This window comes from Arthrobacter sp. D5-1, from assembly GCF_017357425.1.
Classification (GTDB): Bacteria; Actinomycetota; Actinomycetes; order Actinomycetales; family Micrococcaceae; genus Arthrobacter.
On the sequence record NZ_CP014571.1, the window covers coordinates 4,566,770 to 4,622,414 of the forward strand.

Annotated in this window: 56 protein-coding genes, 1 pseudogene and 1 riboswitch (1 of these 58 only partly in view); of the genes and pseudogenes, 16 read left to right on the forward strand and 41 right to left on the reverse strand. The window is 63.5% G+C overall.

Annotation, left to right across the window (positions count from 1 at the left end):
* Positions 1-55 precede the first annotated feature (55 nt).
* Complete coding sequence (locus tag AYX22_RS21115; RefSeq protein WP_207595415.1) at positions 56-1,108, reverse strand: NAD(P)-dependent alcohol dehydrogenase; 1,053 nt, start codon at positions 1,106-1,108, stop codon at positions 56-58.
* A 136-nt stretch (positions 1,109-1,244) separates the two neighbouring features.
* Here AYX22_RS21115 and AYX22_RS21120 point away from each other — a divergent pair, with 136 nt between their 5' ends.
* Together AYX22_RS21120 and AYX22_RS21125 are read left to right on the forward strand one after the other, a co-directional pair.
* A complete protein-coding gene (locus AYX22_RS21120) occupies positions 1,245-1,910 on the forward strand; it encodes a TetR/AcrR family transcriptional regulator C-terminal domain-containing protein (RefSeq protein ID WP_207595416.1) in 666 nt (221 codons plus the stop codon).
* A 10-nt stretch (positions 1,911-1,920) separates the two neighbouring features.
* Positions 1,921-3,780: a glycoside hydrolase family 15 protein gene (locus AYX22_RS21125; RefSeq protein WP_207595417.1), complete on the forward strand. Its 1,860-nt coding sequence runs from the start codon at positions 1,921-1,923 to the stop codon at positions 3,778-3,780.
* Here the strand turns inward: AYX22_RS21125 and AYX22_RS21130 are convergent.
* Positions 3,749-3,994: a hypothetical protein gene (locus tag AYX22_RS21130; RefSeq protein WP_207597697.1), complete on the reverse strand. Its 246-nt coding sequence runs from the start codon at positions 3,992-3,994 to the stop codon at positions 3,749-3,751. The genes AYX22_RS21125 and AYX22_RS21130 overlap by 32 nt on opposite strands.
* A gap of 113 nt (positions 3,995-4,107) precedes the next feature.
* Positions 4,108-4,983: a PRC and DUF2382 domain-containing protein gene (locus AYX22_RS21135; protein WP_207595418.1), complete on the reverse strand. Its 876-nt coding sequence runs from the start codon at positions 4,981-4,983 to the stop codon at positions 4,108-4,110.
* A gap of 384 nt (positions 4,984-5,367) precedes the next feature.
* On the opposite strand from AYX22_RS21135, the gene AYX22_RS21140 reads away from it, so the two are divergent.
* Both AYX22_RS21140 and AYX22_RS21145 read left to right on the forward strand, forming a co-directional pair.
* Positions 5,368-5,991 (forward strand): hypothetical protein, encoded by a 624-nt coding sequence (locus tag AYX22_RS21140; RefSeq protein ID WP_207595419.1) that lies wholly within the window; start codon positions 5,368-5,370, stop codon positions 5,989-5,991.
* Positions 5,992-6,101: 110 nt separating this feature from the next.
* Positions 6,102-8,087, forward strand: a pseudogene (locus AYX22_RS21145) (DUF222 domain-containing protein).
* Between the two features lie 130 nt (positions 8,088-8,217).
* Here AYX22_RS21145 and AYX22_RS21150 read toward each other — a convergent pair.
* Together AYX22_RS21150 and AYX22_RS21155 are read right to left on the reverse strand one after the other, a co-directional pair.
* Complete coding sequence (locus AYX22_RS21150) at positions 8,218-9,405, reverse strand: 4-hydroxybenzoate 3-monooxygenase (RefSeq protein WP_207595420.1); 1,188 nt, start codon at positions 9,403-9,405, stop codon at positions 8,218-8,220.
* A gap of 117 nt (positions 9,406-9,522) precedes the next feature.
* A complete protein-coding gene (locus tag AYX22_RS21155; protein WP_207595421.1) occupies positions 9,523-10,263 on the reverse strand; it encodes an IclR family transcriptional regulator in 741 nt (246 codons plus the stop codon).
* Positions 10,264-10,508: 245 nt separating this feature from the next.
* Between AYX22_RS21155 and AYX22_RS21160 the strand changes: the two genes are divergently transcribed.
* Complete coding sequence (locus AYX22_RS21160; protein ID WP_207595422.1) at positions 10,509-11,792, forward strand: aromatic acid/H+ symport family MFS transporter; 1,284 nt, start codon at positions 10,509-10,511, stop codon at positions 11,790-11,792.
* 62 nt (positions 11,793-11,854) lie between these two features.
* Here the strand turns inward: AYX22_RS21160 and AYX22_RS21165 are convergent, their stop codons facing one another.
* From AYX22_RS21165 to AYX22_RS21175, 3 genes are all read right to left on the reverse strand, one after another.
* On the reverse strand, positions 11,855-12,286 hold the full coding sequence (locus AYX22_RS21165; RefSeq protein WP_242703437.1) for an Hpt domain-containing protein: 432 nt from the start codon (positions 12,284-12,286) through the stop codon (positions 11,855-11,857).
* A complete protein-coding gene (locus AYX22_RS21170) occupies positions 12,279-12,422 on the reverse strand; it encodes a hypothetical protein (RefSeq protein WP_207595423.1) in 144 nt (47 codons plus the stop codon). The genes AYX22_RS21165 and AYX22_RS21170 overlap by 8 nt, the downstream gene beginning before the upstream one ends.
* A gap of 306 nt (positions 12,423-12,728) precedes the next feature.
* Positions 12,729-13,337 (reverse strand): TasA family protein, encoded by a 609-nt coding sequence (locus AYX22_RS21175; RefSeq protein ID WP_242703438.1) that lies wholly within the window; start codon positions 13,335-13,337, stop codon positions 12,729-12,731.
* A gap of 216 nt (positions 13,338-13,553) precedes the next feature.
* Between AYX22_RS21175 and AYX22_RS21180 the strand changes: the two genes are divergently transcribed.
* Positions 13,554-14,309 carry a ZIP family zinc transporter gene (locus AYX22_RS21180; protein ID WP_207595425.1) on the forward strand — a complete coding sequence of 252 codons (756 nt, stop codon included), beginning with the start codon at positions 13,554-13,556 and terminating at the stop codon, positions 14,307-14,309.
* Between the two features lie 19 nt (positions 14,310-14,328).
* Here the strand turns inward: AYX22_RS21180 and AYX22_RS21185 are convergent, their stop codons facing one another.
* Entirely contained in the window at positions 14,329-15,456 is a 1,128-nt protein-coding gene (locus tag AYX22_RS21185) for a hypothetical protein (protein ID WP_242703439.1), read from the reverse strand.
* Positions 15,457-15,890: 434 nt separating this feature from the next.
* On the opposite strand from AYX22_RS21185, the gene AYX22_RS21190 reads away from it, so the two are divergent.
* From AYX22_RS21190 to cls, 3 genes are read left to right on the forward strand one after another with little or no spacing between them, the layout of a single operon-like run.
* On the forward strand, positions 15,891-16,268 hold the full coding sequence (locus tag AYX22_RS21190) for an SHOCT domain-containing protein (RefSeq protein WP_207595426.1): 378 nt from the start codon (positions 15,891-15,893) through the stop codon (positions 16,266-16,268).
* A gap of 44 nt (positions 16,269-16,312) precedes the next feature.
* On the forward strand, positions 16,313-17,377 hold the full coding sequence (locus AYX22_RS21195; RefSeq protein WP_207595427.1) for an AI-2E family transporter: 1,065 nt from the start codon (positions 16,313-16,315) through the stop codon (positions 17,375-17,377).
* 6 nt (positions 17,378-17,383) lie between these two features.
* Positions 17,384-18,850, forward strand: a complete 1,467-nt coding sequence (gene cls, locus AYX22_RS21200) for a cardiolipin synthase (RefSeq protein WP_207595428.1) — start codon at positions 17,384-17,386, stop codon at positions 18,848-18,850.
* Positions 18,851-18,883: 33 nt separating this feature from the next.
* Here cls and AYX22_RS21205 read toward each other — a convergent pair whose 3' ends face one another.
* The 16 genes from AYX22_RS21205 to gcvP form a co-directional block, all read right to left on the reverse strand.
* Positions 18,884-19,480, reverse strand: a complete 597-nt coding sequence (locus AYX22_RS21205) for a VTT domain-containing protein (RefSeq protein WP_242703440.1) — start codon at positions 19,478-19,480, stop codon at positions 18,884-18,886.
* A 351-nt stretch (positions 19,481-19,831) separates the two neighbouring features.
* Entirely contained in the window at positions 19,832-20,092 is a 261-nt protein-coding gene (locus tag AYX22_RS21210; RefSeq protein ID WP_207595429.1) for a GlsB/YeaQ/YmgE family stress response membrane protein, read from the reverse strand.
* A 72-nt stretch (positions 20,093-20,164) separates the two neighbouring features.
* Positions 20,165-21,088, reverse strand: coding sequence for a serine/threonine-protein kinase (locus tag AYX22_RS21215; RefSeq protein WP_207595430.1), 924 nt, complete (start codon positions 21,086-21,088; stop codon positions 20,165-20,167).
* Entirely contained in the window at positions 21,085-21,486 is a 402-nt protein-coding gene (locus AYX22_RS21220; RefSeq protein WP_207595431.1) for a hypothetical protein, read from the reverse strand. The genes AYX22_RS21215 and AYX22_RS21220 overlap by 4 nt, the downstream gene beginning before the upstream one ends.
* Positions 21,487-21,543: 57 nt before the next feature.
* Positions 21,544-22,065: a MarR family transcriptional regulator gene (locus AYX22_RS21225; protein WP_242703441.1), complete on the reverse strand. Its 522-nt coding sequence runs from the start codon at positions 22,063-22,065 to the stop codon at positions 21,544-21,546.
* Positions 22,066-22,151: 86 nt separating this feature from the next.
* On the reverse strand, positions 22,152-23,216 hold the full coding sequence (locus AYX22_RS21230; RefSeq protein ID WP_207595433.1) for an FUSC family protein: 1,065 nt from the start codon (positions 23,214-23,216) through the stop codon (positions 22,152-22,154).
* A gap of 169 nt (positions 23,217-23,385) precedes the next feature.
* Positions 23,386-24,642: an Ig-like domain-containing protein gene (locus AYX22_RS21235; RefSeq protein ID WP_242703442.1), complete on the reverse strand. Its 1,257-nt coding sequence runs from the start codon at positions 24,640-24,642 to the stop codon at positions 23,386-23,388.
* Positions 24,643-24,668: 26 nt separating this feature from the next.
* The gene (locus AYX22_RS21240) at positions 24,669-25,184 is read right to left on the reverse strand and encodes a hypothetical protein (protein WP_207595435.1); all 516 of its coding nucleotides are present in this window, start codon (positions 25,182-25,184) and stop codon (positions 24,669-24,671) included.
* Between the two features lies 1 nt (position 25,185).
* Entirely contained in the window at positions 25,186-26,034 is an 849-nt protein-coding gene (locus tag AYX22_RS21245; RefSeq protein WP_207595436.1) for a hypothetical protein, read from the reverse strand.
* A 90-nt stretch (positions 26,035-26,124) separates the two neighbouring features.
* The gene (locus tag AYX22_RS21250; RefSeq protein WP_207595437.1) at positions 26,125-26,580 is read right to left on the reverse strand and encodes a hypothetical protein; all 456 of its coding nucleotides are present in this window, start codon (positions 26,578-26,580) and stop codon (positions 26,125-26,127) included.
* Between the two features lie 444 nt (positions 26,581-27,024).
* The gene (lipA, locus tag AYX22_RS21255) at positions 27,025-28,047 is read right to left on the reverse strand and encodes a lipoyl synthase (protein ID WP_207595438.1); all 1,023 of its coding nucleotides are present in this window, start codon (positions 28,045-28,047) and stop codon (positions 27,025-27,027) included.
* 23 nt (positions 28,048-28,070) lie between these two features.
* On the reverse strand, positions 28,071-29,471 hold the full coding sequence (locus AYX22_RS21260) for an L-serine ammonia-lyase (RefSeq protein ID WP_207595439.1): 1,401 nt from the start codon (positions 29,469-29,471) through the stop codon (positions 28,071-28,073).
* 175 nt (positions 29,472-29,646) lie between these two features.
* Positions 29,647-30,966, reverse strand: coding sequence for a serine hydroxymethyltransferase (glyA, locus tag AYX22_RS21265; RefSeq protein WP_278251942.1), 1,320 nt, complete (start codon positions 30,964-30,966; stop codon positions 29,647-29,649).
* On the reverse strand, positions 30,963-31,346 hold the full coding sequence (gene gcvH, locus AYX22_RS21270) for a glycine cleavage system protein GcvH (RefSeq protein ID WP_207595440.1): 384 nt from the start codon (positions 31,344-31,346) through the stop codon (positions 30,963-30,965). The genes glyA and gcvH overlap by 4 nt, the downstream gene beginning before the upstream one ends.
* Positions 31,347-31,399: 53 nt before the next feature.
* Positions 31,400-32,548, reverse strand: coding sequence for a glycine cleavage system aminomethyltransferase GcvT (gcvT, locus tag AYX22_RS21275; protein ID WP_207595441.1), 1,149 nt, complete (start codon positions 32,546-32,548; stop codon positions 31,400-31,402).
* 11 nt (positions 32,549-32,559) lie between these two features.
* Positions 32,560-35,412: an aminomethyl-transferring glycine dehydrogenase gene (gene gcvP, locus AYX22_RS21280; protein ID WP_207595442.1), complete on the reverse strand. Its 2,853-nt coding sequence runs from the start codon at positions 35,410-35,412 to the stop codon at positions 32,560-32,562.
* A gap of 149 nt (positions 35,413-35,561) precedes the next feature.
* Positions 35,562-35,660: riboswitch (glycine riboswitch) on the reverse strand.
* Between the two features lie 313 nt (positions 35,661-35,973).
* Between gcvP and mscL the strand changes: the two genes are divergently transcribed.
* Positions 35,974-36,450, forward strand: a complete 477-nt coding sequence (mscL, locus tag AYX22_RS21285; RefSeq protein WP_207595443.1) for a large conductance mechanosensitive channel protein MscL — start codon at positions 35,974-35,976, stop codon at positions 36,448-36,450.
* Positions 36,451-36,606: 156 nt separating this feature from the next.
* Entirely contained in the window at positions 36,607-37,500 is an 894-nt protein-coding gene (locus AYX22_RS21290) for an amino acid-binding protein (RefSeq protein WP_207595444.1), read from the forward strand.
* A gap of 12 nt (positions 37,501-37,512) precedes the next feature.
* On the opposite strand, the gene AYX22_RS21295 is transcribed toward AYX22_RS21290, so the two are convergent.
* From AYX22_RS21295 to AYX22_RS21315, 5 genes are all read right to left on the reverse strand, one after another.
* Positions 37,513-37,860: a hypothetical protein gene (locus tag AYX22_RS21295; protein ID WP_207595445.1), complete on the reverse strand. Its 348-nt coding sequence runs from the start codon at positions 37,858-37,860 to the stop codon at positions 37,513-37,515.
* Between the two features lie 155 nt (positions 37,861-38,015).
* Complete coding sequence (locus AYX22_RS21300) at positions 38,016-38,270, reverse strand: hypothetical protein (protein ID WP_207595446.1); 255 nt, start codon at positions 38,268-38,270, stop codon at positions 38,016-38,018.
* Between the two features lie 88 nt (positions 38,271-38,358).
* Positions 38,359-39,732 (reverse strand): NAD(P)(+) transhydrogenase (Re/Si-specific) subunit beta, encoded by a 1,374-nt coding sequence (locus AYX22_RS21305; RefSeq protein WP_207595447.1) that lies wholly within the window; start codon positions 39,730-39,732, stop codon positions 38,359-38,361.
* Positions 39,729-40,076 (reverse strand): NAD(P) transhydrogenase subunit alpha, encoded by a 348-nt coding sequence (locus AYX22_RS21310; protein WP_207595448.1) that lies wholly within the window; start codon positions 40,074-40,076, stop codon positions 39,729-39,731. The genes AYX22_RS21305 and AYX22_RS21310 overlap by 4 nt, the downstream gene beginning before the upstream one ends.
* On the reverse strand, positions 40,076-41,272 hold the full coding sequence (locus AYX22_RS21315; protein WP_207595449.1) for a Re/Si-specific NAD(P)(+) transhydrogenase subunit alpha: 1,197 nt from the start codon (positions 41,270-41,272) through the stop codon (positions 40,076-40,078). Before AYX22_RS21315 ends, AYX22_RS21310 begins: the two co-directional genes overlap by 1 nt.
* A gap of 185 nt (positions 41,273-41,457) precedes the next feature.
* On the opposite strand from AYX22_RS21315, the gene AYX22_RS21320 reads away from it, so the two are divergent.
* Both AYX22_RS21320 and AYX22_RS21325 read left to right on the forward strand, forming a co-directional pair.
* Positions 41,458-42,069 (forward strand): NADPH-dependent FMN reductase, encoded by a 612-nt coding sequence (locus tag AYX22_RS21320; protein WP_207595450.1) that lies wholly within the window; start codon positions 41,458-41,460, stop codon positions 42,067-42,069.
* A 121-nt stretch (positions 42,070-42,190) separates the two neighbouring features.
* Positions 42,191-42,619: a hypothetical protein gene (locus tag AYX22_RS21325; protein ID WP_207595451.1), complete on the forward strand. Its 429-nt coding sequence runs from the start codon at positions 42,191-42,193 to the stop codon at positions 42,617-42,619.
* A gap of 8 nt (positions 42,620-42,627) precedes the next feature.
* Here AYX22_RS21325 and AYX22_RS21330 read toward each other — a convergent pair whose 3' ends face one another.
* Complete coding sequence (locus tag AYX22_RS21330) at positions 42,628-43,332, reverse strand: HAD family hydrolase (RefSeq protein WP_207595452.1); 705 nt, start codon at positions 43,330-43,332, stop codon at positions 42,628-42,630.
* Complete coding sequence (locus tag AYX22_RS21335) at positions 43,322-43,603, reverse strand: hypothetical protein (RefSeq protein ID WP_242703443.1); 282 nt, start codon at positions 43,601-43,603, stop codon at positions 43,322-43,324. Before AYX22_RS21335 ends, AYX22_RS21330 begins: the two co-directional genes overlap by 11 nt.
* A gap of 114 nt (positions 43,604-43,717) precedes the next feature.
* Between AYX22_RS21335 and AYX22_RS21340 the strand changes: the two genes are divergently transcribed.
* Together AYX22_RS21340 and AYX22_RS21345 are read left to right on the forward strand one after the other, a co-directional pair.
* Positions 43,718-44,359, forward strand: coding sequence for an NAD(P)-binding domain-containing protein (locus AYX22_RS21340; protein WP_207595453.1), 642 nt, complete (start codon positions 43,718-43,720; stop codon positions 44,357-44,359).
* Positions 44,360-44,559: 200 nt separating this feature from the next.
* On the forward strand, positions 44,560-45,342 hold the full coding sequence (locus tag AYX22_RS21345) for a VOC family protein (RefSeq protein WP_207595454.1): 783 nt from the start codon (positions 44,560-44,562) through the stop codon (positions 45,340-45,342).
* Here AYX22_RS21345 and AYX22_RS21350 read toward each other — a convergent pair whose 3' ends face one another.
* Entirely contained in the window at positions 45,343-46,227 is an 885-nt protein-coding gene (locus tag AYX22_RS21350) for a PaaX family transcriptional regulator C-terminal domain-containing protein (protein WP_207595455.1), read from the reverse strand.
* Positions 46,228-46,312: 85 nt separating this feature from the next.
* A complete protein-coding gene (locus AYX22_RS21355; RefSeq protein WP_242703444.1) occupies positions 46,313-46,648 on the reverse strand; it encodes a hypothetical protein in 336 nt (111 codons plus the stop codon).
* A gap of 217 nt (positions 46,649-46,865) precedes the next feature.
* On the opposite strand from AYX22_RS21355, the gene AYX22_RS21360 reads away from it, so the two are divergent.
* Entirely contained in the window at positions 46,866-47,399 is a 534-nt protein-coding gene (locus AYX22_RS21360) for a hypothetical protein (protein ID WP_089596882.1), read from the forward strand.
* Positions 47,400-47,509: 110 nt separating this feature from the next.
* Here the strand turns inward: AYX22_RS21360 and AYX22_RS21365 are convergent, their stop codons facing one another.
* The 7 genes in view from AYX22_RS21365 to AYX22_RS21395 are tightly spaced (at most 58 nt apart) and all read right to left on the reverse strand, a layout consistent with a single transcriptional unit that may run on beyond the window.
* A complete protein-coding gene (locus AYX22_RS21365; RefSeq protein WP_207595457.1) occupies positions 47,510-47,926 on the reverse strand; it encodes a thioesterase family protein in 417 nt (138 codons plus the stop codon).
* An 8-nt stretch (positions 47,927-47,934) separates the two neighbouring features.
* Complete coding sequence (locus AYX22_RS21370) at positions 47,935-49,293, reverse strand: aromatic acid/H+ symport family MFS transporter (RefSeq protein WP_207595458.1); 1,359 nt, start codon at positions 49,291-49,293, stop codon at positions 47,935-47,937.
* Between the two features lie 2 nt (positions 49,294-49,295).
* Entirely contained in the window at positions 49,296-51,686 is a 2,391-nt protein-coding gene (locus tag AYX22_RS21375; RefSeq protein ID WP_207595459.1) for a bifunctional salicylyl-CoA 5-hydroxylase/oxidoreductase, read from the reverse strand.
* Between the two features lie 14 nt (positions 51,687-51,700).
* Complete coding sequence (locus AYX22_RS21380) at positions 51,701-53,395, reverse strand: AMP-binding protein (protein WP_207595460.1); 1,695 nt, start codon at positions 53,393-53,395, stop codon at positions 51,701-51,703.
* Between the two features lie 58 nt (positions 53,396-53,453).
* On the reverse strand, positions 53,454-54,326 hold the full coding sequence (locus AYX22_RS21385; protein ID WP_207595461.1) for an acyl-CoA thioesterase domain-containing protein: 873 nt from the start codon (positions 54,324-54,326) through the stop codon (positions 53,454-53,456).
* A gap of 3 nt (positions 54,327-54,329) precedes the next feature.
* Positions 54,330-54,812, reverse strand: a complete 483-nt coding sequence (locus AYX22_RS21390; protein ID WP_207595462.1) for a cupin domain-containing protein — start codon at positions 54,810-54,812, stop codon at positions 54,330-54,332.
* A 33-nt stretch (positions 54,813-54,845) separates the two neighbouring features.
* Positions 54,846-55,645: the 3' portion of a fumarylacetoacetate hydrolase family protein gene (locus tag AYX22_RS21395; protein WP_207595463.1), read on the reverse strand. 67 nt of this gene lie beyond the right edge of the window; only the last 800 of its 867 coding nucleotides appear in the window; its start codon lies off the right edge, out of view; it ends in the stop codon at positions 54,846-54,848.

Genomic DNA, 55,645 nt, shown 5'->3' on the forward strand with positions numbered 1-55,645 from the left:
GCGACCTCCCGCCGTCGTGCGTCAGTTCTCTTGGCTCTTGCCTTGCACCCACCGCTTAGAGGGTGATGGCGACCTTGCCGCGGACCTTGCCGGAATCCAAGTAGCGCATGGCGTCCGGGACCTGGGCCAGCGGGTACGTCCGGTCGATGACGGGAGTAATGGTTCCCGCCTCGAGAAGTCCGGCCAAGTACTCAAGATCCGGTGCGTTTTGGGTACCCACGATCATGGTGAGGCGCTGGCGGATGAAGGGCGAGAGCGCCACGGCGCGCAATTGCCTGTCCATGCTTCCCGTCCACGAGCCGCCCTCCTCGCCGCCGGTGATCACGGCAGTCCCGGACGGGGTGAGTGACCGGCGTAAACGTGTAACCGAGGGGTTGCCCGCGATGTCGATGATGACGTCGTACTGCTCAGTGCCGTCGAGGAAGTCCTGGGTGGTGTAGTCGATCACGTGGTCGGCACCGAGGGTCCTCAGCATCGGCACTTTCGCAGCACTGGCCACTCCGGTGACCTCAGCCCCGGCAGCTTTGGCCAACTGCACCACATAACTGCCCACGCCGCCCGAAGCTCCAGTGACCATGACCCTGAGCCCTTGCGCCGGGTGGTCCTGGCTGGGCTCGATGCCGCCCGCACGCAGGGCGATCAGGGCCGTGCACGCGGACACCGGCACCACCGCGGCCTGCTCGAAGGTGATGTTCGCCGGCTTGTGGGCCAACTGGTTTTCGCGGGCTGCGGCATACTCGGCAAACGTTCCCCTGCCCGAGCCGAACACTTGGTCACCTACCGCAAAGCGGGTCACCTTTGCTCCCACCGCTTCAACGGTTCCCGCGAGGTCCAGCCCGGGGACGGGCTGCCTGGGAGCCTTGAATCCATACACCAGGCGCAGCGCATAGGGCAGGCCGGTGGCTATGTGCCAGGTGCCGCGATCCAGCCCGGCCGCCTGGACTTTCACCAGTACTTCGTTCTCCGCGATGACAGGACGCGGAACCCGGGCCTCATGGAGAACGTCGGCGGAACCGTAGCCGTCCTGCACGATGGCACGCATGGTGGGACCCGGCAACGCCCGATCCTTGTGGCGACGGGATTCTTTGGCTTGCTGACCAGTGGTCATGGCCGACCCTTTCAGTGCTTGTGCGGTGGGTGAGTGATGCAGCAGGGGTTTGGTGTGGTTTTCGTACGCTGTACCAATGAGATTACCGTACACTGTACTAATCCGCTAGAGCCCAGCAACCAGTCGAGGAGTGCCCGTGCCCACCGCAGCATCGCAGCGAAGCCCGCTGAGCCGGGAGCGGGTCCTTGAATGCGCCGTCACCCTCGCCGACGAGTCTGGAATCGACGCCCTGACCATCCGCACGCTCGCCCTCAGCATGGGAACCAAACCCATGTCCCTCTACTACTACGTCGCCAACAAGGACGAGATCCTGGACGGCATCGTGGATATGGTGTTCAGCGAAATCGAGCTGCCGGCACCTGACGGGGACTGGCGCAAGGAGATGGAGCTGAGGGCCCACCGGATGCGGTCGGCACTCAGGCGCCACCCCTGGGCAGTCGGGTTGCTGGAGAGCCGGTCCGCGCCTGGCCCTGCAACGCTCCGGCATCACGAAGCAACGCTCGCGACGCTGAGGACCGCAGGATTCTCCGTCCAGCTCACTGCCCACGCCTACGCCCTGCTGGACAGTTACATTTACGGCTTTGCCGTGCAGGAAGCGGCCCTCCCGTTCGAGGGGCGGGACACCGCAGCCGAGATCACCAGCCCCATCCTGGAGCGCTTCGCCACCGGCGAGTATCCCCGCATGGTGGAGATCGCCGTCGAGCATGTCCTTAAGCCCGGCTACGACTTTGGCGACGAATTCCAGTTCGGCCTGAACCTCATTCTGGACGGCTTGAGCCGTCTGGCGGGAGACGCGGACTAGGATCTGATCCATGGCCAGGATTGAGGACTACGCGATCATCGGGGACCTGAACACCGCTGCCTTGGTAGGGCGGAGCGGGTCCATTGACTGGATGTGCCTGCCACGGTTCGACTCCCCCGCCTGCTTCGCGTCACTGCTGCACACGCCCGACGCCGGCCGCTGGCTTTTGGCGCCCGCCGGCACACCCGACGGCGGCAACTGCACCCGACGCCGCTACCGCGAGGACACCCTCATCCTGGAGACAGAGTGGGAAGTGGACGGCGGCAAGGTCCGGGTGATCGACTTCATGCCGGTCCGGGACGACGCCGTGGACCTGGTGCGGATCGTGGAGGGCATCTCCGGCGAAGTCACCATGCAGATGGAGTTGGTCCTGCGCTTCGATTACGGCCGCGTGGTGCCGTGGGTCCGGCACAGCAAGCACGGCATCAGCGCGGTAGCGGGCCCCGACTCGGCCTACCTCACCACCCCTGTCCCGCTCGAGGGCCGGGACAAGCGCACCTACAGCGAATTCACGGTCCGCGCGGGTGATCGGGTCCCGTTCGTGCTGCGCTGGGCGCCGAGCCACGAGCGGGAGCCGCGACGGATCGACCCCTTCCGTGCACTCTCAGTGACCGAGTCGTTCTGGCTGGAGTGGATTGGCCGCAGCGAAATGGCCGGGAAGTACAAGGAACCGGTGGAGCGGTCCCTCATCACCCTCAAGGCACTGACGTATGCGCCCACCGGAGGCATTGTGGCAGCGGCAACCACGTCCCTGCCCGAGCAGATCGGCGGGCCCCGGAACTGGGACTACCGCTACTGCTGGTTGCGCGACGCTACCCTGACCCTGCAATCACTGCTCGCCGCCGGGTACACGGAGGAGGCGTCCGCATGGCGGGACTGGCTGCTGCGCGCTATCGCCGGCGACCCGTCGGAGCTTCAGATTGTGTACGGGCTCGACGGCGCGCGGAGACTCCCCGAGGCAGACATCCCGTGGCTCTCCGGTTACGAAGGTTCACTGCCCGTCCGCACCGGAAACGCCGCAGCCCCGCAGTTGCAACTTGATGTGTGGGGCGAGGTCCTGGACGGCCTTTCCCTGACCCGGGCGGCTTTCCAGGACGGCACCGTGGACAGTTCCTGGGACATCCAGGTGGCCCTGATGGAGTATCTCGAAGGAGCCTGGGACCAGCCGGACAACGGGCTCTGGGAAATGCGCGGACCGAGGCAGCATTTCACCCATTCCAAGGTCATGGCATGGGTGGCAGCAGATCGCATGGTCAAAGGCGTCCGGACCTCCGGACTACCTGGCCCACACGACCGCTGGGCAGCACTCCGTAGCGAAATCCATCACGACGTCATGACCAGGGGGTTCGACGAGGAACTCAACACCTTCGTCCAGTCTTACGGAAGCAAGGAACTGGATGCCAGCCTGCTTCTGGTCCCCCGCGTCGGCTTCCTCCCGCACAGGCATCCACGCGTCGCAGGGACAGTGGAAGCCATCCAAAAAGGACTCACGGATGACGGCCTGGTCCTCCGCTACAGAACGCAGTCCGGGCACGACGGCCTGCCTGGCGACGAAGGAGTTTTCCTTGCCTGTTCATTCTGGCTGGTGGATGCGCTGCTGGGCATCGGCCGCTCCACCGAGGCAACCGGGCTCTTTGAGCGGCTCCTCACCCTGCGCAACGATGTGGGTTTGCTGAGCGAGGAGTGGGACCCCCGTGCCCAACGGCAACTGGGCAACACTCCCCAGGCCTTCAGCCATTTCCCCCTCATTCACAGCGCCTTGCAACTGCATCAGGGAGAGGCACACAAGAGCGACACCCCGCTGGGGCACCCAAAACATCCGGGGCACTCCAGCGGTTCTACCCTTCGGAATGACCCTCGCCTGCGTTAGGCGGGGTTTCGCCTTTATGGCTCGCTTCTTCCAAGTGGATATCCAACTTGCGTTCGGCCTCACGCCGCCGCTGGCCGACGGTCCTCAACTGCTGGGTGGTGGGGTCTGCCCTGTCCTCCGGCGCGGCGGCTGATTGTGCGGCGGCTGTTTGTCCCGTGTCCGTTTGTGCGGCGTCCGAGCGCGCAGCAGTCCGGTCCTTCTCATGTTCGCCCATAAGGAGATCGTCCCATCGCCCGCCCTTTTGCGATAGCGAAATTCTCGATGCGGGGCCCGCTCTGCGCCCATACCCGGGCACGTGGGACGTAGAGCGGGCCTCACACCATGCGTTTAGCGGCGGACGTCGTCCGAGCTGGTTCCCTCGGTTTCGATGCGCTCCTTCCGGACTTCCTCGTCCACCCGAACATCCTCGGTCACTGTGTCCTTTTCGAGGCGGACGCGCTCCACCGGGACGGTCTCCTTGTCCACCACGGGCCTCTCCTCGTGGAGGGTGACCTCGTGCTCACTCTCCGTCAGTTCGGCACCGGACATGGCATCGCCTGCGTTCGCGTCCGTAATGGGCTCCCGCTCCACACGGACTTCCTCGCGCTGCACGGGGACCGTCGTGGTGACGTTCTCAGTGGTGATGTACTTCCTGAGGCGTGCCCGACCCGTGGCTTGCTTCTCCGTGCCGACGTTCAACCTTTCTTCAGAGCGGGTCATGGCGTCGTCGTCGTTCCTGTCAGCCTCCGGACGATAGGCGCCTCCCGTGTCCATCGCGTCCCTGGTGCCGAGCGTATCCTGGGTTCCCACCGGGTCCCGCGTACCCACTGTGCCGGCGAAATGTGCATCACGATCAGTTGTCGAGTCGGCGCGCAAATCATCGCCGTGACCGCTGAAGCCGCGCTCGCCCTCGAGTCCGTAATGGTTATACAGGCGACTCTCCTCACCCGGATCCAAGTGCCCGTCTTCGGCCACCCGGGGAGCATCTTTGATGTGGTCCTTGCTGTAGGGAACCACTACGTCGTCACCATCCACGGCGGCGTCCTGAAGCGGTATGAACGATTCCGAACTGCCAAAAAGTCCGGTCTTGACGGTCACCCAGGTGGGTTCGCCGGTGTCATCATCGGTGTAAAACGTGCCGATCGAACCCACCTTGTCACCTTCAGTGGTACGGACGTGTCCGTTGAGGCCCATCAACCGGTCAATGTTTTCCCTAGCGAGCATGATGTCTCCTTGGAATGCGGTTCTCTTATGTGGTTGCCAAAGCGGGCTGCATCACCAGGCATGGTTTCCGAACGCCGGAACGGGGAAGAAATTCAACCCGTCGGCTTTAAGGAACACCAATACAGTAAGCATGCTTAGTGTTTACTTGGCAAGACTCAATGTGAGAACCGGCGGAATCCGCCGCGCAGTCAGGCTAAATAACCCACAACGGCGAGCTGCCGCCGTCGTGCGCCTGTGTGCTACCCGCCGCTATCCTTGGCGGGCTGGCCGTGGCCTGCCCTCGCCACTGCTGTAACAGCATTTTAGTAAGCATCCTTGCTTTCTAGCTGAAGATGGTGTTTTGCTTGGTTTACCAAAGTTCAGGCAACCGGTTCAGGAGCTGACATGGTTGATGGATATGACTCGGGATCAAGCACTCCCAAAGCCCGCAGGGACGAGGTCGTCCGGGCGGAAAAGGACCGTTTTGGCGGCATCAAATGGGGCTCGGCCTTCTTTGGCTGGCTAACGGCCGTCGGGATGACCGTCCTTCTCACCGCCTTGGCTACGGCCATCGGGGTTGGCGTAGGAGCGGCGAACCCGTCAGGCGCCGGTCAGGCAGCAGATCAGGCCCGGCAGAACGCAGAAACCCTGGGGATCGTCGGTGGAATCGTGCTGGCAGTCGTCCTGTTCCTGGCCTACTACTGTGGCGGCTACGTCGCCGGCCGGATGGCCCGCTTCGATGGTGCGAAGCAAGGGCTCGCTGTGTGGTTGTGGGGCATCATTGTCGCCATTCTCGTGGCGATCCTCGCGGCAGTAGCAGGTAACCAGTTCAACATCCTCGACGACCTCAACGGCGCACCCCAGATTCCCCTCGACGGAAGCCTGATGACTGCCAGCGGCATCATCGGGCTCGTCATCGCCTTGATCGTCCCGCTTCTGGGCGCCATCGTCGGCGGAAAGGCCGGCATGCGTTTCCACCGAAAGGTGGACCAAGCAGGCATCGACCACCAAACCGGAGTCGCCGGATAAGAGCCTTCTAGACGGTGGCCTGCAGGTATTGCAGGAGCCTCCGACGGTAGTTTTCCACATAGCGCAGATGAGGGCTTATAGCGGTCAAGCCATCGTGACAGGCTTGATTTATGGATGGCATAGGGCAGATCGTGGCGCGGCGGGCAGGTTCGTCCGGCGCCCCTCAAATGTCATCATTCTCTCTGGACTCGATTACCGGACCCGCTGTCCGCAAGTGCCCGACGCCGGCAGCTGGCGATGCTGTTACCGACCGGAATTCCGGGCTGCTTCCTCGACCCGATTCGTTGCCCACTCCCGGTGAACCTCTGCCTGAGGCATTGCTGGAGACGGCGGTGTCCGCGGGCTCGAAATCCGCGCCAGGGGAAGGTCGGGGCCCGTTGTCCGCCGAGCCGTCATTACCTGACGTGCCCACATTGGAAGCGGCGCTATTTGAGGGTGCCGCCGCAGCCCACGCGTTGCGATCGATAGCTGCCGGTGAGGCGCGGCTGTTTGGGTTTGTTGAAGCGGCGGATTTTGCCGGCAAGGTCGAGGAGATCGCCCGGTCGGTGGAGTACTTGCAGGTGGTCGCGGCGCAGGCTGTGGAACGGACCCGGACCGAAGCCCAGCAAACCAAGCCCGGACCCTCGGCGGCAGCACCGGAATGGCGGACCGGCTGGACCGAACCAGAGCCAGGAACCGACACCGCGGCAGCTTCGCAGAGCGCGGCTTCCCAGAGCGGAGCTTCCCATGGCAGGACGGGAACCGCCACCGCTGCGGCGACCGATGGTGAAACAGGATCAGCACGTTGGGCATCGGACGCCCAGGCCAGTGTTCTGGATGACGGGTACCGGAACGCGGCCCAGTTCCTGCGCGCACGGTTGCGGATCAGCATCGCAGAAGCCAAGCGCCGGCTCGCCCTCGCACCCGACGTCCTCCCCCAAACCGGGATCACCGGGCAGAACATCCCGGCCCGCCACTCAATCCTCTCCCAAGCGGTCGGTTCCGCACTGGTGCCTTCCCGTTCGGCCTCGATCATCAGCACCGCCCTGGACAAAGTCCGGAACCTCACCGACGAGGACACCCTCACCCGGATGGAACACGCCCTCACCACCACCGCGGTCGAAACCGACCCGGACTTCGTCACCACAATGGCCAAACGCTGGATCGACGCCATCGACCACGACGGCCCCGAACCCACCGAAGAAATCCTCCGCCAACTCCAAGGCGTGTTCCTCCGCCGCCAACGCCGCCACGGCCTCCACCACCTCGAAATCTTCGCCACCGACGAACAATACGAAATCCTCACCACCGCCATGAACGTCGCCACCAACCCACGCCTCACCACCACCGGAACCGCAGCCGATACCGAAGTCATTACCGATGCCGTTGCCGATGCCGATCAGACGGGCCCTGCCGGTCCGGACCTGGACCGGCGCAGCCGCCCACAGAAACTCCTCAACGGCCTCACCAGCGCCTGCAGCCTCGCCATGCGCACCGAAAAACTACCCGCCAACGGCGGCCTCCCACCCCAACTCACCGTCACCATCGGATACCAAGAACTCCTCGAACAAGTCCACAACCACCACAGCCCCGGCACCGGCACCGGCACAGTGGCTGGGCTAGGGACCGGCACCGGGAGAGGGACAGGGGCTGGGGCAGCGCCAGTAACTGGGATAGGGACCGGGGCTGGGACCGGCACCGCGACCTTCACCGGCCCGATGCACCCGAACACCATCCGCAAAATCGCCTGCGACGCCGACATCCTCCCCGTCGTGCTCGGCAGCGACTCCCGCGTCCTGGACATCGGCCGCACCACCCGGATCTTCCCACCCCACATCCGCAAAGCCATCACCGCCCGCGACCAAGGATGCGCCTTCCCCGACTGCACCATGCCCGCTCCCTGGTGCGAAGCCCACCACACCACCTACTGGTCCAACGGCGGCACCACCTCAACAGACAACGGCACCCTGCTCTGCAGCCACCACCACCACCTCATCCACAAAGAACAATGGCGCATCGACATCAAAACCGGCATCCCCTAGTTCATCCCCCCACCCCACATCGACCCACACCAAACACCCCGACGCAACCACCACCACACACCCCACAGAACATAGGAGGCCCGGGTTCAACTGGGGGGAAGAGGCCAAGGGCCCGATCTTGCTCCGGGGGCGGCGACCCATCGCCATCAGGAGATGAGGCGCCGTCGAGCGCTTCCTGAACGGTTCGCCCGGCAAATCCGCGGGCTTACTGCGAGGCGGGCCAGCCTGTGTAAGACTCTGCGAGGTATGCCTTAGCGTGCTCGGAAGTCACCACCGAGTGCAGTTCACCGAGTTGTCGGGCGCGGTCGAAGTCGTCGGCACCCGGCACCGTGTGCAGCATGGAGGTCATCCAGTATGAGAAGTGCTGGGCCTTCCATACGCGGTCCAAAGCACGGTTGCTGTACGAATCCAACAGCGCCGTGGATCCCTTGGAGTAGAAGGAGTCGAGGCCCTCAAAGAGCATTTTGACGTCATGGATAGCCAGGTTGAGGCCCTTGGCTCCCGTGGGTGGAACAGTGTGCGCCGCATCGCCGGCCAGGAAGAGGTTGCCGTAGCGCATGGGGGTGTGGACGAAGCTGCGGAATGGCAGGACCATTTTCTCCAGCACGGGCCCTTCCTTGAGCTCAAACCCGTTGCCGTTGACGCGCTTGCGGAATTCGTTCCAGATGCGTTCGTCATCCCAGTCGGCCACTTTTTCCTTGGGATCGCACTGGAAGTACATACGCTGCACAGTTTCGGTGCGCTGGCTGATCAGGGCGAATCCGTTCTCGGAGTTGGCGTAGATCAGTTCGTCGGCGCTGCGCGGAGCTTCGGCGAGGATCCCGAACCATGCGAAAGGGTACTCGTGGAAGTACCACTTTCGGTCGGCCTCGGGGATCTGGAAGCGGCAGTGGCTGCGGGATCCGTCAGCTCCCACCAGGAAGTCGGCCTGGATTTCGAATTCATGGCCGTCGGCGTCCGTGAACCACACCTTTGGCTTGCCTTCGAGGTCGTGAACCGTGGTGTCCGTGACGCTGTACCGGACGTCGCCGCCGTCGGCCTCCCGCTTCGCTGCGAGGTCCATGAAAACGTCAGTTTGCGGGTAAAGCCACACGGATTCGCCGACGAGTTCCTTAAAGTTGATCCGGTGGCTCTCGCCATTGAACCGCAACTCGATGCCGTCGTGCCGGTCGCCTTCGCGAAGCACCCGGTCGGAGACGCCGGAATCCACCAACAAGTTCACAGTCCCGTGCTCAAGAATTCCAGCGCGAACCGTCTCCTGGATGTCCTTGCGGCTTCGGATCTCCACCACTACGGACTCGATGCCCTGTTTGGCCAGCAAATGGGAGAGCATGAGGCCTGCGGGGCCTGCGCCCATAATGGCCACTTGGGTGCTGATGGGTGTGCGTACCATGGTTGTTCCTCGCTTCGTTGCGGATCCCGGCTTGCTCTGAAGCGGGATGAATCTGGAATCAGTGTGGCCCGCGACGGGTGATTGGCGTTACAACAATTCCGTTGAACGGAAGCTCCATCAATCACCCAGTTGGCGTCCGATGCCGCGGGCTGCCGTTTGGAGCGCGGGTACCAGTGCCTGCAGCCTCATCTCAGCCAGCGGGACCACGACACCCAGTGCCGCCACGGTCCGACGCTTGCCGTTCATCACAGGAACGGCAATGCCCCACGTGTCAGGATCCACAACACCCGCGAGCTGCGCGTATCCTTGCTGGGCCGTTTCGGCCAGGAAATGACGCACGACGTCGGCAGTCACCTTCCCGGATGGATCCTCGAATTGTTCGAGGTACTCCGCCTGCAGTTCCCGTGATTGGTGGGACATCAGGGCCAGCCCTGCCGAGGAGATGTGGACAGGCATCCTTCCGGCGATCCTGGCCCGGTTGGCCACTGATCCCCTCCGCGAAAGCCGCTCCACGAAGAGCGCCTCCCACCCTTCCAGCACGGCAAGGTTCACGTTCTGGTTCAGGACCTGCTGGATATCCTCCATGAAGGGCATGGCAGCTTGCCGGAGGGCCAAGGTAGGCGAATTGCGGTTGACGAGTTCCCACAGACGCAGGCCCAGGCGCACCGTCCCGCCGGCACCAAGATCCAGCAACCCGTGCTCCGAGAGTTGGCGGACCAATCGATGCGCCGAGGATAGCGGGAGCCCGGCCCGGTCAGCCAACTCGGTCAATTGCAGCGAGGTCACCCCCTCAGGAAAGGCTTCTATCACCCGCACCACGCGGTCAACCACGGAATCTCCGGATGCTGAGTTGGCCACGATGCGCTCCTTTGCTTGCTGGTCGGTTGCTTGCTGGTCGGTTGCTTGCTGGGCGGTTGCTTGCTGGTCAGGGGCCTGCTTTGTGGAGAGTGGGTGACATTCACGCCGGCAGACGCCTTCCATTCAATGGTAGAACGTGTGCCACACAACATCAGACGGTGATACAACTCTCATGACCGACCGAACGTTCTTTGGCTCTGGAATCGATCAGCCAAGACCAACAACAACGAAGTACCGAGGACGCTATGCCAACGATGTCATCTGCCCGCCGCTCCCAATGGCCCGTTTGGCTATGCTGGCTGGCCATGGTTCTGGACGGCTTCGACCTCGTGGTTCTCGGAACTGTCATCCCCACACTCATCAAGACCGGTGAACTGGGCTTCGACGCGGTCGGAGCCACCTTCGCGGCCACCATCTCCTTGGTTGGCGTTGGTCTCGGGGCGCTGTTCATCGCGCCGCTATCGGACAAGTTTGGCCGTAGGAATCTCCTGATCGCCTGCGTGGCAGGCTTCTCGCTGTTCACCATCGGCGTTGCCTTCGCCCCGAACGTTGCGGTCTTCTCACTGCTCCGCCTGTTGGCCGGTCTAGGGTTGGGCGCCTGCCTTCCGGCGGCATTGGCATACATGAACGACTACGCACCAGCAGGATCAGCCGGAAAGTCCACCACCCGGACCATGACCGGGTACCACGTGGGCGCCGTATCGACGGCTCTGTTGGCCATTTTCATCGTTCCCGACTGGCGGCTCATGTTCATCATCGGTGGCGTGGCTGGGCTGGTACTGCTGCCATTCCTGTGGGCCAAGTTGCCCGAATCCCTCCCGGAAGCAACTCCTGCCAACGAGGGCGAGTCCAAGGCGGGCGGATCCGCACAGGCGACGGCCGCCGTCGAACATTCTGCCGGTACCAAACCAAGGACCGGCTTCCGCGACCTCCTGCAGAAGCCCTATCCTCTGGTGGCGGTTGGTATTGGCATTGCATCCTTCATGGGGCTGCTGCTGGTCTACGGGCTGAATACGTGGCTGCCGCAACTGATGGCTGCCGCCGGATATCCCGTGAGCACCGGGCTGACGCTGTTGCTGATCCTGAATGTAGGCGCCGTGGCGGGGCTGTTCGTCGCCGGAATCCTTGCCGATAAGCATGGGACCAAGAAGATCGTGCTGCTGTGGTTCGGGTTGTCGGCGGTGCTGCTGGCCATCCTCAGCGTCAAGATCCAGAACGAATTCCTGCTCAACGCGGCCGTCTTCGTGACGGGAGTCTTTGTCTTCAGCTCCCAGGTGCTGGTGTATGCCTGGGTCAGCCAGCTCTTCCCGGCCAGGCTCCGCGGAACTGCACTGGGCTTCGCTGCAGGGGTCGGCAGGTTGGGCGCGATCGTTGGTCCTGCGGTGACCGGAACCCTGGTGGCCGCGAATATCGCCTACCCTGCAGGCTTCTACGTCTTTGCAGGTGCCGGTGTCCTGGCCGTTGCCGCGTTGTTCCTGGTGCCGCATGAGGTCAAAGCCGCCGACACCTCCGTGCCGACCCACCACTAACTCCTTGCGCCACCTGGGACTCACCGCCGGGGACCAACCACCGGGCGCTCACCGCCCGGGATTCATTGCCCTTGGCCCTGCCGCAGTGACCCTTGCGCTTTCACGAGCAGCTGCGGACCCTCCGCGAAGCAGCGGTCCGTGGAGTTCTGCAGCGCGGGGAGTGCCAGGACCGCGGAATCGAAATGGTCGCCCCGGATCATGATTTCAATGGCCCGGCACTGGTTTTCCGTTTCCAAGGCCCCCACCATGGCGGAGGAAATCTTGAGGCTCAAGACCGCGTCCATACTGGCATCGGCATCGCGCAGGCAAAGGCCCGTGGAGATTCTAAGGATCCTGCCCGGCAGCATGGACAGGTATGTGGAGAGGAAGCTGATGGCCGGCGCAGAGTCGTCCAACTCCTCAGCCAGTGCCTGTAGCGTGCACGCCTCCAGAACAGATTCCGATGGTGTCGGGTGTGGTTCAGCGTGACTCATCACTGCCCGCCAGTCACTCACCAGGTGCTGCTTGGGGCTCTGGGACGCCAGTGGTGATGATCTGGGTTTTCACCCGCTGGTCTTCGCCCGGGATGTGGCAGGTAGTGACGTCGGCTGCCTTGATGCCCGTGCTGGGGGTGCTGTTGAGGGTGCTCATTGTCCTGGCGTTCCTTCCGGGTGTTGATCGGCTTCCGGGGCGAGCCTGCATCGGAGCCTGCGTGGCCCGGCTCCGGCTTCCTGCGGAAAGTCCTCAAGGCTGGCTCAGGACCAGGGTGTGACCCCGGCGTACTCATTAGTACAGCTGGCCCGGAAATATTGGCTGCCGGGAAAATACCGGCGGACCTGATCGGGCAGGGGGGCGCCCGACCAGGCCCGGCGGGGCTTGATGGTGTTTCTGTTGCGGCAATCGCAGCTGGCTGCCCGGTGTTACCGCGGGCTGCTGTTGGGGGTCAGCGGGTGGGTGTTATTTGGTGGTTTCGGTGCGCTGGGTGCCGGTGAAGGAGAAGGCGATGGTGGAGGTGGCGCCTTGGAAGTCGTTGTTCGCGGTGGTGGGGAACGCGGTGGTGATTTTGAGGTTGTCGGTCTTGGCGGACGTCAGTGCGGTCAGGTTGGCCAGGGCCTTGTTGGCGGTGATGACCGGGGCGGAGGCCAGGACGGTGCTCTTGGTTCCGGTGCAGGTGTAGGGGGCTGCGGTGCCGGTCCAAGCCACGGAGCAGTTTTCGATGGTCAGCTGCAGACCGTTGGTCACGTCGGTGGTGAGCAGGGATCCGGTGGCCCCGGCGGAGGTGGTGAGGGTGACGTTGTTCAGGTCCGAGTTGCCGGTGTTGGCCAGGGTGACGAGCTTTTCGACCTTGTCTCCGGGCAGCAGTCCTGCGATGGGGACGTTGAGGGTGTTGGCCGGGCCGGGGGCGCCCAGGGCGATGGTGACCGTACCTGCGGTGACAGCCTGTGACGCGGAGGTCGATGAAGTGAACGCACCGTAGGTTCCCATGCCGGCGACGGCGGCTGCGGTGCCGACCAGTGCGACGGAGGCGAGGATTTTGCCGGAGGTGGTCTTGAGGCTGATGGCCATCTGAGTATGGTCCTTTCGGGAGGCCACCGCGGGTCCGGCCGGCCGTTTCTTCCAGCCTCTCTGGCTGACAAGAACTACTGTGCCGGGGCTGGATCAAGAACTAATCCTGCAAACCCGCAACAGTTCCTCAGGAAAACCTCAAGACTCACCACAGCCCCACCAACCCCATATGAAACACTCATGGGGCACGTGAAAGGCAAAGGAAAGGGCACAAGAATGCCGATGTGGTTGCAAGCCCTGATGTGGGGAACACTGGCAGGCGGAGCCCTGGTTCTCGGCGCGGGCATTGCCTGGCTGTGGAAAGTCCCGCCCAAGGTTGTTTCCACGGTGATGGCTTTCGGCGCTGGCGTCCTGATCTCAGCCCTTGCCTTCGAACTGGTGGACGAAGCCGTCCAAGGCGGGGGATTGATCCCCACCATCTTGGGCTTCCTCCTCGGTGCACTGATTTTTGTGGGCTCGAACGTTCTGTTGGCTCGCGCCGGCGCCAAACATCGGAAACGCTCCTCCGGACCCCAGCCGTCCGAAAAGGACAGCCCCGGCAGTGGAACGGCCATCGCCGTGGGCGCGCTGATTGACGGCATTCCCGAATCGGTGGTGCTCGGCGTCGGCCTCCTTGCCGGCGGGGCGGTGAGCCCCGCCATGCTGGCCGCCGTCTTTATCTCCAATGTTCCCGAGGGCTTGTCCAGCACAGCCGGCATGAAGAAGGCCGGGCGAAGCCCTGCCTACGTCTTTGGCACGTGGACCGGCATTGCTGTGTTCAGCGGACTCGCGGCGCTCATCGGCTACACCGCGTTGGAGAACGCCCCCGGGACTGTCATTGCGTTCATCACCGCGATCGCCGCCGGCGGAATCCTGGCCATGCTGGCGGACACCATGATTCCCGAGGCTTTCGAAGAGCACCATAACCTCACGGGGCTGACGGCCGCCGTCGGGTTCTTGAGTGCCTTCACGATCCATCACGTCGGCGGCTGACGGTGAAGGCCAAAAGAGGCTAGTGCGGCAGCAGCCCCAGCAACGGCAGGGCGACCGCCGTCGACACTGCCATGGCCGCCGTGTTGCCGATCACCGGGTGAAATCCGGCGGGCAGGCGAGCGGAAACCACGCGGGCAAGGGGTGGTGCCAGGACTGCTCCCAGCACAGCGCCTCCCACCACCGCGGACCACGAGCCTCCGTAGGCCAGGACGGCGGCAGGAGCCACGGACACCACGGACGCATAGGTGGCCGCCCACCCACCGTCGCGGTACCAGCGCTGCCAGAGGACGACGCCGATTGCCGAGGTCAGCGCCTGGGCGAACAGTATGTGGGGCAACAGGTTGGTTCCATACGACGGAAACGCCGGGTTCAGCACGAACGCCGCCGAGACGGCCAGAATCACGCCGATAGCTGCGAGCTCGTTGGCGAAGAAGTGCGTTTCAGTGAAGTCCTTGAGGACGCGGCGGGCAGCCCACGCGGCGTCGTTGCGGAAGGTGCCGTGAACGCCCGACGGCGGCCGGCACGGTTCCGGCGGTTGCCCCGGCTTGTGCAGTGCCAGCCACGGCAACCGTCTGGCGACCATGAACGCCAGCACAGAACCAATGGACATCGCGAGGACGTTTGCCACCACCACGGGCAGGCCGAGCGGCGTCGAAAAGGCCGGAATGAACAGCAAAGCCAGGGGCGTCGTGGTGGCTGCTCCCAGAACGGCGCCGGTGACACAGGTCCTCCAGCCGGCCCCGTAGAGAAGGACCATGGCGGGAGCGACGCAAACAAAAGGCACGAACGTGGGCTGCCACCCGTCGTCGAGCATCCACCCGAAAGCCAGGTTGGATAGGAGCAAGCTCAGCGACGCCGACGCCAGCACCCACGGCCAGAGGCCGGTTCCGTAGGTGAGCGATCCCACCCAACTCTTCCCCCGCCGTCCGGCCCACCATGCCAGCGCGGCCCCTGACAGCAGGCCAAGTGCGGCGAGGTCCGAAGCCCAGAACAGGGGCTCGGTCATGTCGCTGAGGAACCAGCGAAGGGCAGTCATCGGTGAGTCGGCGGCGGCTTCCGACCAGCCCGTGTAAACCGGGCCAATCCGCGGAGACTGTCGAGCGAGTGTGTGCACGAGCAGCGCGAAGACCCCGACGACAGCCGCCATGCTGAAGGCCCCCAGTGCGACCGCTGCCGAATGGTGATGGGGCGCTTGCTCCGACCCTCGCGTGACCTTGGGTTTGGTTGGGAGGTCAACTGCCGGAGGAGTTGGTAAAGAGTGCGTCATTGGAACCCTAAAACGTGCGGTGGTGCGTGGCTTTGAGCAGCGTAACCGACCGTTTGACGCCAACTGCAACGGCCAGGTTATGGGGAATTTGTGACCGGAGCGGGCGCCCAGCCCAGCTGCCCGTCGTCGGGCCTCACAATCTCCGCTCACCCTTAGTGGGTGATCTTTCTGCCCAATCGCTGCCGATCCAGCGCAGACTGCCGCTGGCGGGTCCGGGCGAATCGAGAATGGTGTTGTGGTCCCGCCGGGGAACGGGTCCCTTGCCGGATGACGACGGCCCTGCCCCGGGCCGAACGAACGATGGGAAAGACACCATGAACTTTTTGGAATCGTTGTGGAGCATCATTGTCGCTTTCTTCTTCATTGCCTATTTGATCCTCCTCTTTCAGATCATTTCGGATCTTCTCCGCGATAAAGCCCTGGGCGGCGGTGTAAAAGCCCTCTGGATCCTGTGCCTGTTCGTGGCACCGTTTATCTCGGCCCTGATCTACGTCATCATGCGCGGGAAAGGTATGGCGCTTCGCAGCGAAATACGCGTCCGTGAGTCAGTGGAGGAAGCAGAAAATTACATCCGGGAGGTTGCTGGAGCGCCGACGCCCACCCAACAAATCGAATCAGCCAAAGCACTGCTTGCCGCTGGCGACATTACCGAGGCGGAGTACGCCCGCCTGAAGGAGCTCGCGTTGGCGTGATTCGCGCGACGGCCCACCATCCATATACCGCCGAAAGGGACCGCATGACGCGATTGAAGGCATTTCCGCTGTTGGAAGCCGGGCCGTTCCGATTCGGCCTGATCACGGCATTGGGTGTCCTGGTTGCCTTGGCTTTGGGTTCGGCCGTCATCACGTTGCGGTACTCGCTGACGTTGATCTTCGCGGCCTTGTTCATCTCCTTGGGCCTGTATCCCTTGGTCCGTTGGCTGGAAAGGTGGAAGCTCTCACGTGGCGGCGCAGTGCTCGTGGTAGCGGTTGGCTTCCTGGTGCTCGTGGTTGTGCTGATCCGTTTCGTGGTCCCCATCCTGGTGGAGGAGGGCGCGGCGCTGGTCAGGGTGCTGCCGTCCAGTTTCGAGGCCGTGAGTGAACAAGAGTGGTTCCGGGACGTCAACGGTTCATTGGGCGGAGCACTGACTCCGTTGCTGGAATGGCTGGAAACCTCGGCGGCGGATCCCAATGTCTGGCTGGCCATTGGCGGCGGAGCGGTCCAGGTTGGCTACAACGTAGTTAACGGGACCTTCGCCGTGGTCTTCGTGGTGGTCTTGACCCTCTATTTCGTAGCCGGACACGAGGTCATGAAATCCAGCCTCTATGCACTGGTGCCGGCATCACGCAGGGAATCATTCGCCGATATCTCCGAAACAATCATTGCCTCCGTGGGTAAATACCTGAGCGGCATGTCGATCCTGGCATTGCTGAATGCCGTCTTCACGTTCATCCTCCTTTCCGTGGCCGGGGTCAGGTATGCCGCTGTACTCGCCGTCCTGGCATTCCCCATTACCCTCATACCGCTGGTGGGCAGCGCGATCAGCACCGCCATCATCACCGTGGTTTCACTTTTCACCTCTCCCTCAACGGCGCTGGTTGTCTTCCTCGTCATGCTGGCCTACATGCAGATCGAGGCCTACATCCTGACGCCCCGTGTGGTGGGCAAAGCGATCAGCATCCCGGGTTCCCTGGTGCTCATCGGCGCGATGGTGGGCGGAACGCTGCTGGGCCTGCTGGGGGCGCTGATCGCCTGCCCCACCACGGCTTCCATCCTGCTGATCATCAAAAAAGTGGTCATCCCGCAGCAGAACGCCAAGTAGCGCGGCATGCAAGGACTACTGCCCGACGCCGATGCCGCCGCCTTGATCTTGTTGGCGCTCCACATCGTGCTCGGATCAATTGCCGCGGTGATGGTTTCGGCCAACCGGAAACCGTCGTCGGCCATTGCCTGGGTGCTGGCGATCATTTTCATCCCGTACTTAGGCACGGTGGCGTTCCTGCTGGTGGGCCGCGGCAAACTCCCCAAGGCCCGGCGCGACAAACAACGCGCCGTCAACGAGCTGATGCTTGGACGCACGCCTGGCCTCTCAGCAGTCAGCCACAGTGAGGACTGGCCCGCCTGGCTGCGTTCCGCCGTCGAACTTAACCTCAGGCTGGGCGCGCTGCCCATGGTGGGCGGCAACCGCGCCGAATTGCTGGAGGACTACAAGGGTTGCTTCGACCGCATGATCGCGGATATGGACACCGCTGAAGAGTACGTCCATGTGGAGTTCTACATTTTGTCCCTGGACCCCACGACTTCTCCATTCTTCGATGCCCTGGCCAGGGCCCGCCAACGCGGTGTTGCGGTCAGGGTGCTCTTCGACCACCTGGCAGCACTGGGCGACCCCAAATACAAGGACATGCTGCAGGCTTTTGACGGTATGGGCGCCGAGTGGCACGCGATGCTTCCCTTGCGCCCCTTCAAGGGTCAATGGCAACGCCCGGACCTGCGGAACCACCGGAAACTGGTGGTGGTGGATGGAAGGGTGGGCTACACCGGCTCCCAAAACCTGATCGATGCCTCCTACAACAAGAAGCGGAACATCAGACGCGGCCTCCAATGGCATGAGCTGATGGTGCGTTTGGAGGGGCCTGCGGTGCGGGAGCTCAACGCGGTGTTCGTCACCGACTGGTACAGCGAATCCCAGACCCTGCTTCCGTTGGACACTTCACCGGTGATCCTGGGGTCGGAGCCGGAGCTGATCGACGCCCAGGTCCTGCCCAGCGGTCCCAGCTTTGACAACGACAACAACCTCAAGCTCTACACCACGCTCATTTACAAGGCCGAGCACCGCGTCAGCATCACCAGCCCCTACTTTGTGCCCGACGAAGCCATCCAACTGGCCATCGTCACCGCAGCGTCCCGGGGTTTGAGCGTTGAACTTTTCGTCTCGGAAGTGGGCGACCAGGCCATGGTCTACCACGCCCAGCGTTCCTACTATGAAGTCCTGCTGCGGGCCGGCGTCCGCATCTACCTTTACCGGGCCCCGCAGGTCCTGCACGCCAAGCACTTCACCATAGACCACGACGTCGCCGTTATCGGCTCAAGCAATATGGATGTCCGCTCGTTCAGCCTCAACATGGAAGTCTCAGTGCTGGTCCATGGTCGATCCATCGTGGACCGGATGCGTGAGGTCGAAGACAGCTACCGCGCAGCAAGCACGGAGCTGCTGTTGGAGGACTGGCTGCGGCGACCGGTGGGCCAGGTGGCTCTGGACAATCTGGCCGGGCTGACGTCGTCGTTGCAGTAGCGCGGGTCTCTTCAGCAGCACGGGCGGGATAAGTCAGTCGTCCAACTGCAAATACCACGTCACCGCGGCGCTGATTCCCCGGCCCAGCAGCAGCGAGAAGGCAATGGCGATGACAACGGCGAACTCTGTGGAAAGCCCCGGCAAAAGCCCTGAAAGGGCGCCAATCCCCACAGAGTAGGCGGACCACAGGATGCCCGCTGCGACGGAATAGAGGACAAACCTGCCACGCGGCACCGGGGTGATGGCACTGGCTACGTTCATGGTCAGCCGTCCCAGCGGGACAAACCGGGACGTCAGGACCCACGATGCGGCGTGTTTTGATAGACGCTCACTGGAGGCATGCAGGGCCTTCTGCGTCCGGGGGCCCTGGAGGATCTTCCAGGTGGCCATGTCCCGGCGCCGGACCAATTCATACGCACCGAGGTCACCGGCAACCGCTCCGGCCAGCATCGCGGCCACCAACAGGTATCCGTTGGGAAGGTTGTCGGTGGCGGACAGGGCCCCCAAAGCCACAAACAAGGACGTAGTGGGAATGGGTGGAAAGACTGCGGACAACGCCACGAACACGGCCCCGAGCGGGTAGACCCAGCCGGAATCCGCAGCGCTCATGATGTCCCTGAAAGCCTGCACGGTGAAACCCCCCTTCCGGGCTTCGCCCAAGCGTCTCACGGCGGACAACACAATCCTTACGCTCAGGGGCCGCCTCGCGGATCGCCTGTACTGGGTGAATCCTCGCAGTCCCACCCCTACACTGAAGGAACCTTGGCGGACCCTACGCCGGCTCCACCACTGCCGCGTTGTTCCTGGCCGAGTTCGTGGGCGACATCCCGGGGCGCACTCATCGAGTTGGCCCTCGACTATTCAGCCACCTGACCGTACCCCTGAACTTCACCGCTGGACGCCGCACCGCAGACAGCTACGAGGCCCCGACGCAGCAGCGTCGGGGCCTCGTGGCGTTCAGGCGGTGTGGCTATCAGGCGGTTAGGCCTTCTTGCGGGTAAGCAGTCCCCAGATGATGAGGACCAGCAGTGCGCCGCCGATGGCGAGCAGCCATGTGGACAGCGACCAGAACTCATTGATGCCGACGTTGAAGAGCGCGCTGCCGATCCAACCGCCAAGAACTGCGCCGACGATACCGAGCAGCAGCGTAGCGATCCAGCCGCCGCCCTGCTTGCCAGGCTTAATGGCCTTAGCGATGGCTCCAGCAATCAAACCCAAAACGATCCAACCAATGATTCCCATTTTTCATCTCTCTTTCGTAAGTAGGACCCAGTTCGGCATAAGGACGCATGCCGCTATCGACCTGATTGTTGGCTACCAGCTGAGCCGTCGGAGCATGCCGACGGTTTGGCTGGCAGACGGCCTGCCGGCAGGATCGGGGTCTGTCATGGCATGAAGCACCATGGACCAGCGCCGCCGAACCGTGCCGGGAATTCGGGGTTCCCCCAGAGTCCTTGCAACCATTGACTCGAGGGGAGGGCCTGGGAACGCTTTGGTTCCGGTCAGGCATTCAAGTGCCACCAAGCCCAGCGAGTAGATATCACTGGCCGACGTGGACGTGCCGCCGCACACCTCTTCGGGACTCAAGTAATGCGGTGTTCCCGACGACGATTTGGGCGCCGAATGGCGCCCGTCGATGGCTATCCCAAAGTCGGTCAACTTTGCGATCCCGGGACCGTCCGGGTCCGCGTGGAAATCCACCAGGATGTTGCCCGGCTTGATGTCGTTGTGGACGATCCCCCGGCGATGAAGATGCGTGAGTGCCCTGGCGATTCCGCTCATCCACGCCACCGTCTGCTCGGGCGAGGCCGGGTGCTCGTGGAGGATGGACCGGAGGTCGTTGCCGTCCATCAGATCCATCACCAGATAGTTGCGGCTTCGCTGGGAGTCCTCGTCCGCCGTCGTGCCCGAACCGAGCACCGCGACGATGTTCTGGTGGCGAAGCCTGCTATGGATGTCCACCTCGCGGCGGAAGGGCGAGTCCTTGGCGAGGTCCGTTGTGGAGGGATCCGTTGCCCGGAAGATCTTCACGGCCACGTGCTTTCCTGTGCGGAGGTCGAGGGCCTCATTGACGTAGGCTTCCGAGCCGCCCCCCAGCCGACCGCCCAGACGGTACCGTCCGCCGAGCACTGCTGCACTTGGCTGGGCTGCACTTGGTTGGACTGCACCTGGCTGCGCCATGCTTGAACACCCGGCCCCGCGATCAAGGCGGACGGCCGCAACGTCAAGCGTGGTCACGCCAGGAGTGTTTCGATCTCGGCGGCCGGAACGCCGGCCACCTCCGCAAGCGCCTGGGGGTTGACTCCAGCGTCAACGGCCTTCCTGAAGGCCAAGGCAAGGGTGTTCTGGGAGATAGCGAGTTCATGCTGGAGACTCTGGCGGCGAAGCGCAGCGATCCAGACCCCACTCACGGGATCAATGGCGTCGATGTCCATGCGGAAGCCGCACCCGCAGGCCCACTCCGGCCAGATGGGCTCTACCGAAACCCACTTCATGGCGTCATGGGATGGTCCGGCGGATATGGCCATGTGCGCCCCGCAATGCACTGGTCCCACGGGAATTACCTGGTCCGTAACAACGTGCACGTCATTCTCAGCCACTGGTGTGGAACTTGGTTCACGCAGCGCGACTGTCATCGTCTTCCCACACATTCACTAGTAAGTAGCTTGGCTATCTAGTTATATGTGTACTTATCAATTATGTCCAGCCGGGACGTCAGGGGTTGCGACGCTGTCAATGGCTGCGCGCATGCGCCGGAGGAACTCCACCACCACGGCGGCGTCTTCTGCGCTTAGGGTTTCCGCGGCCTCCATCATCCGCGCATGCATGTCCCCCAAAGTGCCGCGAACCTCCTGGTCAGAACCCGGGGTCGGCCGCAGAATGAGGGCCCGCCGATCGGTTGGATGCGGTTCCCGGCTCACGTAGCCGGACCTGACCAAGCGGTCCACCAGGGAGGTCATGGACGCCGACGTCACACCGAGACGGACGGCCAACTCCTTGGGTCCCACATCGCGCCCGGCCCGCTCGGCTTCAAGGAGGTAGCGCAAGGCTAGAAGATCGGTTTCGCCCATTCCCATGGAGGCGCGCGTTCGGCGGCGCATATCAGCCTCGGCGGAGCGATAGTCCCTGAGTGCATTCAGGACGTCCACTGCGCCCATCTGCTTACGGCTCTCCAGCCCGTACCAATAGCCCTGACGTTCACTTTTGTCGCTCATCACCAGTCCTTTGGTAGACATGTATCTCGCTTGTCTAACCAATCGATCCTAGGCGATAACTTGCCGCACCGCTGACGTCAACCCGCTCAGGCCCTGGACAATCCCCCGCGCACCCGCCGCCAGACCGCCGGGGCCACCACCACTGCGACGCCGACGGCGGCACCAATGACCGTCTCGATGATGCGGTCCCGGAGGAGCAAAGCAGGATCCACCGGCGCCGCCAACAACGTGGCAATCAACGCGAGCGGAGTCACGAAGACCTGTGCCACCAGGTACTGCCGGGCGATGAACATTTCCGCGCCGAACTGGCACGCCGCGATCACCAGGACCATGGCCCAGGGCGCCGGGTTGAGCAACAGGATGCCGGCCAGCAGCACCAGCCCGATCACCGTTCCTGCGATCCTTTGGATGCCGCGGCTCACGCGGTGGCGCGTCGAGTGGCCCACCAGCGGAACCACGGCCGCAACCATCGCCCAGTAGGTGTGCCCGAACCCGAGCCGCTCCCCCACCAGCGTCGCGATGGTCCCCGCAAGGCCCGCAGCAATCAGGTAACCGCCGCCTTCCAGCCAGATCGCCCGCCGCTCGGCCTCGGTGTGACGGATGGGAGGCGGACGTTTCCACGGTGTCCGGTGGCTCTTGACGACGCGGGACGACATGCCAATCAGGAGGCAAAAAACAGTGGTCAGAAGCGATACCAGCATCGCTTCCCACAGAGGCGGTTGGGCGGCGATGGACGCGATGGCAGCAAACGCAAAGATGTGAAAGAGCGAACCGCCCGGACGGAGCCGCCAGGCAGCCACCACAACGGAGCACACGCCGGCCACAATGGTGGTCGCAGCCGTCAGCAACCACGAATATGCGGCACCTTCCAGCCCCGTGCTCTGCGCAAAGCGGGCAATGAGAGTGGCAAGGAGAATGATGAAAAGCATGAAGCCGCCGGCGCGCAACTGGCTGCGGAAGCGGATGCTGTGGGGCTCGTTGCGGCCATAAATTCCTGTGAAGGCTCCGAACGAGGCAAACACTGCCAGGTCCAGGCGTCCGATCAGCGTCAGCGTGATCAGCGGAACAAACACACCTACGGCGCAGCGGAGGGCGGGATGGTGGTCCTTGTTTCCAGGACCCATCGTGAAAATTTCCGCTACAGCCTTCAAGGGGGCGGCTCGCCTTTCGTCGCAAGGATCAAAACGTACGACGACGGCGCTGGCGTCCGTCTCAAGGTTACGCCCCGGCCGCTGGGCTACTCCGGGATTGTGGACAGATAGTGCCCCTCATCACGCGTGATAAGGGGCATTATCTGTCCAAGGGCTCCGGGGTGCTGCGTTAGAACCGCGAGGGGGTTCCCGGCACTGTGGTGACCACCAACGGGTTGCTGGCTATGTCGGTCAGTCCGGAGGCCGGGGTGTAGGTCGGCGTCGGGAGTGGAAGTGTCGCAGGAACTGTCTTGGTACCTGCGGTTCCCTCACCCAGCGTGATGGTGAGTGTTCGCGCCCCCGCTGCCGGATTCCACTGGAGGATTGATCCTGCGGCGTTGTTTCCGGCGAACGTCAGGACTGTGGAGGTGTAGTCGCCGCCAAGGGCCACGCTACCGATCCTCAGCGTCTGGCAACCTGCACCCGTCACCGTGAGGACGCTGCCGGAACTGATGTTCACCACCACCTGGCTGCTTCCGTTGCCGGATTGCGTCTGGGTGCCGGTGCTGCTGCTGTTCCAGGCACTGCAGATGGTGTTGGCGTTCAAAGGCTCCGAGAAGGTCAGCGTTACCTTGTCGCCCTTATCCACGACTCCTGCGAGGCCGCCGTTGGTCAACTGGACGCCGGTCACCGTCGGCGATGAGACATCCTTGTTGGACGAGGCCGTTCCCGCGGCGCCGGTGTTGCCTGCCGCATCCGTAGCCCGGGCCGAGTAGTTGATGGTTCCGTCAGTGAAGACCCTGACATCAACCGGAGTTGCGGTCCAACTGCCCGAACTGTTGGTGATGATCGTCTGGGTGATCGGAGCAGAGCCAGTGCCACTGACGGTCAGGACAACCGATGAATTGGCTTCGGCCGTGCCACTGACAGGCACATTGGCGGCGTTGCCCTGATGAATCATCTGAAGTGCCGTGACGAGGGGTGCCAGAGGTGCAGTTGTGTCCGTGACGGGGGTCGTGGCCGTGCTTCGCACACTTTCAGTCCCCTGCCACAGCGAAAGCGTGGGAGTCACCGTGTAATACCAGGTTCCGGCGGGGACACTGGACTCAACGCAGCTCAGCCCTACGACCGAAGTCCCGCAGGTTCCGGTGGCAGCGACCTTAGTGCCACCGGTCGCGGAACCATAGCGGGCGATACTGTAGCCGGTCACGGGCCGTCCTGCCGCCGTCGTGCTTGCAGTCCAGGTGACCGTCACGCTGGTTCCGGATACGGCTGTGGTGGGCTTGGCGCCCTGTGCTACGGCGTCGGCCTTGGCTGCCCCGAATCCGCTGCTGACCGAACCCCAGAAAGCGCTGGCAGCCGGCCCTCCCCAGGAAACCAGGAATATTCCGAGGACAATCACGACGATCCTGTTCCAGCGCCCGAGGGTGGCGGGCGAAGACGCCACCCTGCCTTTGGTCTGACGAAGCCGGCTCACTTCCGTACCTCCAGAATGACGGGAACATCGAATGCAGCGCCTTGGCAGGCGGACACCGACGCCGCACTCATGCTGGCCGCATTGCCAAGCGTGAGCTGGATGGAGGTGTTCGGCTGGATGGTTACTGCCGGCGCCAAGGGTGTCGGCGGAGGCGTGAAGGTCACTCCCGTCGTGGTGCAGCCGGGGTGGGCCGCATCAGCTGTCACAGGGCCGTTGGCCGCGAAACCGTAGATGGTCACGGGGTGGGCATTGGGGTTGGTGGCGCGGAGGATGACATCAGCAGTCCCACCGGGGACCAAACTGGTCTGCAGGGTATCGCCCGGGACGAGTGCGTCCACCGTGACGGCCTGCATGGTGCCATTCGTTGCTGAGCCGCTGCCGGTTCCGGTGGTAACCCAGTAGGCATAGGCGGAACCCGCACCACCGAGGATGCAGAGGGCCACGGTGGCAGCCGCAGTTCGCGCCAGGCGTCCCTTGCCGGGAATACGGGGAATTCGGACTGTCGTCTTCATGTCAGTTCGCCTGTCCCGTGCCGGAGTATGCGAGCTGGAGGGTCGCGCCTTTGCAACCGTCCTGGAGCTTGGATGTGTCGAGCATGGCAATTTGTGGTCGCTTGGATTCCGGCACGCCCAGCTCCGACAGTGTGCGGGTGCCGGGTGCAACCGTCAGCGGATACGTTCCCGAATATTGGGTGATCTTGTAGTCCGCCGTGGTGCAGGCCAGATTGGCAGCGACTGCCGCGGGGGTTCGAACCACCCGGCTGATAGCCACGGTCAGGTTGGTCACCGCGATGCTCTTGTTGTTGGAGTTGGAGATCTGGAGATTCATCGGCCGGGTGATTCCCGGCGCAAGCAATCCGTCCACCGAGCCCGAAACGTCAAACGTCCTCTTGACCTCCAGGATTTGGAGTTGCGCCGGCGCGGAAGCCTGCACTGAACCGCTGCTGCCCTTCACCGTGAAATCCGCCTTACCGGCGGGTGTCGAGGGGGCCGTCTGCACTGTCATGGTCACTTGCGCCGTGCTTCCGGAGGTGAGGACCACCGACGACGGTTGCCACGCCGCTACCGCTCCGGTGGGCAACCCGCTGGTGGCGAATGTGACGGTTCCCGTGAAGCCTCCCGTGGACGTGGCCGACACGGTATACGTGGTGGACTGCCCCTGGTCCAGTGTCCGGCTTGAGGGAGACAGCGTGACCACAATCCCTTTGGAAACCTTGGCTGGGGCACCTTGGGATGCGCCCTGCCCGCTGCTTGCCGCGAGGGCCGCCACAGGGACGAGGGCTACCACCAGCGCCAGTATCAGCGCACGGAGTGGCACTCGTGCTTTGCGGAACGGCGTCGTTCGCTGTGGCCGGTGGTCCATGGAAGCTCTTTTCGGACGTGTTCGGTACTGCGGGCAGAAAGACGGAGGCCGGGGACCACCACTCGCGAGGTGGTCCCCGGCGGTCAGGGGCTACAGGCTGGTGACGTTGACCGTGACGACTGCACCCTTGCAGGCATCTTGGTTGACCGTGGTGCTGTCGTTGAACTTCAGCACGCCGCTGCCCACGGACGTCCCTGTGCTGTTGGCTGCGACCGGGCTGTTGCTGGTGGCGGCAGTGACCTCAAACCAGGCTGGAAGACATCCGGCGACGTCGGTGGTGACGTTGGCGCTGAGGGCGCCGACGACGGTGCTCGACGACGTGGAGTTGTCGGCGGTGTACGCCACATCGACTTGGTTACCCGGTGCCAGTCCGCCGTTGAACGTAGCGTGCAGCGTGACGGTTCCGCCGCCGGCCGAGTTGGTCGCAGTGCCGTTGCCCGAACCGGTGGTGGTCCAGTAGGCGTACGCGGCTCCGCCACCTACTGCTACCAATGCCACGCCTGCGACGGCTGCGGTTACCCGGCTCTTCTTGGAAAGCTTGCGCATGATAAGACTCCTTGGTTGATCTACGTCCCGGGGAGCCGCGTCGCAACCCCCAGCATCCGGCCGTTGTTGTCGGATGAAGCGATGTCCCAATGGTTCAACCAAGCGCGGGCCCGTGGCTACGTTTCCGGGTACGCCTCTTTTCCTTCGAACAGCGGGCGAAAAATACCCACCTTCGCGATGCCATTACTCAGTTTTTGAACCCGCGCTACTTGGTCCCCCGGCCGAGACCTCAGTCATGGCGGGGCTGTGGGTACTCGCCTTCCCCGGGCATGTCCAAGGAGTGGGCACCGCTGAATTTCGCCGCAATCGTCCTGACCTTGGCTTCGGTGCGCGAACATTGTGCCCGTCTTGAGCAAAAACTGCGCTGGTGTTCGATACTCACCGCTTCATTACTTAAGGCCCGACGGCGGCCGGCCGCTCCCGGGGAGGCAACCGACGGAGATTTCAACGCGGGTGGGCGGCGAGGATGGTGGAGGCTTCCTGGCGGGTGGTGCCCGAGTCCTGGATACCCTCGGCAATGTGGGCGAGGTGGGCGGGGATGTCCCGGCCCTTCTTCCGCATCGCGGTGGCCCAGAGGCGCCCGGCCCGGTACGAGGACCGCACCAACGGACCCGACATCACACCAAGGAACCCGATCTCCTCGGCCTCGTGCTGGAGATCCACGAACTCCTGCGGCTTGACCCACCGGTCCACCGGCAAGTGCCGCTCGGACGGGCGCAGGTACTGGGTGATCGTGATCAAATCACACCCGGCCGCGTGCAAGTCACGCAGGGCCTCGGAGATTTCCTCCCGGGTCTCGCCCATGCCCAGGATCAGGTTGGACTTGGTCACCATGCCCAAATCACGGCCCTGCGTGATGACATCAAGGGACCGCTCGTACCGGAACGCCGGACGGATCCGCTTGAAAATCCTCGGCACGGTCTCGACGTTGTGCGCGAACACCTCGGGCTTGGAATCACAGATCGCCGCGATGTGCTCCGGCTTGCCGGAGAAATCCGGGATCAGCAACTCCACCCCGGTGCCCGGGTTCAGTTCGTGGATCTTCCGGACCGTTTCGGCGTACAACCACACACCCTCATCGGCCAGGTCATCACGGGCCACACCGGTGACGGTGGCGTAGCGCAACTGCATCGCCTGCACCGATCGGGCCACCTTGGTGGGTTCGAACATGTCCACAGGGGACGGCTTGCCGGTATCGATCTGGCAGAAATCACACCGCCGGGTGCACTCGGACCCGCCGATCAGGAACGTCGCTTCCTTGTCTTCCCAGCACTCAAAAATGTTCGGGCAGCCGGCCTCTTCACACACAGTGTGCAGGCCTTCCTTCTTCACCAGGTTCTTGAGCTGGACGAACTCAGGACCCATCTGGACCTTAGCCTTGATCCACTCGGGCTTGCGTTCAACCGGGACCGCCGAGTTACGCTGCTCAACACGCAGCAACTTACGGCCTTCAGGTGCCAGTGTCATGAGTTTCTTCCCTTGTTGGTTGTTCAGCATTCGACGACGTTGACGGCGAGGCCGCCCATCGCGGTTTCCTTGTACTTATGGGACATGTCCTTGCCCGTTTCCCGCATGGTCACGATCACCTCATCCAGGGACACCCGGTGCGTCCCATCACCCCACAACGCCATCTTCGCGGCGTTGATAGCCTTCGCCGCCGCGATCGCGTTCCGCTCAATACACGGAATCTGCACCAACCCACCGATCGGATCACACGTCAGCCCCAGGTTGTGTTCCATCGCGATCTCCGCGGCGTTCTCCACCTGACCCGGCGTACCACCCATCACCTCAGCCAACCCGGCAGCAGCCATCGACGACGCCGACCCCACCTCACCCTGGCAGCCCACCTCAGCCCCCGAAATGGAGGCCTGTTCCTTGTACAACACACCCACAGCACCGGCAGTGAGCAGGAACTTCACCACCACATCATCCCGATCCTCCTGGGAGGCCTGATCCATGCCCGGGGCATAATTCAACGCGTAATACAGCACCGCCGGAATGATCCCCGCAGCACCATTGGTCGGCGCCGTGACCACCCGGCCACCCGAGGCGTTCTCCTCATTGACGGCCAGGGCGATCAGGTTCACCCACTCCTGCCAATACTTCGGATCGTTCCGGTCCTTGTCCTCCTTCAGCAGCCGCTCCAACCAGTCAGGAGCACGACGCCGGACCCTCAACCCACCGGGCAACACACCCTCACGCTTCAAACTCGTTTCAACACAGGCTTCCATCACATGCCAGATATGCAGCAAACCCTCCCGGATCTCCTCCTCCGACCGGGACGCCCGCTCATTGATGAACATGATGTCGCTGATCCCCAAACCCTTGGACGCACACCGGCCCAACAACTCCGCCGCCGTCCGGAACGGCAACGGCAACTCCTTCTTCGACTCCTCCAACTCCTGCTGTGCAGCGTTCTCCTCACCCTCACGGACAATGAACCCGCCACCGACCGAAAAGAACGTCGCCTCCCGCAAGGTGTTTCCCTCAGCGTCGGCCACGGCGAACTTCATCCCGTTCGTATGCCGCGGCAACACCGTCAACGGATGCAACACCATATCCTCCACCGCATAGTCGAGGAGCTTCCCGCCGGCCAGGTTGAGCTTCCCCGTCTCAGCAATGGAAGCCAACCGCTCCTCCACCTCGTCAGGAAGGATCTCCTCGGGGTCGTATCCTTCCAGCCCCAGCAGGACAGCAGTGAAGGTGCCGTGCCCCTTACCGGTGGCGGCCAACGATCCGTACAGATCAACCCGCAAACCGGCAATGGATTCAAGGTCACCGGATTCACGTAGCTCACGGGCAAACACCGCCCCGGCACGCATCGGCCCCACAGTATGAGAGCTCGACGGCCCAATGCCTACAGAGAACAGATCGAAGACCCCAACGGCCATGGCTATTTCCTCACTAGTAAAACGACATTGAACCCGCCCCGCCCCCAACAAACGGAACGGACCCCAAACCCCCCTTCGCCGATTCGGGGCTTCGCTGCACAACATGCCGCGCGAACGGCACGTCCCGCAGCAACCCCCTGAATCGGACAAAACACCAACGAGCCAAAAACCCCGGTTAGGCGAGGTTCGCGACTCCCGGGTACAGCGGGTGCGCCTTCGCAAGAACATCAACACGGTGACGCAGCCCGGAAAGGTCCGCGTCGGCGTCGGCGATTAATGCCTCGGCGATGATGTCGGCCACCTCGCGGAAGGCTGCTTCACCGAAGCCGCGCGTCGCCAACGCCGGAGTGCCGATGCGCAGTCCGGAGGTGACCATGGGCGGGCGGGGGTCGAACGGGACGGCATTGCGGTTGACGGTGATGTCGATCGTGGCAAGGCGGTCTTCGGCTTGCTGGCCGTCGAGTTCGCAATTGCGGAGGTCGACGAGGACCAGGTGCACGTCCGTTCCTCCGGAGACGACGCTGATGCCCTTGGCGGCGACGTCGGGCTGGACCAGTCGCTCGGCAAGGATGCGGGCACCCGCGAGGACACGTTCCTGACGCTCACGGAACTCCTCCGAGGCGGCGATCTTGAACGCGACGGCCTTGCCGGCGATCACGTGCTCCAGCGGTCCGCCCTGCTGGCCCGGGAACACGGCCGAGTTGATCTTCTTGGCGATGTCGGCGTCGTTGGAGAGGATGATGCCGCCACGCGGACCGGCGAGGGTCTTGTGCGTGGTGGACGTGGTGACGTGCGCATGTGGGACGGGCGAGGGGTGCAGCCCCGCAGCCACCAGGCCGGCGAAGTGGGCCATGTCCACCATCAGGTAGGCGCCCACGGAGTCGGCGATCCGGCGGAACTCAGCGAAGTCCAACTGCCGCGCATAAGCGGACCAGCCGGCAACGATCAGCGCAGGTTTGTGCTCCTGTGCCAGGCGCTCAACCTCGGCCATATCCACCGTGTGGGTGTCCTCGCGGACGCCGTAGGGAACCACGTTGTAGAGCTTGCCGGAGAAGTTGATGCGCATGCCGTGCGTGAGGTGCCCACCGTGAGCCAGGTTCAGGCCCATGATGGTGTCGCCGGGCTTGATGAGGGCGTGCATCACGGAGGCGTTGGCCTGCGCACCGGAGTGTGGCTGGACGTTCGCGTACTCGGCCCCGAAAAGGGACTTGATGCGGTCGATCGCGAGCTGTTCGATCACGTCAACATGCTCGCAGCCGCCGTAGTAGCGCTTGCCCGGGTAACCTTCGGCGTACTTGTTGGTCAGGACCGAGCCTTGGGCCTGCATGACAGCAACGGCCGTGTGGTTCTCCGAGGCGATCATTTCCAGGCCGTCGCGCTGGCGACCCAGTTCGTCGTCGATCTTCGCAGCAATCTCAGGATCCAGCTCTGACAGCTGGGCGTCCAGCGACGCCGACACCACTTGCTGGTACTCAGTTACAGATACCGGGTTCACAGTTCTCCACCGTTCGTTGCAGCGTATTCTTCGGCCGACATGAGCGGCCCTTCTTCTGTGGCAGCCACCTTGAACAGCCAGCCCGCGCCATAAGGATCGTTGTTGATGAGGGCGGGATCAGTGACAACGGCGTCGTTGATCTCGGTCACCTCCCCCGTCACGGGCGAGTACAGGTCCGATACCGACTTGGTGGATTCAACCTCGCCACAGGTCTCCCCTGCGGTCACTGTGGAACCAACCTCCGGGAGGTCCACGTACACAATGTCGCCCAGGGCGTCAGCGGCCACCGCGGAAATCCCGATCCCCACGGGCCCTTCACCGTCAGCGGCAACCCACTCGTGCTCAGCCGAGTACTTCAATTCAGCAACTACCTTGCTCATAAGATTCCTTCTCTCACTAACTGAAAACTTTTCAAGATCACCCGCTGTAGGGGCTACTTCCGACGTTTGTAGAACGGGAGCGCGACTACTTCGAAGGGCTCAGCCTTCCCGCGCAGGTCCACCTCGACCGTCGTGCCCGGCTCTGAATGCTCGACGTCGACATACGCCATCGCTACTGGGTAACCGAGCGTGGGGCTCGGTTGGCCGGAGGTGACTTCGCCGATGAGCGAGCCGTCTTTGAGGACCGAGTAGTGTCCGCGGGCGGCGCGGCGGCCGGTACCTTTGAGACCGACCAGCTTCTGGCCGATGGTGGATCCGACCCCGGCTGCCTTGATCGACGTCAGTGCTTCCCGACCAACGAAGTCGCTTTCCTTGGCTAAGGAAACGACCGGGCCGAGGCCTGCGGCGTAGGCATTGACGTGGATGGAGAGCTCGTTGCCGTAGAGCGGCATTCCGGCCTCCAAACGCAGTGAGTCGCGGGCTGCGAGGCCTGCCGGGATGAGGCCGTGGCCTTCGCCGGCTTCGAGCAATGCTTCCCAGAGGCCCGGGGCGTCGAGGTTCGGGACGTAGATTTCGAAGCCGTCTTCGCCGGTGTAGCCGGTGCGGGCCAGCAGCAGGTACTGGGTGCCGCCGTCGAACGTCAGCCCAACCTCAACCGCAGCGTAGTACTTCAGATCGGTGACCAGCGCGTGCTGATCGGTGGGAACCAGGGTCAGCAGGATGGCTTCGGCGTTCGGGCCCTGCACCGCGATCAGTGACGTCTCGGCAGAAACGTCCTCTACGACGACGTCGAAACCGGCCGCGCGCTTCAGCAGCGCCGCGGCGACCACTTTGGCGTTGCCCGCATTGGGGACCACCAGGTACTTGTCCACGCCGTCCTCAGGAGAGGGTCGGCGGTAGGTAATGAGGTCGTCGATGATGCCGCCGTCGGTGTTGCAGATCAGCGAGTACTTCGCTTTGCCCACGGCGATCGCGGACAGCTTGCCTACCAGCGCGTAATCCAGGAAGGCCGCAGCGTCCTGGCCGGACACCCAGACTTCACCCATGTGGGAGAGGTCGAACAAGCCCGCGGACTTGCGGACTGCGTGGTGTTCGGCGAGTTCGGACTCGTACTTCAGGGGCATCTGCCAGCCGCCGAAGTCCGTGAAGGATGCACCGGCCTTTTTGTGCTGCTCGTAGAGAGCGGTGTAGTTCTCAGACATGTCAGGAGTCCTTAGTTTTCGAAGTCTTCGAGCGGAGGGCAGGAGCACACAAGATTCCGGTCACCGGCGGCGCCGTCGATCCTGCCTACCGGCGGGAAGTACTTGTCCTGCTTCAGGTGGTGGACCGGGAAGGCGGCCTGCTCGCGCGGGTAATCCCGGTCCCAGCCGGAATTCACGACGGCGGCAGCCGTGTGCGGCGCGTTGCGCAGCGGCGAGTTCTCAACGGTGAAATCACCGCTGGCCACCTGCTCAATCTCGGCGCGGATGGTGATCATCGCTTCGATGAAGCGGTCAATCTCCACGAGGTCCTCGGACTCCGTCGGCTCCACCATCAACGTGCCGGCAACCGGGAACGCCAGGGTGGGGGCGTGGAAGCCGAAGTCGATCAGCCGCTTGGCCACGTCTTCGGCCGTGACACCCGTGCGGGAGGTCAGTTCGCGGAGGTCAAGGATGCACTCGTGCGCCACGAGCCCGCCCTCACCCGTGTAAAGGATGGGGAAGTCCTCATCCAGGCGGGAAGCAACATAGTTGGCTGCAAGCAGGGCCGACTTGGTAGCTTCCGTCAGCCCCTGCCCACCCATGAGCTTCACATACGCCCAGGAAATCGGCAGTACACCGGCAGAGCCGTAACGTGAGGCGGAAATCGCGACACCATGACCAGGCTCGTGCGCAGCCTTGTTCGCGTCGCCCGGCATGAACGGAGCCAAGTGGGCTTTCGCAGCAACAGGGCCAACACCCGGTCCGCCACCGCCGTGCGGGATGCAGAAGGTCTTGTGCAGGTTCAGGTGGGACACGTCGCCGCCGAATTTGCCCGGCTGTGCCAAGCCAACCAGCGCGTTCAGGTTGGCACCGTCAACGTAGACCTGGCCGCCGGCTGCGTGGATCGCGTCGCACACCTCCCGCACGTCGGCGTCGTACACACCGTGCGTGGACGGGTAGGTGATCATGATGCAGGACAGGACGTCCTTGTTGGCTTCAATCTTGGCGGTCAGGTCCGCGTGATCGATGGTGCCGTCAGCAGCCGTGGCCACCACGACTACCTTCATGCCCGCCAGTACAGCAGACGCTGCATTGGTGCCATGGGCCGACGCCGGGATCAGGCAGACAGTGCGCTGTTCGTCACCGCGGGACAAGTGGTAGCCGCGGATCGCCAGCAGACCTGCGAGCTCACCCTGGGAACCGGCGTTCGGCTGGATGGAGACCTGGTCGTAGCCCGTGATCTCCGTGAGGTCAGCTTCCAGGTCCTCAATCAGTTCCCGCCAACCAGCAGTCTGGTGGTCCGGAGCGAACGGGTGGATGGAGGCGAACTCCGGCCAGGAAATCGCCTCCATCTCAGCGGTGGCGTTTAGCTTCATGGTGCACGAGCCCAGCGGGATCATGGTGCGGTCCAGAGCAAGGTCCCGGTCGGACAGCTTGCGGATATAGCGCAACAGCTGCGTCTCGGAACGGTGCGTGTTGAACACCGGATGCTGCAGGAAGTCGGACGTTCGGACCACGTCAGAGGGCAGCTCAAACCCGGCCGCGTCCCCTACGGGTCCGGCGCCAAAGGCGACGGCTACCGCGGAGAGGACGTCCGGCGTCGTGGTTTCATCAACGGAGACACCAACGGTGTCGGCGTCGATGAACCGCAGGTTGATGCCGCGGGCTTCCGCGGCGGCGATGACCTTGTCGGCCTTGCCCGGGACCCGGACGGTGATGGTGTCGAAGAAGGCCTCGGAGACGAGTTCGCGGCCGGCCTTCTGCAGGGCGGTGGCAAGCGTACGTGCGTGGCCGTGGACGGTCTCGGCGATCGCCTTCAGGCCCTCGGGGCCATGGTAGACGGCGTACATCGAGGCGACAATGGCGAGCAATGCCTGGGCCGTGCAGATGTTGGACGTGGCCTTTTCGCGGCGGATGTGCTGCTCGCGGGTCTGGAGGGCCAAGCGGTACGCGGGGACGCCGGCGTTGTCCTTGGAAACACCAACGATGCGGCCGGGAAGTGTACGTTCCATGCCTTCGCGAACGGCCATGTAGGCAGCGTGCGGGCCGCCGAAGAACAGCGGGACACCGAAGCGCTGCGCAGTTCCGACGGCGATATCGGCACCCTGCTCGCCCGGGGGCGTGATGAGGGTAAGCGCCAGCAAATCAGCGGCCACGGTGACCAGGGCACCGCGTTCCTTGGCGTCGGCGATGACGCCGGAGTGGTTGAAGATGCGGCCGGAAACGCCGGGCTGCTGCAGGACGATGCCGTTGATGTCGCCATCGGGAAGACCGGCAGACAGGTCAGCAATCTCCACCTCGAAGCCCAGGGCCTCAGCACGGCCCTTGACGATCGCGATGGTCTGCGGGAGGAGGTCGGCGTCCAGGACGGTCTTGCCGTCCTTGGCCGTCTTGGACTTGTTGGCCCGACGCATCAGCAATACGGCCTCGGCAACGGCGGTGGCTTCATCCAGCAGCGAGGCGTTGGCTACGGGAAGTCCGGTGAGGTCCTGCACCATGGTCTGGAAGTTGAGCAGCGCTTCAAGGCGGCCCTGCGAAATTTCCGGCTGGTACGGCGTGTAGGCCGTGTACCAAGCGGGAGCTTCCAGAATGTTGCGGCGGATCACCGGGGGCGTCACGGTGTCGTAGTAGCCCTGGCCGATCATCTGGACAGCGGTTTTGTTCTTGGAAGCCAGTTTGCGCAACTCGGCGAGGACCTGGACTTCAGTGAGGGCGTCCTGCAACTTCAGGGCGGTGTCCTGCCGGATGGAATCGGGGACCGCGACGTCTACCAGGCCGTCGACAGAGTCGTAGCCGATGGCCTTGAGCATGGTGTCAACGTCGGCTTGGCGGCGGGCGCCGATGTGCCGGTCCGCGAAGGCGGTGGGGGTTGATTGAACAGTCAAGAGGAACTCCATGATTCAGGCGCCCAATGAGCGCCACGATGATGTGGGGTTCCTCCCCGCTCTGTATTGGACCTGAGAGATTCCGCAGGAATGGTTGCCTGCTTGCACCGTCGGTGAGCCCGGTTGCCCGGACTGCTTTCCAGAGTTGCCTAACCGCGGCGGTACATGGGCCTGAGAGATTCCTGGGGAGGATTTGCTCCTACGGCGCCTGACTGGATGTACCGGCAGGACTCTCCCGCCGCAGATCAAAAGCGTTGCGCCACCATGAGTGACACGCTTCACACCATAGCGGGTTGTTTTGAAAAAGTGCAAGCAAGGTGTGGTTACTGATGCATCGAGTTCGACCCCCGCGGAATGTTCCTCAACGACCACACCAGGTCCCTGCTCGCCTGACAGGGAGTCATGGGTGTGCCGGGATGTGGGAGAAAGCAACGCTCTCTCACATCCCGAGCCCTTCCCACCAACGCTCTCTCACATCCCCGCTTACACCGGCTGGAAACCCCGGAGTGGTATTTTGATCTCTGCTGGAGGCAGACACTGCACCTATTCGGAGGATCATCCATGTTCAAGGGTTTCAAGGACTTCATACTTCGCGGCAACGTGATCGAGTTGGCCATTGCCGTAGTCATCGGCAGTGCGTTCACAGCCCTCGTTGCGGCCTTCACCACCAACATTATTAACCCCGTGATCGCCGCCGCAGGCGGAGTGAACGCTGATGGTCTCGGCTTCAGGATCTGGCAGGACAACCCCGCCACCTTCATCAACATCGGTGCCGTGCTGACGGCTCTCGTGACCTTTGTGATCACCGCTGCCGTGGTCTACTTCATCTTTGTGGCACCCATGAACAAGATCAATTCCCTGGTCAAGGACCGCCTCTCCACCGAGGAGCCCGAGGAAGAGCCGCTTCCGGCAGATACTGCCCTTCTGGCCGAAATCCGCGACCTCCTGAAGGACGCTGCTGCCGCCCGCAGCACTGCCCGGACCTCTGGCCTTGGGTCGGACCTGGACTCCGAACTCGATTCCGACCGAACCCGCTAGGATCGCCGGCTCCCTGCGGGCATCAGTTCCCAGTTGCTTCACCGAACCCGGTGTTCTCTCCGCGAGGGCGCCGGGTTCTTGCACGTTCACCGGCCCGTCCACAGAACGTGACGCGCTGGCAACCGGCGCGAAACGGGGGGAGGGCAGCATGGGAACATGAAGCCCAACCCGAGCACTTCCGTCACCGCGGATCTTCTGTGTGATGTCTGCGGACAATTGCCTGAACCTCACAAGGCCCGGCTCACCCTCGCCAACATCGCGGTGATGCTTCCTATCGAACTGTTGGTTCATGCGGCCGTGGTGGGAACCACCCTCCCCTACGTGGCCAAGGTGCTGCTGCTTGCAGTGACCGCCACCGTTTTGGTGATCTGGGTGGCCGAACCTTCAGCTGCCAAGGTCCTCCGGGGCTGGCTGCACGCGCCGGCCCTCCGCCAACGGCACAGACTACATCTGGCACCGGCCTTGTGGCGGGCCCGGACAGTGCTGCTGGACCAGCCGGGTTCACTGCAGACGGTCACACAGTCCTTGTCCAAGTTGGGCACGAACATCCTCAGCCTTCACGTCCACCCGGTGATGAGAGCCGGGTCCCTCGCCCCGGGACACATCGGAACTGTCATGGACGAGTTTGTTCTCTCCGCCCCGGGGGACGTCACCGAGCAGGAACTGTTGAAAGCCCTGGCCGACGGCGGCGGGTGTGGGTCCCTTGTTTGGCCCACCACCGCTTTGGCCATGGCAGATGGCCAGACCAAAGCACTGACCCTGGCGACCCGGATTGCCGGAAACCCGAAGGAACTTCCGCACGCAGTGGCCGAGCTGCTTTCCGCCAAAGTCGTCCCGAGCGATCCGGAGCATCCGGCGCCCGAGACGAGCGCCGGCGTCGGGCCTTCACCGGACGTCCTCAAGATCCCCACGGCCTGGAATGGCCCGCTGGTCTTTTCCCGACCCGGCGAACCCTTCACGCCGGCCGAGTCCGCGCGGGCGCATAGGCTGGCTGAGCTCGCGGAGATCCTGGCGCACAGCCCGGCGGCCCCGGAGAGAGCGCGCTGCTGAACCCCACAGCGTTCAGTCCTGGTCGATCTTCTCGAGGAGCTTCCCCAGGGCATCCCGGATGTCGTCGTAGTCGTACTGGCCGGCCCTACTCTCGGCGGCGATCACACCACAGCGGTGGATCTTCGTGAAATCACCGATGGGGAACTTGTAGTGGCCCTTTTGGTCATCCGGGTGGTCGTCGTCCACCCCGAGGAACCACTTGGAGTATTCGGCGTGCCCGTGCTTGTCCAGGAAGGCATTTTCGTCCTTGGTGGAGGGCGCGTGCTCACTCCAGTCGTCTCGGGTGTCCTTGACCACCTTGCCGTCCGTGACCAGGCGCTTCGCATGGTCAAAGGCCTTTTTGTTGAGTTTCACTGTCATGGCGCACCTCGCTGGGGTTGGTGGCTTGGGCTGAATCCGGAAGCTCGTGCAGCCCAGCATAGGACGCCGGCGGACGGGTGGAAAGGCCGTTGGGTCGGAGGGCCGGAATGGCAGCCCCGGCGCTCAGGCTCAGCTACCGCGCCCAGCCATAGCGGTCAGTCCACCAGCCGGATCCTGAGACCGGTTCCCCGCTCTTTCTCCACCAACCTCCGCTCTATGGGCCCGCTTTGGGCAAGCCAGAGGACTTTGCCGTCATAGGTGACGGACTCCACGCAGCCTTGGTCCACTACCTCGTTGTACCGCCAGACCTCCACCGTCTGGCCCACGAGGACCCGCCAACTGGTCACGGCCCTGCCTTCGATGTGGCTGAAAGGCGTCCCGGTCGACGATTTTTTGTTGCTGTCCTTCACGTCAATGACTCCTAGCGGTGCTTGACAAACTGTCTGTAAAGACTTGTGCCGCCACGGGCCAGTACATGACGCGGTTCGCGGGTTTTTCCTAGAGTCCCTTCACCGCGCCCAGGACCTTGGTCAGTGAATCCTTGGCATCTCCGAACAACAAGGTGGTTTGGGGTTCGTAGAGGAGTTCGTTTTCGATACCGGCAAATCCCGGACGCATGGAACGTTTGAGGAATACCACCTGCCGGGCGTCGGCAACTTCAAGGATGGGCATTCCGTAGATCGGTGAGCCGGAGGTGGTCTTCGCGGCAGGGTTGACGACGTCGTTGGCGCCCACCACCAAAGCAACATCGGCGGTCTTGAATTCGGAGTTGATATCGCCCATTTCCTTCAACGATTCGTAGGGCACGTTGGCCTCAGCCAGCAGCACGTTCATGTGTCCGGGCATACGTCCTGCCACGGGATGGATGGCGAAATCCACGTCGATTCCGCGGGCTTCCAACGCCAGGGCGAGCTCGGCCGCGGTGTGCTGTCCTTGTGCGACCGCAAGCCCGTATCCCGGCACAATGATGACCCGCTGGGCATAGCCGAGCAGCACTGCAACGTCCTCTGCGCTGGAGGACCGCACTGGCCGCTCGCTCACAGCGGTGGATCCTGCCGTCGAGCCACCTTTGAAGGCGCCGAACATGATGCCGGCGACACTCCGGCCCATCGCCGCCGCCATGGCCCGGGTCAGGATGATGCCCGAGGCTCCCACCAACGTTCCGGCGACCAGCAAAAGAACATTGCCCAGCACCAGCCCCGATGCCGCGACAGCCAAGCCGGTGAAGGCATTCAGGAGCGAGATGACGATCGGAACATCCGCGCCACCCACCGGAAGAACCAAGAGGATGCCGGTAATAAGACCCAGGACCAACAGCACCAGCGCCAGCGCGAGCGAGCCGTTCAGGATCACCACTACACCGGCGCCCACCGCAGCCAGTAGAACCACTGCCATCAGTGCGGGCAGGCCCGGGAATGTGACGGGGCGGGTGGTCATGAGCCCTTGGAGCTTGGCGAACGTGACACCGGAACCGGCGAAGGACACCGCACCGACCAGCAGCGTAAAGACGATGGCCAGGCGAACCCAGGGATCGTCTGAGTGGGAGAGTTCCAGCATGGCAACAAGCGCAGCAGCACCACCACCAACACCGTTGAAGAGGGCCACGAGCTGTGGCATTTGCGTCATCTGCACGCGGCGGGCCACCGGCGCCGCCACACCTGAACCCACCGCAATGGCACCGAGGATCCAGGGAACGTTGTCCAACTTCACGGAGACAAAAACCGTGACCACGGCCAACAGGGCGCCCAAGGCACCGATCAGGTTGCCGCGACGGGCCGTTTTCGGTGAGTTCAGCCCCTTCAGCGCGAGGATGAAGCACGCCGCCGCAGCCAGATAGAGGAGCGCCGTCCACGTGGGATTGAGCAGCGTCACTGTTGGCGCTCCTTCGTCACGGCTTCGGCGGAGCCCGGACCAGCCGGCTCAACTTTCGACGGCGGCCGTTGCCTTCCGCGGAACATCTCCAGCATGCGGTCGGTCACCACGAATCCGCCCACCAGGTTGGCCGTGGCAAGGACGACAGCCAACAAGGCTACTGCCAGCACCCACGGGTCAGCAGCCTGTCCGGCAACGATGATGGCTCCCACCAGGATGATGCCGTGGATGGCGTTCGCGCCGGACATGAGCGGCGTGTGCAGGGTGCTGGAAACCTTGGAAACAACCTCGAAGCCCACGAACACGGCCAGCACGGTGATCGTCAGCAGGCTCATGCCATCCATCAGCGCACTCCTTCAGTTCCGGGACGGGTTGTGCCAACGGGTGCTGTTTCGCCTGCGAGCGCCGTGAGTGCCTCCGCGGTGGGTGCGTGCCTGACTTCGCCGAGGTGGGTGAGGCAGGTGCCCGCCACTACTTCGTCGTCGAAGTCCGGGGAGACCGTCCCGTCTTTGGTCATGAGCGCCAGCAGATTGGCCACGTTCTTGGCGTAGAGGCGGGAGGCGTCTGCGGGCATCGCGGAGGCTGGGTCCTTGATTCCCACCAGTGTCACGAGCCCTTGGCCGTCAGCGGTGGGCACGGGGATGTCCTGCCCTGGGATGCTTCCCTCAACATTCCCCCCGGACTCGGCCGCCAGGTCCACTACCACGGAGCCGGGGCGCATACCCTGCACCATCTCGCGGCTCACCAGGAGCGGCGCCCTTCTGCCGGGAACAGCGGCGGTGGTAATCAATACATCGGCTTGGGCAACGTGCGGTGCCAGGAGTGCCCGCTGCAACGCGCCGCGGTCTGCGCTGAGTTCGCGGGCGTATCCACCGGATGCCTCGGCGGTTTCCAGGTCCAGTTTGATGAACGTGCCGCCCATGGACGCTACTTCGTCCGCCGAAGCCGGGCGGATGTCGTTGGCGGAAACCCTGGCCCCGAGCCGCTTGGCTGTGCCGATCGCCTGCAGTCCGGCAACACCTGCACCCAACACCAGCACCTTGGCGGGCGGGATGGTCCCGGCCGCCGTCATGTACAGCGGGAAGAACCGGGGCAAACGCATGGCCGCCTCGAGGACGCAGCGGTAGCCGGCCACCAGGGCCTGCGAAGTGAGCGCATCCATGGATTGGGCGCGGGAAATACGGGGAACCAGCTCGAGGGCAAAGGACGTGATTCCACCTGCGGCGAGCGCCCGCACCGTAGGCAACTCCGAGGACGGCGACCCCAACCCGACGGTGACCGAACCCCGGCGGAGGGCTCCCGCCGTCGACGGTTCCATGGGACGTACGTGGCAATAGACATCAAGCGATCCGAGAACCAACGACTGCACCACAGCGGCGCCCGCCGCCCGGTAGTCCTCGTCGCCATGCCCGGACGCCAGCCCCGCACCGGACTCGATCTCAACCTCCAGCCCCAACCCCACCAGCTGCTTCACCGTTTCCGGCGTTGCGGCCACACGTCGCTCACCGTCGAGCCTCTCGCGCGCTATGCCTGCTTTCACCCGCCACCCCTTTTCCGGAATTCTCCAGAACTCAGTTGGCATGAGTCTATGACCGCAAAGGTCCCGGCGGGAGTAGGGGCTGCGCTATGTGCATAAGTCAATTAGGGTCGGTAAGAGCTGGGGCAACCAGTCACCACACCGTCGACGAGCCGGTTCCGGCCGTGCCGTCGGAAAGGAACGCCGCAATGGACACTTTCAAAATCGGTTACTTCGTCGGAAGCCTGGCGAGCAATTCCATCAACCGGGTCCTCTCCAAGGCGCTCATCAGCGTCGCGCCTTCGGAGCTCGAGTTTCATGAGATCGCCATTAAGGACCTGCCTCTTTACAGCTCGGATTACGACGCCGATTTCCCGCCGGCGGGCCGGGAACTGAAGGATGCCATCGCCGCATCGGACGGCATCCTGTTTATCTCCCCTGAGTACAACCGCTCCATTCCGGGCGCGTTGAAGAACGCCATCGACTGGGGTTCGCGCCCATGGGGCACCAACTCATTCGCCAGGAAGCCCACGGGAATCATCGGCGCATCGCCAGGCGGCATTGGAACGGCGGTGATGCAGTCGTCCATGCGCAGCGTGTTGAGCTTCCTGGACGCGCCGCAGCTGAACGCACCTGAGGCTTACATCCGCTTCGTCGCAGACGCGTACGACGACGACGGGTCAGTTAAGGACGAGGGAACCGCGGCCTTGTTGCGGCATTACATGGAGGAATACAGCGCGTTCGTGCAGCGTGTCCTCGCAGCCAACGCCCCGGGCCACATCGGGGACCAGGAACCGGATTCCGCCAAGCTCACGCGGTAGAGGCCGGTGGGTGCGGGTTACGTCCCCCCGGTGGCTGCACCGGCGAAATCACCCACCACCACGGTTTAGTCAGTATCCTTACGAGTACGAGGATTCACGCCCCTAAACCTTGGAGGTATCGATGTTTCGAAGACTAGCCACCACTACCTTGGCCGTGGCCCTTTTCGCAGGGTCCATGCTCCCTGCAACGGTCGCAGCCAACGCGGCGCCAGCCGTCCAGGGCAGCGCGGTCCAAGGCAGCGCGGTCCAAGGCAATGTAGCCGCCACGACACCGACACCCACAGCGGATTCCACCAACCCCTCCGGCCCCTCGACGCAAACACCAACCAACCCGGCACCATCATCCGGGGCTCCCAGCTCGCCGAATCCGGCAGGTAGTGGGCCCGCCAATCCGGGGACGGGAGAATCGGGCCCCCAAGAGCAGACCCGCACCGACGCCACGCCATGGGTGCTGGCCGGAGTAGCCGCAGTCATCATCATCGCCTTGATTATCTGGACCGCGCGCAATCGGCGCGGGCGGGACAAGGGGATCAGCGACGAGCCGCGCTAGGCGACGGGCTACGCCTTGGGAGCGCCCGCCGCCAACCGGCCGATGATGCTGCTTTCCAGGTGCTCCAGCAGGTGCCGCGGATTGTCATAGACCTCTGCGGCACCTGCGTCACGCAGCTCCGCCTCACTGATTCCGCCGCAGGTCAAAGCAATCACGGGAACACCAATGGCCGCACCGGCCATGACGTCCCAGACTGCGTCGCCAACAAAAACTGCATCCTCCGGGCTGACGCCAAGCTTCTCCAGGCAGGCGATCAGGATGTCCGGCGCGGGCTTGCTCTCCTTGGCGTCGTTGGAGCTGGTCCACGCATCGATGGAGGATCCGGCGTCGAGGATGTGCCTGCTGACCTCGAGGTCCCGCTGTTGTGCTGACGACGCCAAGCCCACTGCCAGCCCTGACTCAGAACACGCTGAGAGGAGGTCGCGGACGGAGTCGAAGGGCCGCAGCGTCGGCCAGAACGTTGAGAACACTGCGCTGTGGGCTGATTTCAGTTCTTCCTGCAGGTCTTCGGTGCAGTCAGGTACGAGGCTCTGGATCAGGCGGTCGCCTCCCATGCCCACCCGCCGATGGATGGCGGACATCTCTATGTCCAAGCCTTCACGCCGGAACGCCTGCCACCACGCCATGGCGTGGAAGTAGCTGGAATCAATCAGCGTGCCGTCCACATCGAAGAGGACCCCGCGCGTCTTTGGTGATGCTGAATCAGATGTCATTGCCAGCCACCTTCGGTTTGGTCTGGATGCCCTGCGCCGCAAGGGCAGGATCGGTGACTGGTTCCTCGAGCAGGAGGACGGCATACCGCTCGGGGGATCCCGTTCGCAACAGGCCCGTCCCGGCCACTTCCCTCATGGCAGCGACTCCCTCAACGGCCTCGTCCAGCGAGGAAAAACGTTTTGAAAGCCCCATCAATTCGTCGCTGCCGTCCAACACCAGAATGCGAAATCCTCCGTCGGGGGTCTCTACCAGTTCCAAATGACCGGCCATACCGACCTCCTTGCCTCAACAACCCACCCCATAGTAAGACTACTTAGTATAGGGCTGATCGACATATTTCGTCACGCGGGAATTAGGCGCCTGCAACTTCTTGTTGGCACGGACATGACAACAATCGGAATCATCGGTGCAGGACACATTGGCAGCCAGGTTGCACGCAAGGCCGTGGAATTGGGCTATGACGTCGTGATCAGCAATTCACGGGGACCCGAAACACTCGGCGAACTCGTTGCGGAACTGGGGCCGCGCGCCCGTGCCGCCACGGCAGCCGAGGCAGCAGCGGCGGGCGATTTCGCCGTCGTGACCGTGCCCCTCAAGAACTATCAGAGCATCCCGGCAGAGCCGCTCGAGGGCAAGATCGTCATCGACACCAATAACTACTACTGGGAACGCGACGGCCGCATCCCCGAGCTGGACAACGGCGAAGCCACCACGTCCGGCCTGCTCCAGAAGCACCTCCCCACGTCCAAAGTGGCCAAGGGCTTCAATCACATCTTCGCCAAGGACATCACCACCGACGGCACCCCGGCCGGTACGCCCAACCGCCGCGCGCTGGCCACCTCAAGCGACTTCCCGGAAGCCGCCGAGCTGGTCACCAAGCTGTACGACGAATTCGGCTTTGACACCGTCAACATCGGCCCGCTGGAGGACAGCTGGCGCGTCGAACGCGACCGCCCCGCGTACGTCATCCGGCAGACCGCCGTCGAGCTCCAGGACAACCTCGCCAAGGCGACCCGTACGGTCTAAACCAACAACGCACGACGGCGGGCAAGCGGCTGGCGCTGGCCCGCCGCCTTGTTCTGGGCTGCTCCCCTGAAAAAGGGGATGGAAACGGTGTCATAAACCGGGTCCGTGGCGCACTTTATGGGTGGCTGCTTCCTCAGGCGCTTGGCGCATCAGGCACCTGGGGAAGCAGTTGCCCCCAGCGCCCCGACCCGAGGAGTCCCATGTCCACCAAGATTTCGAGCTGGCCCGCCGCAACCCCCATGTGGGTGGACCTGGGTGTTGACGACCTTCATGCCGCGAAGACTTTCTATGCAGACCTTTTTGGTTGGGAATTCGTGTCAGGTGGCGTGGAATCCGGCGACTACGTCCTGGCTCATCTGAGGGGCCGCGCCGTGGCCGGAATGGGCCCCAAACAAAATCCCGGCATGCCCACAGCCTGGACCACCTTCCTGGCCTCTGACGATGTTGACCTCACGGCGAAAAAGATCGGCACGGCCGGAGGGCAACTCCTGGCCCCGCCCTTTGATGTCATGGAGTCCGGCCGCATGGCCCTGGCCACCGACAGTGTCGGTGCGGCGTTCGGCGTCTGGCAGGCCGGCACCCACATCGGCGCTGAACGCGTCAATGAGCACGGCTCCCTGTGCTGGAATGAACTTCACACCCGCAACTATTCCGCGGCCCGCTCCTTCTACTCGGAGGTCTTCGACGTCAGCTACCAGGATGTCACCGAAGAGGGCCTGGTCTACTCCACCTTCCGCCGCCCTTCGGACGGCCGGGAAGTGGGCGGGATGCAGCACGACACCGCACTTCCAGAAAACGCGCCCAACCACTGGATGACCTGGTTCGCCAGCGATTACGTGGCGGGGACGGCAACCCGGGCCGTCGAGTTGGGCGCAACCCTGCTGGGCCCCGTGGCGGAAACCACCCTGGGCCGGATGGTGGTGGTCCGGGCGCCGCAGGGTGAAGTGTTCGGCGTCATCGACGCACCGCGGACCAGCGACTAATCAGGCTGCTGCGGGGTCCAGGGCTTCCGCGATGACCTCGTGCGCGTGGGCCGCGGCCAAGGGTGCCGCCAGACGATGAACTGCCTGGAACGTCCTCCGCACCGCCGGACCGTGCCATTCCGGCGGAAGGTAGTCGGTGGGGAGGTTTGGGTCGCGGTACGGGAACTTACGCCACATGGTGAGCATGGGAATGTAATAGCGGAAGGCGTCACGGCGCAGCTCTTCGGTGGAATCAGCCAGAGCCCTCTCGGGATCGTCGCCTACCTTCTCCGTCCATTGCTGCTCCGCACCTTCGTACAGCCCAAGGAACTCGGTGAATTGCTCATCGAGTTCCTTGAGGTCCCACCATTCCGAGATCTTGGGTCTCATGGGACCGTCAAAAACGTAGTCGCTCCGGAACAGGTCCACGAACTCAATGAGCCCCCCGGCGGTAAGCCGCTCCCGGGCTTGCTCCAGCTTGTGGGCCGGCGCGATCCACACCCCGTTGGCCACCGAACCGAACCCCAGGGCCAGCAGCGCGGAACGGAGCTGGTGACGGCGGTTGCGCATGGATTCCGGCACTGAGAAAACAGCAAGGACCCACGTGTCCACCGGGGCGGGCGGTTCCGGTGCGAAGATCCGCCGGTCGCCCTCACGGAACACATCGCTGATGGACTCGGAGATCTTGTACTTGGCGATTCCACCCTCGCGGACACTCTTCAGCACACCCTTGGCCTTGAGCCTGGAGACCGACGACCTTACGCCCGGAGCGTCATAACCGAGCGAACCCAGCATGGAGATCAGCGCAGAAACCGGCAAAGCATCGCCCGCGTTCCGGCCATAGAGGCCGAAGATCGTAACGAGCAACTGCTGGTGGCGCACCGGGGGTGCCGGGACGGCGAACATCGAAGGATCCTCATTTCCGCGCCCCCAATCAGGCGCCAGTCCAGTTCATCATAGGTGCGGTGATGGTCCCCGCCGATGTTCCGGTTCAGCCCAGCGAAAGAAGAAGGAAGAGGATTGCGAGTACCAGCGCCACAGGAGTCATGACGAAACGCTCGGGCTTGCTGCGTGAGATCGCATTCATGACGACGCCCAAGGTGAAGTAGCCGGTGAGGACCCACATGAAAACCCCGGTAAAGGATTGGTTGACCAGCACCGGCACGAGGCCGGCCTGCGCCAAAGCCGTATAGCCGAAGAGGGCGTACAGCAGGATGGAGATGATGCTTCCGATCCTCAGTTTCTGCGGCAGGACGTCATGCTGTCCGCCCCAAGCGAATCGTCCAATAGGCGCGCCAGCAACCAAAGCCACTTGGAAAACGGCCAAACAACCAAGGATTATGCACGCGAGAACCGCGTAGAGCTGCTCCACCGGCTAAGCGTAACCGCCCGGCGCCGCACCGTCCGCGAACCTGACATGAACGCGGAACGAAAAATCCATTGCGACTGGCCGCATCTTTGTAAGCATGCTTACTATAGATGGACGCTGTTCGAGGCCCCACGCCTCACAAGGTTCTTTCCGTATCAACGACAGGAAGCACATCATGGCAGGAAATCTCGTAGCCCGTTCCCTTCACGACCTCACCGCCGCGGCATGGTTCGGCGGCTCGCTGATGGGGGCCATCGGACTGAATGGTGCCGCAGCAGAAGCCAAGGATCCCACCGAGCGCACCCGCCTCTCAAGCAAAGGCTGGGGTAAATGGGCTCCCGTTCAGACAGCAGCGTTCGCCGGACACCTGGCCTCGGATCTGGCCATCGCCTGGGAGAACAAAGGCCGGATCGCCAAGCAGGACAACGTGGCCGCAAACACTGTCTACAAGACTGTGGTGACTTTGGCGGGAGCTGCCGTCACCTTGTACGCAGGTGTTGTGGGCAAGAAGGTGGATGAGCTCTCGGGCGAGGGCGCTGAGGGTGCCACCGAACCCCGCGCCGGCGCGTCTGACGAGTTGAAGGCCGCCCAGACGCAGCTGAAGGCGCTCCAGTGGGCCATTCCTGCATTCGCTGCCTGGGTGATCATCCTTGGTGCCAAGCACGGCGAGATGCAGCGGCCCAAGAACATTCTGAAGGGCCTGCGCTAGCCACCCGCCCCGCGCACCCCAGCCCGCGAAAACCCCCAGCCCCTCGCTGGGACGGCAGTAGGTGACAGTCCCAGAATCCGGCATTGTCACCTACTTCCATCCCGGCGGGGCTATTCGGTAATTCGCCCGGCACGTTCCGCCTTGACGGCGCGGACCAGATGTTCCGGCCAAGGCTGCGCCGACGTCGCGCCTTGGGGGACATACGCGGTGGTGACCGTCCCGTACGCGGCGACATCACCGGCGTCGGACGTTACCTCGAAAGCCAGCGTCAGCGAGGTTCGGCCAAGCGCACTGACCTTCACGGTGGCGGTGATGCGCTGGCCGAACCACAGTTTGGCCTTGTAATTAACCACCTGCTGGACGCGGGGAGCGCTGGGGAAATAGTCCGGCAACTCCAGCGAACGGAAGAGCTCGGCCTCCGCAGCCTCAACCCAGCGCAGGATGGCCGAGTTGTGCTGGTGTCCGGAGGCATCGGTGTCCACCCATTCCACCGTCCGCTCGACGCACGCCTCCGGAAACCTGTCCATGCTGGCTCCTAGCGGGCGCTGACGGTGGCGTCGTCGGGATCAACGTCGACGACGCCGACGGGCACCTCAGGCTGTGGTTTGGGAATCATCGCCACAGCACCGGCTGCCAGTACTGCGATGCCGGCGAAGATCGCAAAGTTGGCCTCGAAAGGCAACTTGGAGCCTGCGATCCAGCCGCCGATCAACGGCCCGGAGATGGCACCCAGACGGGCGAAGCTCAGGGCCCAGCCCGTTGCCGTGCCACGGACCTTGGCCGGGTAGTAGTCGGCGATGTACCCGGTGAGCACCAGTGACGTGGAGATGGAACCGACACCGGCGAAGGCGACGAACAGCAGGTTGACCACCATGGTGTTCGGGAAGACGAGCAGCATGATGCCCAAGCCGCCCAGAATGTAGAACACCACCAGGATGAGCTTCTTGCCGTACTTGTCTGCGGCACGGCCCAGGAGCAGGCCACCGATCGCGGAAGCAAGGCTGAAGACCAAGAGGAAGGTCAAGGAAGATCCGAGGTCATAACCGGCCTTCTTCATGATGCTTGGCAGCCAGGTGTTCAGGCCATAGACGAGGACCAGGCCGCAGAAGAGCGAGATCCAGAAGAACACCGTGGAGCGCAGGTACTTTCGCGAGAACATGGTGGTGATGGTTTTCCACCAAGGATCCGCCTGTACACCTGCTTTGGGAGCCACGGCAACAACAGGCGTGTAGTTGGAGATGTTCAGCTTGGTGGCCAGTGCCTTGGCCTCCGTCTTGCGGCCCTTGGATTCCAGGAATTCCAAGGACTCGGGGAGGAACTTCCAGATGATCGGAATCAGCACCACTGGTGCAGCGCCGATGGCGACGACGGCACGCCAGCCACCCATGGGGAGGACGAACAGGGCGGCCAGCGCAGCTGCGACGATGCCCAGTGAGTAGCCGGAGTACATGAGGCCGTAGTTGTAGGAGCGTTTGTTAGGCGCCGAGTATTCAATGGTGAGGGCCGCTGCCACCGGGATGACACCGCCCATGCCCAAACCACCGATGAGCCGGAACAGTCCGAAGAGCTCCGGTGTCGGAGCCCAAGCAGCACCGGCCTGGGTGAGCGTGAAGATGGCCATGGAGGCCAGGAGCATCTTCTTGCGTCCCACGAGGTCGCTGAGCGTACCGATGAAAAGGGCACCAATAAGCATGCCAATCAAGGCATATGAGCCCAGGCCGCCCAAGGCCAGCGGGCTGAGGTTCCATTCCTTGTACTCGGCAAGTGCCGGAAGGATAGCTCCGAGGACGCCGACGTCGTAGCCCTCGGCGAGGATCGCGAGCCAGCAGCAGAACAACACCAGGCCGGTGGTCTTCTTGGGCACGTTCCAGTTGTTGACGGGTGCGGTGGCCATGGCTACTTCACCAAGACCGATGCGGCGGCGGACTCGGGGGTCCAGCGGAGGTGGGTATTGGCCTCTTCGATGTCCGCTTCCTTCAGCAAGGACAGACGCGGACGAACGGCGTCAGTGCGGGAGCTGGGTGGTTTCCGGCGACCGGCACGGAACTGCGGGATCCAGTCAGCGCCGGGCCCTTGGTACTCCTGCTCGGCGGCGGCGTGGAGGGTCCACTGGGGATCGTAAAGGTGCGTGCGGCCCAACGCGATAAGGTCCGCGCGGCCTGCGAGGAGGATTGAGTTCACGTCGTCGTAGGTGGAGATGGCGCCGACGGCGATTACCGCCACGCCTGCCGGTACGGCCACTTCCTGACGGATGCGGTCCGCGAACGGTGTCTGGTAGCTGCGGCCGAAGGTGGGCTTCTCTTCTTTGGCGACCTGACCGGTGGAGACGTCCAAGCCGGCAGCGCCGTGTGCCACGAAGGCGCGGGCGATTGCCACGGAATCGTCGGAAGTGTTGCCACCCTCGATCCAGTCAGTCGCGGAGATGCGCACCGTCACCGGCTTACCGGCGGGCCACGCCGCGCGAACGGCGTCGAACACTTCCAGCGGGAACCGCAGCCGGTTCTCCAGGCTGCCGCCATATTCGTCGGTCCGCTTGTTGGACACCGGCGAAAGGAAGGAGGACAGCAGGTAGCCGTGGGCAGCGTGGATTTCGAGGAGGTCGAAGCCTGCCTCGTCGGCGCGGACCGTGGAAGCGACGAACTCCGCCTTGATGGCGTCCATGCCGGCGCGATCCAACTCCACGGGAGTCTGGTTCTCCGTGCTGTACGGCAGGGCTGAGGGCCCGACGGTGGTCCAGTTTCCGGACTCGAGCGGCTGGTCGATGCCTTCCCACATGAGCTTGGTGGAACCCTTGCGGCCTGAATGACCCAACTGGGCACCGATCTTGGCGGTGGAACGGCTGTGGACGAAGTCCACGATTTCCTTCCAGCTGTCACGCTGTTCGTCCGTGTACAAGCCGCTGCAGCCGGGGGTGATCCGGCCTGCTGCGGAGACGCAGACCATTTCGGTCATGACCAGGCCGGCACCGCCCAGAGCTTTGGAGCCGAGGTGGACCTTGTGGAAGTCGCCCGGGATGCCGTCCGTGGCTGAGTACATGTCCATGGGGGAGACCACAATGCGGTTCTTCAGCTCCAGCCCGCCCACACGGAACGGCTGGAACATAGCCGGAGCCACCTCTGTGAGTCCCTGGGATTCTGCGAAGTCGCGGTCCACGGCGTCAGCGAACTCCGCGTCACGCAGGCGCAGGTTTTCCTGCGTGATGCGGCGGCTGCGGGTCAGCAGGTTGAAGGCGAACTGGGTGGGGTCCTGGTCCTTGTACTGCCCGATGCGCTCGAACCATTCAAGGGATGCCTGCGCGGCACGCTGGGTGGATGCGACCACAGGCCGCCTTTCGGCTTCGTATGCCGCCAGTGCGGATTCAACATCCGGGTGCTCATGCAGGCAAGCGGCCAGCGCCAACGAGTCCTCCATGGCCAGCTTGGTGCCGGACCCGATGGAGAAGTGGGCAGTGTGGGCCGCGTCGCCCAGCAGCACTACGTTGTTGTGGCGCCAGTTCTCGTTGCGGACCGTGGTGAAGTTGATCCACTTGGAGTTATTGGTCAGGACCTCGTAGCCGTTGAGTTCCTCGGCAAAGATCTCGCGGATCTTGGCGATGGCCTTCTCATCCGAGACACCGGGAGGGAAGACCTCGTTGGCGGTCTCGTCGAAGCCCGCGGCGTGCCACACGTCCTGGTGCATTTCCACAATGAACGTGGAGCCCTCATCCGAGTAGGGGTAACCGTGGATCTGCATGACGCCCCACTCGGTTTCCTTCACGAAGAACTTGAAGGCCTCGAATACCTGGTCCGTACCAAGCCACATGAACTTGTTGGTCCGCATGTCCAGGTTTGGCTTGAACGAGTCAGCGTACTTGGCGCGAATCTGCGAGTTGATGCCGTCCGCGGCAAGAACAAGGTCATAGTTGGCTTCGAGTTCCTCAACAGCAGGAGCCAAGGTGCTGAAGCGCACGTCCACGTTCAGTTCGATGCAGCGGCGCTGCAGCAGTTCCAGCAATTCCTTGCGGCTCATGGCAGCGAAGCCCTGTCCGCCCACGGTGATCATCTGGTCACGGAAGTGGATGTCGATATCGGACCAGCGGGCGAAACGGCGGCTCATGTACTCGGCCACCACGGGATCGGCGTTGCCGATGCCGCCCAGGGTCTCATCGGAAAAGACGACGCCGAAGCCAAAGGTGTCGCTGGCAGCGTTGCGTTCCCAGAGAGTGATGTTGTGGGACGGATCCAGCTGCTTCATCAGTGCTGCGAAGTAGAGACCGCCGGGGCCGCCTCCGACAATTGCGATTTTCATGGTGTTGCTCCTTCTCAGGCCTGGCTCTGGCCGGCAGGGGTAAGTTGTTCGGTCTGGCTCGCGTTCGTGGTGGCATCCTCAGCGAGGACCTTGTCGCGGAGCTTGAAATGCTGGAGCTTGCCGCTGGGATTGCGCGGAAGTTCGGTGACGAAGCGGACGTCCCGTGGGTACTTGTACGGGGCGATGGTTTGCTTTACGAAGTCCTGGATTTCCTTGCGCTTCGCGGCGTCGCCGGTGACGCCTTCACGCAGGACAATGAACGCGCAGACGATGCTCCCGCGCTCCTCGTCCGGAACTCCGATCACGGCGTTTTCCACGACGTCAGGGTGTTGGTCGATGGCCGCCTCAACCTCTGGAGCGCCGATGTTGTAACCGGAGGAGACGATCATGTTGTCCGAGCGGGCCTGGTAGGTGAAGTAGCCGTCAGCGTCCATGGAGAACGTGTCCCCCGTGACGTTCCACCCGCGGACCACGTAATTCGCTTGGCGGGCGTCGTCCAGGTATCGGCAGCCGGTAGGGCCAATCACGGCGAGGCGGCCAATGGTGTCCGGGCCGAGTTCGTTGCCGTCGTCGTCCAGGATGGTGGCCCGGTATCCCGGCACAGCGCGGCCCGTGGTTCCCGGACGGATGTCGTCGCCGGCAGCGGATATGAACACGTGCAGCATTTCCGTGGCACCGATCCCGTTGACCAACCGCAGCCCGGTGGCCTGGTGCACGGCCTCCCACGTTTCTTTTGAAAGGTGCTCTCCGGCGGAAACGGCGATGCGCAGGCCACGGAGGAGGTCGCCGCGCTGCTCCTTCAGGATGGCGCGGTACGCAGTGGGGGCGGTGAACAGGATGGTGGCCCCGGCTTGCGAGGCGTGCTCCGCCAGTTCCACAGGTCCTGCCTTTTCGGTCAAGAGCGACGACGCCCCAAACCGGAGGGGGAAGACCACCAAACCGCCCAGCCCAAAGGTGAAGGCCAAGGGTGGCGAACCGGCGAAGACGTCCTCCGCGGTGGGCTGCAGGATGTAGCGGGCAAAGGTATCTGCGTTGGCCAGGATGTCCCGGTGGAAGTGCATGGTCACCTTGGGCACCCCGGTGGTGCCCGACGTCGGACCCAGCAAGGCAACGTCGTCGGAGGCTGTGTCCACTGCTGTGAACTTGCCGCTCTTATGCTCGCAGCGGGAGGCGAGGTCGCCGTCGTCGTCGAATCCGTTACCGGCGCCGTACGTCAGGACGGTGAGGTCGTCCCCGGCAGCAATGGCGAGCTCATCCACAAACCGGTGGTCCGAAATGGCGACCGTCGGCTTTGTGAGTTGGATGAGCGTGGCCACCTCGGTGGAGCGCAGCATGGGCATGGTGGTGACCACTACGCCGCCGGCCTTCAGAACGCCCAGCCATGCAGCAACGATCCACGGATTGTTGGGGCCGCGCAGGAGCACGCGGTTTCCGGGAACAACACCGAGGTCCTCGGTGAGGACCTGGGCCACCTGGTTGGATCGCTTCTGGAGCTGACCGTAGGTCCAGACCGAGCCGTCGGGGGTCCACAGGGCCGGGCGGTCCGCGCCGAACTGGTCGACAGCGTCGTCGATCAGCACAGCGGCAGCGTTGAGCCGTTCCGGGTAGTGGAGTTCGGGGAGGGTGAATTCAAGCGCAGGCCAGGTATCGGCGGGCGGCAGGTGGTCGCGGGTGAACGTGTCCACGTGGGCCGATGGCAACATGCTCATGGCCGTTCCTTTCAGTGGTGCGTCGTTGAAGCTGATGGTTGGGGAGGTAGAAAACTCTTTAGGCGCCGGCGCGGATCATGCCCTCCTGGGCCACGGTGGCGAGGAGCCTTCCTTGCAGGTCGAAGAAGCGGCCCATGGCAAGGCCCCGGTTGCTCTGGCCGGAGATGGCCTCCTGGGCATATAGGACCCATTCGTCCGCACGCCCGTCCCGGTGGAACCACATGGAGTGGTCAAGGCTGGCGGTGGCGAGCCCGGGGCTGGACCAGTTCAGTCCGTTGACCCGGAGCAGCGGCTCCAAAATCGTGTAATCGCAGACGTAGGCGAGGGCCGCGCGGTGGAGGTCGGCGTCGTCGGGCAGGGCGTCAAAGGCTTTGACCCAAATGGCTTGCTGAGGCACCGCACCGCCTTCTAGCTCGATGTATACCGGGCCGGGAATATGCCGCATATCGAAGCTCCGACCCGTGGACCAATAGTCTGCGGCCGCTCCCTCGGTCCCGTCCAGCGCTTTCGCTGCCGTCCGCAGCGATTCAGGCTCGACGGCGGCAGGCGCCTCAGGCTGGAAGTCCGGCCCGTCCTCGGGAACCTGGAAGGAACCCATCGCGGCATACACGGGCTTGCCGTTCTGGAAGCCGCGAACGGTGCGGGTGGAGTACCCGCGGCCGTCCCTCAGGCGCTCCACTTCGTACCGGACACTGGAACCGATATCCACCGGACGCATGAAGTAGCTGTGCATCGAATGCAGAGTTCTGTCAGCATCAACGGACCGCATCATTGCGGCCGCTGCCTGTGCCACCATGTCTCCACCGTAGGCTTTTGGCCACGGCACGTACTGGGTGGTTGCTTCATACGCTTCATCGAATACTTCGGCCGTTGCCGGCGTGAGCTCGATGGCCTTCAGGAAGGTCTCCGACGTTAGGGTTCCAGTGATCATGGCTTAGGCCCGGCGGTAGTCGGCGAGGGTTTCGTCGGCAACGTCTTCGAGGTTGACCACGAGGTTCTCCGGCGTACGCGCGGTGAGCCAGACCAGTTCTTCCGTGACGGACATGTTGGCTTCTACGTGGGGCATGAAGGGCGGCACGAACACCCAGTCGCCGGCCTTCATGTCGATGAACTCCGAGTAGTCCTCGCCGAAGTAGATGCGGCCGTGGCCCCGGAGCACGTAACCGCCGGTTTCGGCCTCACCGTGGTGGTGCGGCAGTGAGCGGTATCCGGGGGTGTTGGATACCTGGCCGAACCAGATCTTGGTTGCCGGAGTGTGCTGGATGCTCACACCGGAGACGCGGATGCAGTCACCGGACTGGGCGGTATTGGTGTCTTCGGCGCCGGCGCGGGTGACAACGGGGACAACCTTGCCGTCAGCCTGGGCATAGATGGAGTTGTCGCCTTCGAGGCGGTATTCGGTGGTGGTCTGGCTCATGGGTTTGTCTCCTTTGGTGTGGTGTGACGTTTCTTAGGCGGGGACTGCGACAGGCGCGTGGATCCGGAACGTGTTTTCCAGCCGGCCGATCCCGTCGATCTCGGTGGCGAGGACGTCTCCGTCCTTGAGGAAGCGGGGCGGGGTCATCCCCATACCCACTCCCCCGGGCGTGCCCGTGAGGACAAGGTCGCCAGGACGCAGGATGGTGAACTGCGAAATGTAGGACAAGAGCTGCGCCGGGCCGAACACCAAGGTGCTGGTGTTTCCGTGCTGGACGAGCTCTCCGTTGACGTACCCACGGACGTTGAAGCCCTCGACGTCATGGGGGCCGGATTCATCCGCAGTGACCATGACCGGCCCTACCGGAGTGGTGCCGTCCCAGGCTTTACCTTGGAACCACTGCAGCGTCCGGCTCTGCCAGTCGCGCATGGAGACATCGTTGGCCACGGTGTACCCGGCGATGGCCTCACGGGCCCGGTCTTCATCGGCGCGGAACAGTTCAGAACCCACGACGACGGCGAGCTCGGCTTCCCAGTCGACGCGGCCGCTGCCGTGGACTTCCACAGCGTCGTTTGCGCCCACCAGGGTGTCCGCGTACTTGGCGAACAGCGTGGGGTACTCCGGAAGGTCGCGGCCCATTTCCTGGATGTGGTCCCCATAGTTCAGGCCGCAGCAGATGACCTTGCCGGCCCGGGGAAGAAGTGGGGCGAGGTCCGCGTCAGCTGCTGCTATCACGGTCTGGTCCGTGGATGCTGCGGACTCTTCCACCACAGCACGCCACTCCGGCTGGGCCAGGAGCGCCCCGACGTCTGTGGCGGGCAGCGCGAGGTAAG

Bases quoted from the DNA above. Each gene is read 5' to 3' on its own strand.
- AYX22_RS21115 (WP_207595415.1), bottom strand. From the start codon at position 1,108: ATGACCACTGGTCAGCAAGCCAAAGAATCCCGTCGCCACAAGGATCGG.
- AYX22_RS21125 (WP_207595417.1), top strand. From the start codon at position 1,921: ATGGCCAGGATTGAGGACTACGCGATCATCGGGGACCTGAACACCGCT.
- AYX22_RS21130 (WP_207597697.1), bottom strand. From the start codon at position 3,994: ATGGGCGAACATGAGAAGGACCGGACTGCTGCGCGCTCGGACGCCGCA.
- AYX22_RS21135 (WP_207595418.1), bottom strand. From the start codon at position 4,983: ATGCTCGCTAGGGAAAACATTGACCGGTTGATGGGCCTCAACGGACAC.
- AYX22_RS21140 (WP_207595419.1), top strand. From the start codon at position 5,368: ATGGTTGATGGATATGACTCGGGATCAAGCACTCCCAAAGCCCGCAGG.
- AYX22_RS21150 (WP_207595420.1), bottom strand. From the start codon at position 9,405: ATGGTACGCACACCCATCAGCACCCAAGTGGCCATTATGGGCGCAGGC.
- AYX22_RS21160 (WP_207595422.1), top strand. From the start codon at position 10,509: ATGCCAACGATGTCATCTGCCCGCCGCTCCCAATGGCCCGTTTGGCTA.
- AYX22_RS21170 (WP_207595423.1), bottom strand. From the start codon at position 12,422: ATGAGCACCCTCAACAGCACCCCCAGCACGGGCATCAAGGCAGCCGAC.
- AYX22_RS21175 (WP_242703438.1), bottom strand. From the start codon at position 13,337: ATGGCCATCAGCCTCAAGACCACCTCCGGCAAAATCCTCGCCTCCGTC.
- AYX22_RS21180 (WP_207595425.1), top strand. From the start codon at position 13,554: ATGCCGATGTGGTTGCAAGCCCTGATGTGGGGAACACTGGCAGGCGGA.
- AYX22_RS21185 (WP_242703439.1), bottom strand. From the start codon at position 15,456: ATGGCGGCTGTCGTCGGGGTCTTCGCGCTGCTCGTGCACACACTCGCT.
- AYX22_RS21190 (WP_207595426.1), top strand. From the start codon at position 15,891: ATGAACTTTTTGGAATCGTTGTGGAGCATCATTGTCGCTTTCTTCTTC.
- AYX22_RS21195 (WP_207595427.1), top strand. From the start codon at position 16,313: ATGACGCGATTGAAGGCATTTCCGCTGTTGGAAGCCGGGCCGTTCCGA.
- cls (WP_207595428.1), top strand. From the start codon at position 17,384: ATGCAAGGACTACTGCCCGACGCCGATGCCGCCGCCTTGATCTTGTTG.
- AYX22_RS21210 (WP_207595429.1), bottom strand. From the start codon at position 20,092: ATGGGAATCATTGGTTGGATCGTTTTGGGTTTGATTGCTGGAGCCATC.
- AYX22_RS21220 (WP_207595431.1), bottom strand. From the start codon at position 21,486: ATGACAGTCGCGCTGCGTGAACCAAGTTCCACACCAGTGGCTGAGAAT.
- AYX22_RS21225 (WP_242703441.1), bottom strand. From the start codon at position 22,065: ATGAGCGACAAAAGTGAACGTCAGGGCTATTGGTACGGGCTGGAGAGC.
- AYX22_RS21240 (WP_207595435.1), bottom strand. From the start codon at position 25,184: ATGAAGACGACAGTCCGAATTCCCCGTATTCCCGGCAAGGGACGCCTG.
- AYX22_RS21245 (WP_207595436.1), bottom strand. From the start codon at position 26,034: ATGGACCACCGGCCACAGCGAACGACGCCGTTCCGCAAAGCACGAGTG.
- AYX22_RS21250 (WP_207595437.1), bottom strand. From the start codon at position 26,580: ATGCGCAAGCTTTCCAAGAAGAGCCGGGTAACCGCAGCCGTCGCAGGC.
- lipA (WP_207595438.1), bottom strand. From the start codon at position 28,047: ATGACACTGGCACCTGAAGGCCGTAAGTTGCTGCGTGTTGAGCAGCGT.
- AYX22_RS21260 (WP_207595439.1), bottom strand. From the start codon at position 29,471: ATGGCCGTTGGGGTCTTCGATCTGTTCTCTGTAGGCATTGGGCCGTCG.
- gcvH (WP_207595440.1), bottom strand. From the start codon at position 31,346: ATGAGCAAGGTAGTTGCTGAATTGAAGTACTCGGCTGAGCACGAGTGG.
- gcvT (WP_207595441.1), bottom strand. From the start codon at position 32,548: ATGTCTGAGAACTACACCGCTCTCTACGAGCAGCACAAAAAGGCCGGT.
- mscL (WP_207595443.1), top strand. From the start codon at position 35,974: ATGTTCAAGGGTTTCAAGGACTTCATACTTCGCGGCAACGTGATCGAG.
- AYX22_RS21290 (WP_207595444.1), top strand. From the start codon at position 36,607: ATGAAGCCCAACCCGAGCACTTCCGTCACCGCGGATCTTCTGTGTGAT.
- AYX22_RS21295 (WP_207595445.1), bottom strand. From the start codon at position 37,860: ATGACAGTGAAACTCAACAAAAAGGCCTTTGACCATGCGAAGCGCCTG.
- AYX22_RS21310 (WP_207595448.1), bottom strand. From the start codon at position 40,076: ATGGATGGCATGAGCCTGCTGACGATCACCGTGCTGGCCGTGTTCGTG.
- AYX22_RS21320 (WP_207595450.1), top strand. From the start codon at position 41,458: ATGGACACTTTCAAAATCGGTTACTTCGTCGGAAGCCTGGCGAGCAAT.
- AYX22_RS21325 (WP_207595451.1), top strand. From the start codon at position 42,191: ATGTTTCGAAGACTAGCCACCACTACCTTGGCCGTGGCCCTTTTCGCA.
- AYX22_RS21330 (WP_207595452.1), bottom strand. From the start codon at position 43,332: ATGACATCTGATTCAGCATCACCAAAGACGCGCGGGGTCCTCTTCGAT.
- AYX22_RS21335 (WP_242703443.1), bottom strand. From the start codon at position 43,603: ATGGCCGGTCATTTGGAACTGGTAGAGACCCCCGACGGAGGATTTCGC.
- AYX22_RS21340 (WP_207595453.1), top strand. From the start codon at position 43,718: ATGACAACAATCGGAATCATCGGTGCAGGACACATTGGCAGCCAGGTT.
- AYX22_RS21345 (WP_207595454.1), top strand. From the start codon at position 44,560: ATGTCCACCAAGATTTCGAGCTGGCCCGCCGCAACCCCCATGTGGGTG.
- AYX22_RS21350 (WP_207595455.1), bottom strand. From the start codon at position 46,227: ATGTTCGCCGTCCCGGCACCCCCGGTGCGCCACCAGCAGTTGCTCGTT.
- AYX22_RS21360 (WP_089596882.1), top strand. From the start codon at position 46,866: ATGGCAGGAAATCTCGTAGCCCGTTCCCTTCACGACCTCACCGCCGCG.
- AYX22_RS21365 (WP_207595457.1), bottom strand. From the start codon at position 47,926: ATGGACAGGTTTCCGGAGGCGTGCGTCGAGCGGACGGTGGAATGGGTG.
- AYX22_RS21370 (WP_207595458.1), bottom strand. From the start codon at position 49,293: ATGGCCACCGCACCCGTCAACAACTGGAACGTGCCCAAGAAGACCACC.
- AYX22_RS21375 (WP_207595459.1), bottom strand. From the start codon at position 51,686: ATGAAAATCGCAATTGTCGGAGGCGGCCCCGGCGGTCTCTACTTCGCA.
- AYX22_RS21380 (WP_207595460.1), bottom strand. From the start codon at position 53,395: ATGAGCATGTTGCCATCGGCCCACGTGGACACGTTCACCCGCGACCAC.
- AYX22_RS21385 (WP_207595461.1), bottom strand. From the start codon at position 54,326: ATGATCACTGGAACCCTAACGTCGGAGACCTTCCTGAAGGCCATCGAG.
- AYX22_RS21390 (WP_207595462.1), bottom strand. From the start codon at position 54,812: ATGAGCCAGACCACCACCGAATACCGCCTCGAAGGCGACAACTCCATC.